This window comes from Citricoccus sp. NR2, from assembly GCF_027594385.1.
Lineage (GTDB): Bacteria > Actinomycetota > Actinomycetes > Actinomycetales > Micrococcaceae > CmP2.
The window spans coordinates 113,368-171,038 of the sequence record NZ_CP115154.1 but is presented as its reverse complement, the minus strand read 5'-3'; the positions used below and the strand labels follow the sequence as shown (position 1 = coordinate 171,038).

The following is a 57,671-nucleotide window of genomic DNA, read 5'->3' as shown; positions in this document are numbered from 1 at the left end:
GACCGTAGCGCTCGTCGAGCACGAAGAACGGCACCCCGGTGACCCCATACGCGCGCGCCTGAGCGAGGTCCGCCCGAATGGCGTCCTCCCACTGAGCGTCGTTGAGGGCTTCCTGAACCTGTTCCTCGGTGAGCCCCGACTCCATCCCGATGCGGGTCAGTACCGCGACGTCCGCAATGCTTTCTCCGCGCTCGAAATGCGCGTTGAACAGGCGCTCCTCCACCTGGATGGCTGCGTCTGCAGAGACCGCCTTCGCACGCTGAATCAGGCGGTGGGCGGTCCAGGAATTGGCCACCACCAGGGAATCGAAGTCGTAGTCCAGACCCTCTTCCTTGGCCTGCGCGGTGACGTGGGCGAGCATCTGCGCGACTTGCTCGGCGGGAATGCCCTTCACCTGTGAGAGGTACTCAGACTCGGAGCGGTGATCGTGCTCGGGCAGGCTCGGATCCAGCTGGAACGAGCCGAACTGGATGTCGAGTTGGTCGCGATGTGGAAACTGCTCGAGGGCGGCGGTGAAACGGCGCCAGCCGATATAGCACCAGGGGCAGCCGACGTCGGAGAAAATCTGAACCTTCATAGTTGAACTAACCCGACGTTGTCCGCTGCTATTCCCTCAGGCGCGCAGCCCGCCCTGCCACAGCACATCGAAGGGGGTCTGGCCGGCGACGCGCTGGCGGATGCCAGCCGTGACGAACTCCTTGGCCCGGTGTGCGGCGTCCAGTTCCGTGGCGCCCTTGGCCAGCTCGGCGGTCACCGCGGCGGCCAGGGAGCAGCCGGCGCCGGAGACGGCGTGCTCGCCCACCTTCGGCGAGGAGAGCACCTCGAGGGTGGTGCCATCGTAGAAGACGTCGACGGCGTCGGGACCCTCCAGGCGGATGCCGCCCTTGGCGAGCACCGTGACCCCGGAGGCGTCGTGGATGCGCCGAGCCGCTTCCTTCAGGTCCTCGAGCGAGGAGATGCTGATCCCGGAGAGCTGTTCGGCTTCGAAGTGGTTCGGGGTGGTGAAGGTCGCCAGCGGTAGCAGCTGCGCTTTGAGCGCCTCATCGGTGTCGAGGGCGTGGCCGGGCTCCTGGCCCTTGCAGATCAGCACCGGGTCCAGCACCACGTTCTCCCATTCTTGGGTCTTCAGTGCGGTGGCCACGGTCTCGATGGTGGCGGGCGAGCCCATCATGCCCAGCTTGGTGGTTTTCAGCGCGCCGGCGTAGTCGGTCAGGATGGCTTCCAACTGGTCAGCGATCACCGAAGCCTCCACCGGAACGAAGCGGTGGTTCCAGTTGTTCTTCGGGTCGAAGGAGACGATGCAGGTCAGGGCGATCATGCCGAATGCGCCCAGTTCCTGGAAGGTGCGCAGATCGGCCTGAGCGCCGGCGCCTCCGGTGGCTTCCGAGCCGGCGATGGTCAGCGCCAGGGCCGGGGTGGTGAGATCAGAGGCGGATGCGGGTGCGGCGGTGGTATCGGTCATGGAACCTATCGTAGAACCTCGGTGCCGCTGAGCTCACATCGAGGGGCGTTGCGTGTCCTTGTCGCGCGTGTCTGCGACCGGCTCTGTCTCGGCCTCGACGTCGATCTCAGGCTCGATGACGCGGGTCAGCGGGATCGCCGCGAGGCGCCCTAGGGCCAGGAGGATCGCGGCCGGGAACCCGACCAAGGGGATCAGCAGCGGGACCAGGCCGCCGGTTTCGGCCAACAGCACGGCCAGGCCATAGAGCAAGCCGATGAGGGCGTACCCCAGTACGTGCACAGAGTGGTTGAGCTGGTGGCGGAACACCCGGTTGATGAGCAGCGCCAGCGGCAGCCCGATGATGAGCCCGGCCAGCCCCACGATGGTCAGCAGCGGAGTGAGGTCCCCGACTTGCTCGCGCACCGGCAGCATGTTCAGTACCAGCACCACCACGGCCATCACCATGTTGGGCACCAGCCAGGCGACGATGAGCCCGAACACCGACATGGAGAGTCGGGGCAGTGCGGATTTCTCCCGTTGACGTGAGGGGCGGGAATGCTTGTATTTCTGAGGGACCGGAGTTGTCATCGCGACGATTCTATCCTCTGTACGCCCCGGCTATCCTTCTGTCTCGGCGAAGGCCATGCCGTCTATGAGCTTGCGCGCGGTGGAGACCGAGGCGGTACGGGTGACCTGATCGCCGTTCGTCTCGACGACGATCGTGGTCTGGCCGGTGGGATGCTCGACGACGAGGGCGGCCGCGTCGTCATTCGGGTCGCCGGGCCGTGATGACTGGGCCAGCCGAGCGAGCACGGTGCCCGGGATCCTCCACGCCGCCCCGACGGACGCCGCCGCGAAAACACCGATCGCCTCGTGCACGCGGTGCGGGATGAAGCACCGGGTGGAGAAGTCACCGCCGGACTGGGCGGGGGAGACCAGGCAGATTTTTGGCACGGTGGCTTCGGTGACATCACCCAGACCCATGGAGCGCCCGGCCTTCAGGCGCAGTTCCTCGATGGAGCCGCGCAGATCAGTGTCTGCCTCGAGCTCCTCCACGGTCTCATCGCCGTTGAGTCCGAACGCGGAGGCATCGAGCACCACCACCGGCATGCCGTTGTCGATGCAGGTGGCCTCCACCCGGGTGGGCATCGGGCCGTGCTCGGCCAGTCGGAAGGTGTCAAGGGTCGTGCCCGTGGGGAACAGCGCGCCGGTGGTGCCGCCGGCGACGTCGCGGTACTCCAGGGTGATGCCGGCCGCGGTGCCGGGCACCCCCACGATGGCAGTGTCGCCGGTGTAGCGCACCGTCCCGTTCGGGGTCTCCACGGTGGCGAGCGCGGTGGAGTGCGAATTCAGCAGATTGATGCGCACCGTCGTGGTGTCACCGGTGATGGGCACCAGCCCGCGCTCCAGCGCGAACGGGGCCACCCCGGCGAGGATGTTGCCGCAGTTCTGCCGGTCGCTGACGATGGCCTGATCAACGCTCACCTGCAGGAACAGATAATCCACCGAGCCATCGGAATCACCATTCTCGTCGCGACCTGCAGAGACGACGGCGACCTTGGAGGTCAGTGGGTGTGCCCCGCCCAGCCCGTCGATCTGGCGCCGATCGGGGGAGCCCATCAGCCGCAGCAGCAGCCGGTCCCGCTGGGCCGGGTCGTCGGGGAGATCGTCTGCGAGAAAATACAGTCCCTTGGACGTACCGCCGCGCATCTGCATGCACGGCACCTCGGTCCAGGAAGCGGAGTCTGAAGCTGACGGCACGGCAACCCTTTCGCTCGAGCTGATTGTCTACAATATTGTGTAACAATCTTGACCCACTGTGCCATACCTGGAGGAGACCTCCGTGAAAACCTCGCGCCCCGTCACGGCGGCTGACGTTGCCCAGTACATCCGCACCTCGATCACCAGTGGCGAGATGGTCCCGGGGCAGCGGCTGGTCGAAGCTGATCTCGCTGAGGCGGTGGGTGCCTCTCGAGGGCACGTGCGCTCCGCGCTTGCCGATCTGGCCGTGGAGGGTCTGATCGAGCGGATCCAGAACCGCGGGGCTCGGGTGCGCCAGGTGACGCTCGAGGAAGCGCTGGAAATCATCGAAGTGCGCGCTGCGGTGGAAGCGCTGTGCGCGGCGAAGGCGGCCGAAAAAGTTTCGGAAGACGAGATCGCCGAGCTGCGAGACATCGGCACCAACATGACCGATGCCGTGGAGACCGGCAACCAGGCTGCTTATGCGCGAGGCAATGAACTGCTGCACGCCGCCATCATCCGGATTGCTGATCAGAAGACGGCTGCTGAGACCATTCGTCGTCTTCAGGCGCAGGCGGTGCGCTACCAGTACCGACTCTCCGCTCAACCCGGACGCTCGCAGGTGTCCCTGCCGGAGCACTTGGCGATCATCGAGGCGGTCTGCACTCGTGACGCCGACGCCGCGCGCGACGCCATGCACGCCCACTTGAGCTCGGTGGCCGGGGCTATTCAGAACACAGCAGACCCGCGCTAACCCGCAATCGGAATTGTCAACAATTTTGGTGGCAATTTGCTGTCCGTCGTTCTAAGCTGGTGAACGACCAGTGATGTCGAGGCTGCGGAGGCAGAGCAATGACGGAGAATTCTCGTACAGGACAGCGGCTGTTGGTGGTGGGTGCGCACTCGGCAGATTTCGTGTGGCGCTCCGCTGGCGCGATCGCCAAATTCGTCGACGCCGGCGGTGAGGCTACCGTCGTCGCCCTGACTTATGGCGAACGCGGCGAATCCGGCGAACTGTGGAAGCAGGAAGGCCAGACCGAGGAAAACGTGAAGAAGATCCGCCACGGCGAGGCCGAGCGGGCGGCTGGACATCTGGGTGCCAGCTTTGTGGCCTTCGACCTGGGTGACTACCCGCTGGTGAACGACCACTCCGACATCGAGCGGTTGGCTGAGCTGATGCGTGACTACGCTCCCACCGTGGTGATGACCCACCCAGATCAGGATCCGTTCAACCCGGATCACCCCGTGGCCTATGAGATGGTGCAGAAGGCCCGGCTGATGACCTCCGGCGCCGGCGTCGAGTCGGGCTTCAAGACGGCTCCGCCCTCGGAGTTCCTGATCTTCGAGCCGCACCAGCCCGAGCTGTGCGGCTTCACCCCGACGGTGTTCGTCGACATTACCTCGGCGTTCGAGCGCAAGAAATTGGCCATGGCTGAGATGAAAGCCCAGCAGTACCTGCAGTCCTACTACGCAGAGCGCGCCGAGCACCGAGGCAACCATGCCCGCAAGGTCACCGGCAACAAGGACATCCGTCAGGCCGAGGCGTTCATGCGCGTGGTTCCGAACGTGATCGACACAGTGTGACCCAGCACACTGGTATCGTCGAGACTCGCACACGACCCAGGGGGAATGAATGACTGAGAATACTGCAGCGTCCACGATGACCGAGGCCGAGCTGCTCGAGAAGTTTGCCGAGATTCCGTCGGCGCCGATCAGCGACGGCCAGGACCGCCTGAACGTGCTGGATGCCGGGATCAGCTCCGTGTGGCCGAGCCCGGGTGCGCGCTTGGTGGGCCGCGCGGTGACGCTCACCGTGGGCGGCGGCGACAACGCTGGCGTGCACGCAGTCGTCGACTCGCTGACCGAGGGGGACGTACTCGTGATCAACGGTCAGGGGCTCACGCACCGCGCCCTCATCGGCGAGCTGATCGCCTCGCGCGCCAAGAAGCGCGGCTGCCGCGGATTCGTGATTGACGGTTGCGTGCGCGATGCCGTGGACCTGCAGGAGATTAACTTCCCGGTCTTCGCCCGCGGCGTCACTCCGGCCGGCCCGTACCGCAATGGTCCCTACCGCATCGGCGGCCCGGTCGCCGTGGGCAATGTCGCTGTTAGCCCCGGTGACCTGGTCATCGGCGACGACGACGGTGTCGTCGTGGTGGCCCGCGACGAAGCGGAGCAGGTGCTGGCCGCGGCCCAGGCCAAGCTGGTGGCCGAGGAGAAGCAACGCGCCGAAATCGGACTGTAAGTCAGTCGATGGTCGCGTAGTGATCTCGCACGAAGCGGGCCCGGATCGCCAGATGGCGGTCCGGGCCCGCTGTCGTTGCGGAGCCCCCGGTGAGGGTGCTCAGGCGTGCGGGTTCTCCGTGGCGTCCGCGTTCTCGACTACCGGGGTGCCGTGGGTGTGGAAGGTGGAGATGGTCTTCATGCCCCAGGCCTGGCCCTTGGCGCGCTCGCCCTGGGTCCACGGGATCGGCTTCCAGTCCGGGGCCAGGATCAGGCGCGAGCCCTGGTTGGCCAGCTCGATGCGGTTGCCGCCGGGCTCCCACACGTACAGGAAGAAGCCCTGCTGAATGGCGTGCTTGTAGGGGCCGTACTCGATGAAGATCCCGTTCTCCAGGAAGATGTCCGCGGCCTTGAGGATGTCCTCACGGGTGTCGGAGGCGAAGGCGATGTGGTGCAACCGACCCGGGGTGCCCGTCCAGTCATCGGAGTAGACGACGTCATAGGACTTGTTGCCGTAGGTGAACCAGTGCCCGCCTACATCGCCGTCGTCGAGCTGAATGAACTCGGTGGTGTACCCGCCCAGCACCTGCTCGGTGAAGTCGCAGACCCCGGCCATATCTGCGGTGAGGTAGTTGATGTGGTCGAGGCGGCGGGCGTTGGCGCCGAATCCGGGGAACTTCGCGGCCTGGTTCTTCAGGGCCGGCCGGTCGGTGTCATCGGCTTGGTACCACTCGGTGTCGAAGTAGACCTCCATGAGGTGCTGGTCCGGGTCAGTGAACCGGTACGTGCGGCCGCGCCCCATCTCGCCGTCGACCCAGCCCTCGCCCTGACCGGAGGCCTCGATGCGCGCCACCAGTCGCTCCAGTGCTTCGGGGCTGTTCGCGCGCCAGCCCACACGGCCGACACCGGCGTGCTCGCGCTGGGTGAGCTTGATTGAATACGGCTCGTAATCGTCCCAGCAGTGCAGGTAAGCCGACTCGTAGCCGTTCTCGGTGGTGTGCCCGACGTCGCGCATGGCGAGCAGGTCACGGAAGAACCACAGGGATTCCTCAAATTTCGGCGTGTACAGCTCCACGGTGGAGAGATGGGCGATGTCGCGGATGCGCTCGGTCATAGGGCCCTCCCGGCAGGACTCATTTTCGGAACAATATTGTCAACAATATGATAGGTCGCGTGTCCTGCCCTGGCTAGGGGCTGGCAGAGTCTCGTTTCAGTCCAGCCGCTCCTCGGCGCCCATGGTCTCGAAGTGAGTCGGCAACCCGATGGTGGCCCGCAGCACCATCCGGTAGAGCCAGTCCAGCCCCGATCCCTCGTGGGTGCCGGGGCGCCGGTACACGGCCAGCCGGATCGGATCCATCTCGAAGGGCAGCGGCTTGACGACGATCGGCCAGGAGCGCGCCCATCCCTCGGCCAGGGAGCGCGGGGTGACGGCGAGCAGGTCCGGGGACTGCAGGATCAGCGAGAGCGTGCTGGCATAGTGCTGCGCGACCACCGCGGGCTCCGTGTAGGCCGCCGCGCGCCGCTCCACCGCTTCCAGATGCACGGCGCTGGAGTCGCTGGCGACGACGACCCGGGGTGTGGTCAGGTACGTCTCCAGAGTCATCTCCTCGCCGGCGACGACGTGGTCGGCCGACATCACCACGCAGTAGGTCTGCGTCTTGATCGGAGTGCGCTCCAGATCGCCGGGGATCTCCGCCGGGGCGATCGCCACATCGGCCAGTCCGCGGTGGAGCCACTCGTCGATGTCGTGCTGCTGCAGCAGGAAGCTGCGCACCCGCACCTGCGGTGCCTCGCGCCGGATATCGGCGACGATATTGGCCAGCCAGCCCACCTCGCCGAGCTCGGACAGGGCGATGCGGAACTGACGGGTCGAATGCTGCGGATCGAACGCAGTGAGCTTGTCCATGGCGCCGTCGATGCCGAGCAGTGCGTCGCGGAACGCCGGGTAGATCTCCTTCGCCAGCGCGGTGGGCTCCATGAAGCGGCCCCGGCGCTGGAACAGCGGGTTGTCGAGGGAGGAGCGCAGCCGTCCCAGGGACTGGCTGACGGCCGACTGGGTCACGTACAGCCGGTCGGCGGCGGCGGTCAGGCTCCGGGACTCGTAGATCGCGGCGAAGACGCGGACGAGATTCAGGTCCATGGGCGCCCCTCCCGATGTAGTGTGACGCGGATAACTATTAGTGATTCTAATGCGGTGCTCCGTGTGCGGTCCCTAGGGTCGAGGTAATCCACTGCCAGCGCACCGTTGGCAGGCCGATCCTGACGAAGGAGCATCATGACCCTCACCGCCACAGCGACGACCACCGCCGCCGAAGCGATCGCCACCGCGGGAAGCGCCGTCGACGCGCTGCGCAACGCGCAAGCCAAGCCCACAGTGTTCCCGGTGCAAGCAGAATTCACCAACTGGCGCTCGGAGCAGCGGGCCTGGCGCGAGGGGGTGGCCCTGCTGGATCAGTCGCACCACATGACCGACCTGTTCATCTCCGGACCCGACGCCCTGCGGCTGCTCTCGGATACCGGCGTCAACAATTTCAGTCGGTTCCGCCCGCAGATGGCCAAACAGTTCATCGCTGTCAACCACGAGGGCTACCTGATCGGCGACGCCATCCTGGTGTACCTGGAAGAGGAGTCTTTCGACCTGGTGGGCTGGCACATGGTGCTGGACTGGGTGCAGTTCATCGGAGAGACCGGAGACTACGATGTCACCTTCGAACGTGACGCCTCCTCGGCGGTGCGCCAGGGCGATCCGACACTGTACCGGTACGAGGTGCAAGGACCGGACGCCGAGAAGCTCATGCAGAAAGTCAGCACCATCGAGGTGGCCCAGACCAGGTTCTTCGGCATGCTCGAATTCGAGATCGCCGGTCGGCGGATTCCTGCGATCCGGCACGGCATGGCCGGTCAGCCGGGGTTCGAGATGTGGGGACCGTGGGAAGACCGCGAGGTGATCCTCCAGGCGCTGGTCGAGGCCGGAGCGGAGTTCGACCTGACTCGGGTGGGGTCGCTGGCCTACTCCACCGCCAATCTCGAATCGGCGTGGGTGCCCTCTCCGCCGGCCGCGATCTTCACCGGAGAGCGCATGGAGGAATACCTGGACTGGCTGCCCGCCGCGCGGATGGGATCGATCGCCGGCAGCCTGGACTCCGAGGACATCGAGGACTATTACCTCACCCCCTTCGACCTCGGCTACGGATTCGTCATCGACTGGGACCACGACTTCATCGGCAGAGAGGCGCTGCGCAGCCACGCGAAGGCTGCATCGCGGAAGAAGGTCACCCTGGTGTGGGACCCGGAGGAACTGGCCTCAGCCCAGCGCACCCTCTACGAGGAAGGCGTGCCCGCCAAGTTCATCAACCTCCCGAAGGCGCGCTACGGGCAGTTCCAGACCGACCGCGTGCTCCATGACGGCAGGGACGTCGGGATCTCGCTGGACGCCGGCTACCTGGCCAACGAGCAGGCTTTCGTCTCCCTCGCCACCATCGAGGAGGAGTTCTCGGCTCCGGGGACCGAGGTGACCCTGGTGTGGGGCGAGGACCCTGCCTCCACCAAACCCGCCGTCGAGGCGCACCGACAGATCCAGATCCGCGCGACCGTGCAGCCCGCACCGTACTCGCGCTTTACCCGCGAGAATTACCGACGCAACAGCTGAGCCGTTGCCGTCACCGGCGCGGAGAGGAGACAGACATGCATCAGCGAACCATGACACGGCGCGCCGTGCTTCTGGGCGGATTGGGACTCGGCGCCGCCGGGGTTCTGCTCGGATGCGGGGATGGATCGCCCTCGGCGGGGACCAGTACCGACGGCGCCACCGGTGCTGCCGACGCTACATCGGGTGGAGTGGAGGAAGTCGGGGTGTTGCCCATCGTCGACGTCGCCACCATCTTCATCGCCAAGACGCAGGGGATCTTCTCCGACCACGGACTCGAGATCGAGACGACGCTCGCCCAGGGAGGCTCTGCGATCGTGCCCGCTGTGGTTTCTGGGGCGAACCTCTTCGGATTCTCCAACCTCACCTCGCTGCTCATCGGACGATCGCGCGGGCTGGACCTGGTCACGGTGGCGCCCGGGTCCGGGTCCAACGGGAGGGACGGCCAGGATTACTTCGCGGTGTTGGTCCGAGACGATAGTGAGATCCAGAACGGGGCTGACCTGGCGGGGGCGTCCATTGCCGTCAACACCGTCCAGAACATCAACGACACCACGCTGAATGCTGCTGTGCGGGATGCGGGTGGCGACCCCGAGGGTATCGACTACGTGGAGGTCGCGTTCCCGGATATGCCGGCGGCCCTGGAGAACGGCCAGGTCGACGCAATCGCGGTGGGGGAGCCCTTCCTGACGATCGCAAAAGACCAGGGTGCCCGGGTGGTGCTCTCCAGTTATGCGAAGCCCATCGACCGGTTGACGGTCTCGGCGTACTTCACCACACAGGAGATCTGGGATGCGCAGCCGGAGCGGGTCACTGCGTTCCAAAGCGCGATGGCGGAGGCACAGTCCATTGCCCGGAGCGACCCGGATGCTGTGCGCGCGGTGCTGCCCAAATACACCAGCCTGGACGCGGATCTGGCGGAGCGGATCATCCTTCCCGACTTCCCGGAACGCATCAACCAGGACTCGACCCAGCAGCTTGCCGACTTGGCGGAGGCCGATGGGCTGCTGCAGAACTCGCTGTCGGTGACCGATCTGCTCGGGGAGGGGTCGTACTAAACCAGCACCGTCACCGTGCCTTGGTCTCCATCGACGATGACGGTGTCGCCCGTGCGGATGATGTGCACCGGGTCGACGGAGAATTCGCTGACCGTCGGAACTCGCGTCACGACTGCGCCCAGGACTGCTTTGGAAGTGACATGGGTGAACACCATGGCTAAGGGGGCCGTGCCCAACAAACGTGTGCTTTGGAAGAAGCCAGACCACCCAGACGATCCCTTGGCCCCGGGAAAAACCAAAACCTTGTCGGTGAAGCAGACACCGCGCAGGGGATGGCGTCGTTCGACGATGACTCCGGTGGAGGGGTCGATGCCGCCCCATCCGGAGATCTGCTCGGTCGAGACCAACGCCTCACCTCGTACGAGCCCGGGCACGATGCCTCGCCCCTGAAGAATTCTGTTGGACTCGACTTGTGGTACAGAATCCGCGGTCAGTGGTTCGTGATGACGGAGTGATGTCATGCCAATTCTCCTCTCCATGTACCGGTGAGTGCGGCCTCGACGCATTCTCTGGTGGTCCCGAACCACGCTTCGATTCCTAGAATCGCCGGCAAATAGTGGGCTTGTTTTGCACTGTCGGTAGCGAAGACCTGACATCCTTTCGGTGCGGTCCTCGACATGGCCGGGCAGGAGTCCGTCAGGACCTTGCCTCCAGCGGCTTGAATAGTGGCAATATCGCCGTTCCGCTGTGCGACCGACCGTAGCGCCCGAGGCGTCATGACCCACAACTCAGTACCTTCGTGCAGAGTTTTTCCGTCGAGCAGAGACGCGATCTCTCGGATCTGCTCCAGTGACGCATGGGGACATCCCAACAAGACGAAATCGACGTCGTCGGAGGATCCCTGGTCGTTGAGGGTCTCGTAGGCACGACGACGATCTTCCGAGGTGTAAGCGATCTCCGTCGGCACCGGTTGGTCCCCGAATGCCGCCTCGAGTGTGGGCGCTTCCGGTGTGAAACCAGGCATACGAAAAATCTCAACACCGCCACTGGTCGCCAGGGCAGCACCGAGATGCTTCAAATCGGTCGCGGTGGGAAGACCGAGTTCTCCGGTGAGGACTGGCCGCTCTTCCTGGACGATTCCACCGACGTGGTATCCGAAGAGTCCCCAATCGAGAAAAGAATCGATCCGGACTTCAGACGAGAAAAGATGGGTGCCGTAGCGGTTTTCATCGAGGTGATTTCCCCAATAGGGGACCCGTCCCGTCAATGAGGCTGCGCCGGTCGACGCCGTGCCTTCGCAGTTAGATTTCGCGCCGATCACCGAATTGGCATAGATCACGGCTGAGGATTCCATCCACGCGATGTGTTCGCCCCGGACGGGCAGGTTCCCGACCTGATAGGGAGTGCAGGTGGCGAGGATGTTGATACCGCGATCGCTGGCGAACGCTTCGGCGTCTTCCTGCTGCTGTACGAGCTCTTGGCGGTAGGGAATGGTGCCGATCGCATCTGCGCCGAAGCCGTGTTGCAGCTGACAGGTGGGGACCTTCATGGAAGGGATGGAGAGGTCTTGGTCCGAATCAAGGTTGATGACCGCGAAGGCTTTATCCCAACCATGTTCGGCGACGATTTTCTGTTTCGCCGGTGTGGGCTGTGTCGAGGTTCCGGCGACGTTGCGGACCTCGCAGAGTCGCTCTGCATCCAGCCCCTCGCCGTAGCGGATGAGCAGGTCCATGGCAGCGGCAACGGCTTCACCCTCGACGCCGTCTCGCATCATCTTTTCCTCAGTGGTGAGCTGCATCTGAAACCCTCCCGTCCGATCCCGCACCTACTGGTGCGGGTCCATCGATGTTCTTACTGACCCGCTGACGCAGATCGTTGAGATTCAGGTCGCTGAGTGCACCGCCATGTGTCAGGTCGAGCGCATGCGCGGCAGCCTCGCCCATGGCGGCGCACGGTCCCATCACTCGAATGCTGGACAGTGCTGCCGCGTCACCATCGACGCAGCGCCCGGCGGCCAGGAGATTGACGGCTCCCCGGGGCGTGATGCTGCGCAAGGGGATGTGATGGACGTGGTCGGAATCGAACTGCTCCCACACATAGCCACGAGGCTGGTCGTGGAGCTCGATGGGCCACGACGTCCGAGCAATGGAATCGTCGAAACGGGTTCCGGCGCGCACCTCGTGTTCGGTGAGTTGATGCTCGCTCAGAATCCATCGAGTCTGGCGGCGTCCCGGGAGTCCGTAGAGCCGGACTTTTGCGTCACCGAAGGCCTCGGGAAAATCTTCACGCAGGAAGTCCAAGACGCGGTCGGCTTGATCTTTGCCGCGGATTTGCGCCTCGGCGGCTGCCACCGCCGACAAGGGAGATTCGATGTGGGTCATATTGAGCACGGCTGTGTCTCGACCCGGGAAGAAGAAGGCGAGTCCGTCCTTGCGGATCAGACCGAAATCTTCGGCTCGATCCTGGAGCCGTGCCGTCAGATCCGCCGCGTCCGGGGCCTGATCTGGGCGAAGGTTCTCGATGCGCACCTGCTGAGAGCCCCAAATGGTTCGCTCGGGGACCTGGCATGGCAAGCCAGCCTCCCAGGTCAATGCCGCGTCGCCGCTGGCATCAATAAACGATGCTGCCTGGATGCGGGCAAATCCGTAGCGGGTGGCAAAAGTGACCGAATCAAGGTGCCCACCGTCGTTCTCCACCGAGAGGATGGATGCCCCCGTCAGTGGAATGACTCCTGCCTCGACAACCTGCTGTTCCATCCACCGGCCGACCGCGTGCTCGTCGTAGTTGACGGTGATGGTGTGACGGTAGTTGTGCGAAATGTCGCCCGCCGGCTCGAGGTCTCGGAACATGGGGTCGAAAATTCCGTGTGTCAGTTGCTCATAGGCCGGACCATTTCCGTAGATTCCACAGAACAAGCCGATCAACGAGTTGGCACATTGGCCACCTAAAACAGGGAGGGCGTCGACGAGTGCCACGCGGCGGCCGAGCTGTGCTGCCGTCAGCGCGGCCGAGATGCCGGCAATGCCGGCTCCCACGACACAGATGTCAACGGATAGTTCCTCGACAGAATCGGGTTGTGGTTTGGTGACTTCGTGTACTTTGACCTCGGTCAGTGCGTGAGGCATGGTCCATCCTTCGGTTGTGCAGGTTAGTGCGAAGCGCCTTTGAGGGTCGCTCCGTGCTCAAGGTCGGTGGCGGTCGTGTCATAGACACTGAGCCAGCTGTTGGGTGGATGAGTGGTCTTCGATGCGGTGGAAAATGAACGCGCGTCGAGCTCGTCCGGGGTGAGTTTGAGGTCGACGGTTCCTTCGCGGAGATCGATGGCGACGAGGTCCCCGTCTCGAACGAGGTTGAGTGCCCCGGGACGGGCCCCCTCAGGCTTGACCTCGCCGACGACGATGCCCTTGTTGACGAGACCGGAAAGCTGTCCGTCAGTCACCACGGAAACCGTATTGGTCAGCCCGGCGCCGTCCAGTGCGAAGACGACGTTGGATGCCATGCCCATTCCGGGTGTCCCGTGTGGTCCTAGCCCGCGCAACACGAGAACGGAACCGGAGGGGATACTGCCAACATGGATCGCATCGATTGCTGAAGCGGCGTCCTCGAAGACGACTGCAGAACCCACGAAGGTTGACGGTCTCGTCTCGGTGGCCGATAGCTTCACAATCGCCCCCTGCGGTGCGAGCGAGCCGCGGAGGATCTGAATCGTCGCATGCTCAGCAAAAGGTGCGTTCAACGGTCTGATGACGTGGTCATCAATGACGCACGGTTCAGTAAGGATTTCGCCGAGAGAAACTCCAGTGACGGTGGTTGCTCCTCGATCGATGACGTCGCCGAGCTGATGCAATACTCCGAGTGCGCCGCCGGCAGCGTCGAATTCCTCGATCGATGTCGGCCCAGCGGGGCGTACCGCGCTCAGCGGCCGGACCGTCTGTGCCAGACGAGCAAACTCGGCGTTCACGTCAAGGTCCAGCCCTGATTCAACCGCGATGGCTTGCAGATGTTTGACCGCATTGATCGATCCAGACACCGCCAAAACACTAGCGATCGCATTGCGAAAGGCCCCAGGGGTGAGAACGTCGCGAGGCCGAATATCTTGTTCAACGGCGGCCACAATCGCGCGCGCCGAATCGTCGACGTAGTGCCACATTTTGGCGCTATTGGCTGCAACCGGGGCGCTGCCTGGAAGGCTCATCCCCAGAGCTTCGGAGACAATATGCATGGTGTTCGCGGTACCCATTCCTGAACACACGCCAGGTCCCTGGATGGCCCGATCGCTCATTCCACACAGATCTGCAAGGCTGCAACGTCCCGAGGCGACGTGGCCAGCACGGATGAACACTTCTTCGATGTCGACGATCTCTCCGGCGTCGCTGAGCCCGCTCTGTTGGTAGCCGCAGGGCACGATGACGGTCGGTACGTTGAGTCGCCCGGCGGCCATTAATTGCCCCGGAGTCGTCTTGTCACAGGAGGCTAAACAGATCATTCCGTCTAACTGTGCGCCCTCGACGACTGCTTCGACGTCGTTCGTCAGCAGATCCCGACTGGAGAGCACGTAGCCGCCGCCACGGCCAGCAGCCATCATGAAGTCGGTCGGTGCCACGGTGCGTACCTCGAAGGCCACGGCACCCTGATCTCGAATGACCTCACACACTCGGTCAGCGATATCGTCGAGATGACTGAAACAGGGGGCGAGTTTCGACGAGGAATTCACGACCGCGATCTTGGGCTTCTGGATGTCCTCATCATTCAGCCCGAGAGCGCGCCACTGGGTTCGGCGGGTCGCCCAGCGGGGCGAGCCAACCGGGAAGTTGCTGCGCAGATTGTCGGTCATGCTGACTCCCTCCTGCCATACACCGACTCGTGCCACGGGATCACGAATCGCTTGAGCGAGTTGACCGTGAAATACATGATCAGACCGATGGTGGCCAGGATCAGGATGACGGCGAACAGTGCCGGCGCATTGAGCTCGTTGAGTGTTCTGACCACGAGGTACCCGAGCCCTTCATTGCCACCGAGATACTCGCCAACGATGGTGCCGATGACGGCGAGGACAATGGCTGTCTCCATGCCGGCGAAGACGTGCGGCATCATGCTCTTCACCTCCAGGTGCTTGAACGTCTGCCACCGGGACGCATTGATGCTCTGCATCACGTCACGATGTCCTCGGTCGACTGAGCGCACTCCCAGCAATACATTGAGCATCACCGGGAAGAACGCCAGCAGTCCCGCGATGATGATCTTTGTGGTCATGCCGAACCCAAACCAGATCACGAACAGTGGGATCAGGGCGACCTTCGGGATGACTTCGAGGGCGATGATCAACGGGCGCACGCTTGCTTCGAGCAGAGGGAGTTTGCCTAAGCCTCGATCCACCGACGCGGGTTCAGGCCGGAGTGTGATTCCGGAAGCACCGGGTGAATCGATTTTGGGCGTGAGGAAGTAACCGGCCTCGCTGCCGGTGGTGTTCCACTGTTGGTCCTTCGGTCGTGCCGGGGCGCAGCGTTCGGTCGGTTGGCTATGCCGATTGTGGTGGCGGGTGGATGGCGGTGAAGAGCCGTTCGAGTCCCTGTTGCCAGGGCCAGGCCTCGGGCAGTCTGATTCGAATTTTGCGGGCGCTGGAGGCGATTCGGGCCGGGATGTTCACGAGTCTGGCCCGGATGGTGCCGGTGCGGGCTTTGGTGAAGGTGCCGGCGGCGAGGATCCCGGCGGTGCGGGTGAGGTTGTAGGCCATCACCGCGCAGACCAGCCAGGCGCTGTTGGCCCCGAAGTGGCCGGAGGGCAGGTGGGCCAGGGCGCTGTCTTTCAGGTCGGCGTTGACTTGCTCGATGATCGCGTGTTGCCGGTGGGTCCGGTCCGCGGCCACCGTGTCCAACACTTCCGGATCCACGGTGGTGAAGAAGGCGTGGAACCGGTGCGTGTCGAACAACGTCGGCTGCCCGTCGTCCTGCCTGAGGTTCAGTTCTGGGATGCGGCGCACCACCAGCCGTCCGGGGATCCGTTCGGCTTTCTTTCTCGAGGTGAACGCGGTGAAGGACACCTCGGCGACCTCGGCTTTGGAGGCCCAGGTGCCGGTGGTCTCGTCGTAGATCGCCTCGGGGTATTCGATGCCGGTCCAGGCATCGTCGGCGATGGTGGCGATGGCGGCCTTGACCGCCAGATTCATCCGCACGGTGACCGAGACGTCGGCACCGGCTTTCAACGCGGTGGCCACGGTGGCGTGCCCGTAGAAAGCCGAGTCGGCACGGACCAACATCCGGGCGCCAGAGTCCGGAGGCAGTCGCTTGAGCGTGGCCAGCGCGTCGGCGATCAACCGGCAGGCCCCGCGTGGGGAGCCCACCGCTCCGCGACGCAGACGCTGACCCAAGATCACCGGGGCCGCAGTCTCGGTGCTCGCCGTGGCCAGCAAGGCGTTGAGTCCACGCACGCCCGAGTATCCGTACCCGGAGCCCTGCTTCTGATAGCCGTGGACCTCGATGATCGTGTCGTCCACATCCACATAGACGAACTGTCCGGCGCCGGGGCTTCCCAGCACCGATGCCCTGACGGAGAGGTTGGCCAACAGTCCGGAGGCGACCGCGTCGAGCTGGCGGACGTGCCCGAAGGTGAACGCACGCAGGAACGAACCCAGGGTCGAGGGCGCGTAGCAGGCGTTGAAGATTCGTTTCATCGCCCCGTGGCGCAGGATGGCCATGTCGTCGATCGAGTCGGCTCCGGCGCACATGCCGGCCACCAGGGCCGCGATCTTGGCCCCGGCGTTGGCGCCCTTGTCGGTCGGCACCGTCAATCGCCCCTTGGCCAGCTGGTGCAGGCCGGCCTCGGCGGCCAGCTCCATCATCGGGACCAGTCCGGCGGAGCCGATGAGGTTCGGCTCGTCGAAGGAAGCTGACAGTGCGGAACGGGTGTGGGAAACTTGCATCTGCGAGATGCCCTCTCATCGCGGTGGAACGGAACCCTGAACAAGTGCCATTCTTCCCGGTCAGACGGGCATTTCGTTCTTAATTACGTACCAGTACCAAGCATGCTCATCGGTGGATCAAGGCTAAGAGAACCCCGACGACGACTCCCGCGAAGGTCCCCACGCTGAAGCCAATCAGGATCTGAATGACGGTTACCCTGATATGCGACCAGGTGCTGGCTTCACCTAGCACGGTTCCCAAGCTCTCGAAGATCAGCGAGGGCGGCGGCAGAATCAGCGGTGAGACCTCTAAGGCTTTGACCGTGATCTCCCAAATGATGAATAGCAAGATGAGCAGTCCTGGAGTCGTGATCCAGGGCAGAACCCGCAGCAGCTTTTTACGATTCATGGTCAAGCTCCTCGTTCAATGACGTCCGCAGGTGAGAAACGCGGTTCTGATAGATGTCGTCTTGGTTCACCAGTGGTGTTCGAGGGCGGCTCAAGGGAACGTCGATGATCTCCTTGATGCGGCCAGGTCGCGGCGTGAGATGAACGACGCGGTCGCCCAAGGAAACTGCTTCGTCGATGTCGTGGGTGACAAAGACGACGGTGGCCCCGGTAGCGAGGGCGATGCGCTGCAACTCTGCGTTCATCTTTTCCCTCGTGAGCGCATCGAGCGCACCGAAGGGCTCATCCATCAATAACAATTGCGGGTCGTCACTCAATGCGCGCGCGATAGCCGCACGTTGGCGCATTCCACCGGAGAGTTCACGGGGATAGTTCGGAAGGAATCCGCCGAGGCCGACCAGGTCTGCCAATTCGCGGACCCGGGCCCGGCGTGCGGATTTCGGTGTGCCTCGTAGTTTCAGTGGGAGGGCGATATTCTCCTCGATGCTGTACCAGGGGAAGAGATTCGCCTCCTGAAACACCACTCCCAGGTTGCGTATCAGCTTGGAGTTGACGCGCTCACCGGTCCAGAGTGACTGTCCCTCGATGAGAACTTGGCCTGAGGTGGGCGGAATCAGGCCCGCCATGATGCGCAATAGCGTGGTCTTGCCGCACCCGGAGCGCCCGACCAAGGAGACGAACTCTCCTTGGCGCACTTCGAGATTGATGTTGCTCAGGGCCTGTACATGACCGCGGTCAGTTTTGTAGGTCTTCCCCAGGTCGGAGATGCGAATATCCACGGTCGTGTCGTTGATATTCGGTGCGTATGCGGTGTCGGTGTTGATCTGTAATGACATTTCTTTCCTCACAGTCTGGACATGATGAGAGATCAGGCGGAGACGAAACTGTTGTCAACCCACTCGGTCACGTCGTGACCCGACTCGACGAGGCCAGCGTCGACTAGTTCCTGATATCCGTCTTCCCAATAGCTTTCGTCGGTGACGAGCAATTCGGCTGTTCCATCAGCGGTCCAGAGGGCACGTGCCTGTTTGAGTGCTTCCCGCGCGATATCGTCATCGTCGAGCGAGGCAAACGAATATTCACCGCGCAGCGTCTCGAGCACGTGGTCGAGATTCTCGTCGTCGACCATGGCCTGGGTTGCCTGTTTGATGGCCGTGAGGTAGCTGCGAATCGCATCACCATGCTGTTCCAGTGAGTCACGGCTGGCCGTGTAGATCTGCGAGTCGGCACGCACTTGGTACCCACTGTCGAAGGCATCTGCTTCACCTGGGTACTGGTTCATGGTGGTGATGGCTTGGTCGATGCTGACCATGTAGCCGGCGATGTCGCCTCGTTTTACGAGCTCGAATGTTCCCGGGCCAAGCCCCACGACCTGTCGCTGCACTTCCGAGGGATCGATTCCTGCCTTGTGCAGCATGAGTGACAGCGACTTGTCACTGGTGCCACCCTCGGAAGGGACACCGACGGTCTTGCCTACGAAATCTTCGGGGGAGGCCAATGGCACATCGGTGCTGTACAGCGTTCTGATGGAGGAGCCGCGGACGATACTGCCGACGTTCACCAGCGGCTGACCGTCTGCGGCTGCCGTCATCAGGTCGATCAATCCGACGCGGGTGAGCGGACCTGCCCCGGACACCAAAGTTTGGATGGCTTGGGGCGATCCCTTGGTCGTTTGGAACGTCACGTCCAGACCCTGATCTGCGAAGTATCCGCCCGCGGCGGCCATAAGTTCTGGCGCAACCGAGAGCGTTTCCATGGGCAGATAGCTCAGATAGGTAAAGGCGGATTGAGTGCCATCGCCCGCAGCGCCACCGGACGCGCCGCCAGCACTACCGCAGGCGGTCAGCGCGCCAAGCGCGGCCAAGCCGAGGGATCCTCCGAGGAAACCTCGGCGTGAAATGGAGTGGAATGGTGCTGTGGACTGCTGTGACATGGGTGCTCCTCGAGATGAAAGGGTGATGCCTGCTGTAGACACCCTTTCAATCGAGTTAGTGTGAGGCTAGTCACATCCCACGACGTGGGATTTGAGCTGGTCCGCACCTTGATTTTGGAGCTCAGGCGATCGCTCGAGAAATGCCTAGTGCCGTTGTTTGAACCCCATGAGCCATTGATCTCTCACGAAGCACGCCGTGCGGAGTATTGACGGAGAGCGCTGCAATAACTCTCCCGTCGGAGCCCTTGATGGGAGCGGCTGCTGAGGTCGACGTCGCATTGACCTGGCGGTCACTAATCGCGAACCCTCGGGCTCGGATTTCGGCCAGCGTTCGCCTGATCTGTTGCGGGTCAGTCACCGTGAGATCGGTGCGGCGCTCGAGTGTTGAACTGAGATATTCCTCCTGGACCGCCGTTGGTGCATGGGCTAGTAAAGCGAGGCCAACTGACGTGAGGTGCAAAGGGTAATGACTGCCCACGTATGGCCGCTCGGGGGCCTTGCCGGAGGGGTACATCTTCTCGATAAAAACAGCATGCAGGCCGTCACGGACGGCAAGGTGCACAGGAAATCCCGAGACGTGCATGAGGTCGCGCATGAAGGGCAATGCGACTTGCTGGATCTGCCCGGATCTCGGTGACGTGGTGCCTAGCTCCCAGAGAGATAAGCCGGGGTGGTATCGGTAGGAGGCGTCAATTTCTAGCAGGTTTTCCTTGGCCAGCGCCCGGAGAATTCGATGGCATGTCGATACCGGTATCGTCGTGGATCGAGACATTTCGGTGGCAGTCAGACCGGCACTACTTTGCGTCAGTGTCCTCAGGATCTGCGCCACGCGTGCGAGTATGCCCCCGCTGGAATCCATTGCACCCCTCTTTGACCGTTATGTGTGCCCTCTCACATTCTATCGGTTTAGGTAGTGTGCCCTGGCGGCCTTGCATCGCGTCGTTCCCTTGTGGCGGTACGAAAGCAATATCTTGAGACGCTCTACTTTTGCGTAAACGTTCGACCTAGCATGGAGATGTTCGTCACGCACAAAGGAGCATTGTGAATTTCTCGGAACGTTTGTACTCGCTTGCAGTCAAAATGCGCCAGCAGAAGGACCTCATCGCTACTGAAGAGGCGACGAAGAATGCGCTGGTTATGCCCTTCATCTCGTCGATTCTTGGATATGACGTATTCAACCCACTTGAAGTTGTCCCGGAGTTCACGGCGGACCTGGGAATCAAGAAGGGAGAGAAGATCGACTACGCCATCGTTCGAGATGGCGAAATCCAGATGTTGGTGGAGTGCAAGAGTCTGACTGGCACTTTGAAGTTGGAGCACGCATCACAGCTCTTCCGATACTTTGCGGTGACAAAGGCTCGGATCGCAATTTTGACGAACGGTGAGCAGTATCAGTTCTATACAGACCTGGACGCGCCGAACAAGATGGATTCGAAGCCATTCTTGGTCCTTGATCTCAATGACATTGACGATGCTTTGCTGCCTGAACTCAAGAAGCTCTCCAAAGAGGACTTTGACCTTGAATCGGTGGTTAATGCAGCTGAAGAGCTCAAATACATCAGCGCAATCAAGCGACGCATCGGTGATTTTTTCCACCAGGCAGACGACGATTGGATCAAATTCATTGCATCGAAGGTCTATGAAGGACCGGTCACTCAGCGCGTCCGGGAACAGTTCTCCAGTCTCATCTCCAAAGCGACACGGCAGTTCTTGCGCGACCAAGTCAACGATCGGTTGAAAACTGCTCTTGGAGAATCTGCCTCGACTGCAGACAAGGGGGCAGAAATGGCAGAGAGCCTTTCCAGCGATGAAGTCGTCGAGCAAGACCTTCGGGAAGCTGCGGTCGAGGACGATGGTATTGAAACCACAATCGAAGAGCTCGAAGGTTTTCACATCATCCGAGCAATCGTGTGCAGTGAAGTTGCGCCGGATCGTGTCTTCTACCGGGACTCCAAGTCCTATTTCGCTGTCATGCTCGATGACAACAACCGCCGATCGATTGCGCGTCTCCACTTCAACCGGTCGCAAAAGTACATTGGTACGTTCGATGAGGAGCGGCGCGAAACCCGTCACCCTATCGACGGGTTGGTTGACATCTACCAGTTCGCTGATTCGCTGCGGACGACGACCCGACGAATTCTCGAGAACCTTTGATGTCCTTCTAGATCGGGCCACTTACTTCTCGATGACCATGGTCGCGTCTGCCAGTCGGTGAACGCGGCCATGGTTTCGTTGAGGGGTTCTTCGAAGTAAAAGTCATCCTGCCAGAAATAGGCGGCACGCCGCGTGCTCATGCTTCTACGCTCGGTGGTGCCACACTACTTCGTGCAACGGCTGGGGCGTGATCTGGCCTAGCTCGAGTTGATTGCACGCCAGCCGGGTCTGTCGCCGAAGACGGTCGACCGCATGGTTGTCCACTTGAGCCGGAGGGGATTCGTCGAGAGGTCAGGACACCGGGGTGGGGGACTCGATCATCAGGGTGATCTCGCTCGGCGCGGGCCACTCGTTCAGGCTGGAGAACGCGACCTCGGCGTCGTCTTCGGCGTAGATGACGAGTTCGCCCAGCAGTCCGTCGTTGATCATCAACCGGATCTCATGCTCCACCCCATTGCGCTGGAACACCCCGGCCACGCACCAAGTCTGCTGGAACGGGACGAGCCGGGTCGATTCCTCCGGCACGTGGAACACCACGCTGTCATAGGTGGGCTCGAAAGCGAGCTGCGTGGCTGACTTGATTTGTTCCTGGACGTCTTCGGACTGGATCAGTTCCTCGGGGGCCAGCAGTTCCAGGACCTCGCGGACGCGCGGATGCAGCGGTTCGAAAAGGTCTTCTTCCTTGGTCTCCTCGAGCTCGCGTTCCCAAGCCGCGCGGGATTCCCAGCGGCTGAGCGCGCGGTCCAGGGCGAAGGTGCCGACCATGGTGGCGGCGGCCCCGGCGGCGATCCACCAACGTGGGTGCGCCGAGCCCTTGGACTCGATCCATTCGTGCACGGCGGTGTCCCAGTGATCGAAGCGGCCATCGGCGGCCCACCAGCCGACGGCGCCGGCTCCGGCCTTGATGCCCCAACGTAGCAGGGCTGGCGTGGAGCGCAGGGTGGGGTTGCTGGTGCTGAGTGCGAGCACCGAGGTGAGGGCCGATCCGGCCTGGTAGTAGCGGCGGGTTTCGTCGTCGAGATCTCGAGGGTCAACGAGGCTGAAAGCGGACACGGCGGCGGTGGTGGCGATCTCCGAGAAAGTCATGGTCTCAGCTTAGGGTGTGTGCCGCGACGCCGGGAACAGCTGAAGCCGCGAGGGTGACGGAATGTGTCCCAGCGTGCACGATCTGGGCCGAAAAGGTTGTCGACGTCGCGCGGGCCTGGCTAGGTTCGGGACCAGAGAATCACGAGATCCGGTGCGAAGCCCTGGCTGACCGGACGGCAACCCTCTCGCCGTAGTGGGGTGCTCCAGGTGAGGATTCGGCCCGCGGTACGACCGTCCCGGGCAAGTACGTAGGAAAGGACCCTCCCCATGTCGACGTCGACGTTTGCCCAGTTGAAAGAAGCCACCGCCGAGCACGGGCCCACCAGCGAGCAGCTGGCCCAGCACTTCAATCCGGTATTCGCCCTGATCCGGGCCGGGGCGCAGCAACGGGAACTGGACCATGAGCTGGCTTTCGACGCCATCGAGCTGCTGCGCGATTCCGGGTTCACCCGGGTGCGGCTGGGTCGGGAGTACGGCGGAATCGGGGCGAGCCTGCAGCAGCTGGCGGAGCTGTTGATCGAGCTGGCGGCAGCGGACTCCAACCTGCCGCAGGCGCTGCACGGGCACTTCATGTTCACCGAACAGCACGAGAACGAGTCCCAGGGCTCGGTGTCTCAATGGTGGCTGGCCGAGGTGGCCGCGGGCAAGATCTTCGGCAACGCGCTGGTGGAGTTGCCGCCGACGGCAGGCAAGGCGCCGGTGCTGTTTTCCGACGTCGACGCCGACACCTCGCAGTCAGCGGTGGCCACCGGCACGAGCCAGATCGGGGAGATCTCCGGCGACAAGTTCTACTCCACCGGCGCGCTGTTCGCCGACTACCTGCTGGTGTCGGCCACGCGTCCCGGGCGCGAGGACGAGGGCCCGCTGTTCGTCGTCGTGGATGCGCATGATCGCGGGGTACAACGGGTGGATGACTGGAACGGGTTCGGCCAGCGGCTCACCGCATCCGGCACCACCACGTTCCGCGGGGTTCCGGTGCAGGCCGACCGGTTGCAGGAATTCAACGTGCCCACCGGGGTGCTGGCCTACACGGTGCTGTGGATCGTACTGACCGCCACTCAAGCCGGGATTGGTGCGGCAGCACTGCGCGAGATCACCCGGTTCGTGCAGAAGCGGCGTCGGACCTACGATCACGCGACGGCGGAGACGCCCGCCCAGGATCCGCTGGTGCACCAGGTGATCGGGGCGGTGTCGGCGAAAGTGGCATCGGCGCGGCAGATCGTGCGCGGGGCGGCCGAGGTGGTGGAGGAATCGTACCGGGCCACTCGCGGGCACACCGACCTGGAGGATCCGGTGTTCCTGGAGGCGCACGCCCGGGCGAACATTGCACTCTCGGAGGCGTCGCTGGTGGTGTCGGAGTTGATTCTGGATGCCACCGGGCAGATCTTTGAGGCCGGCGGCGCCTCCGCCACGGATGCGGCCAAGCAGCTGCACCTGCACTGGCTCAACGCGCGCGCCATCGCCAGCCACACCCCGCTGATCTACCGCACCCAGGCGGTGGGGAACTACCGGATTAACGGGGTGCTGCCGCCGCACCACTCGACAGCACGGAACTCCGATCCGGCTGCGGCGGGTGCCGGTGAAGCGGGTGAAGCGGGCGTTGAGGCTGGTGCTGTTGCGACGCCGGTACAGTTCGCAGAGGGCATCTGATGACAACGACGCGTGAGCTGGGAACACAGCCCGACCGAGTCCGGGCCGCGCATCAGAAGCTGGCACCGGTGTTCGACCAGATCGCGGCCACCGCCGTGAGCAGGGAAGCCGCCGGGGAGCTGGACCGCGACGCGGTGCACGCCCTGCGCGACGCCGGCTACACCACCCTGCGCGTGCCGGAAGAGTACGGCGGGGCCGGGCTGAGCTTCGAGGAGGCCTCCTGGTTTCTGGTGGCCCTGGGCCGGGCCGATTCCAACCTGGCACAGGCACTGCGGGCACACTGGCTGCACGTGGAAGACGTGTTGTCCCGTCCTGCAGATGACCCGGCCACGCCGGAATTTCGGGACCGGTGGCTGCGCCGGATCGGCGAGGGCGCCATCGTGGGCAACGCCCTCACCGAGCGCGGCAACGTGCGTGGGCAGACCGTCACGCGGCTGCACACCACCGAACGGCGCGACGCCGAGGGCCACCCCGTACGAGTGCTCACCGGAGAGAAGTTCTACTCCACCGGGGCTGCGTATGCTGACTGGATCCTCGTCTCTGCCACCGACGACGACGGACAGCCCGTGAGCGCGGCCGTGCCGAGTACCGCGCCGGGCATCACAATCGTCGACGACTGGGACGGCTTCGGCCAGCAACTCACCGCCTCCGGGACCACCCGTTTCGCCTCCACCCCGGTGCCGCACGCCGATATCGCCCCGCCCGGGGACGGCCCCGATTCCGGCGGCCGCGTGGCGTTCGGACAGGCGCTCGCCCAGTACGTGCACCTGGCTGTGCTGACCGGCATCGGCCAGGCGGTGGTGGAGGAGGGCGCCGGCTACGTGCGCTCGCGGACCCGCGGGTTCTCCCATGGTGCCGCCGAGCTGCCCGGGCAGGACCCGCAGGTGCTGCACGTGGTGGGCCAAGCGTCGTCGCAGATCTTCGGCGCCCGCGCTGCGTTTGCGGCGATTCTGCCGGAGCTGGCCCGCCAGCTGCAGGCCGAGTCGGACGGGCGGATCCTCCCGGAAATCGACGTCGACCGGCTCTACCTCTCCGTCTACCAAGCGCAGCAGGTGATCGCCCCGGCGGTACTTGCCACGGCGACCGCGATCTTCGAGGTGGGCGGGGCTTCGGCAGCGTCGGCCTCGCGCGGGCTGGACCGGCACTGGCGCAACGCCCGGGTGCTGGCCAGCCACAACCCGCTGATCTACCGCGCCCGGATCATCGGTGACTGGGAGGTTAACGCCACCCCGGTCGAGCGCAGCTACACGGTGGGGACGCCCGGCCAGCAGCAGTGACGGCAGGTGTGACCACGGGGTGACGGCAGGTGTGACACAATATCGGTGATTCGACGCCGCCTGGGGCAGCAGGCGCGCACGGGCCGGAGAGGCAGTGACACCGTCGTCGTCGAGACCCATCACGTTGCTCATCAGCGATTTTCGTCGCGTTCACAAGGAATGACTGTGCCCGAAACTGCCGCACCCGCACATTACGCACCCACCGGACGAGGCCTCTACGCCATCTTCATGTCACTGATGGCCGTGGTGCTCATCCTCTCCAACATCGGAGCGGCCAAGGGGGTGGAGTTCGGGCCCATCATCACCGACGGCGGCTTCTTCCTCTTCCCGCTGGCCTACATCATCGGCGACGTCGTCTCCGAGGTCTACGGTTTCCGCGCCTCGCGCAGGGCCATCATCACCACCTTCGCCCTCTCCGCGTTCGCGGCCCTGTGCTACTGGATCATCATCGTGCTCCCTGGCGCCTCCTGGTACGACGGACAGGAAGCCCTCGAGCGCACCCTGGGTCCAGTGTGGATGATTGTGGGCGCCTCGCTGCTCGGGTTCCTCGTGGGCCAGCTTTCGAATGCCTGGGTGATGACCCGGATGAAGCGCCGCAACGGTGAGCGGCTGTTGTTTGGGCGCATCGCTGCCTCCACGCTGGTGGGCGAATTCCTGGACACCCTGGTGTTCTGCGCCATCGCCGCCCAGGTGATCGGCATCGAAACCATGGGGCAGTTCGTGAACTACGTGGTGGTCGGATTCGTCTTCAAATCTGTGGTGGAGATCGTGTTCTCCCCGGTCACCATGTGGGTGATGGCCCTGGTCAAGCGCCACGAACCGGCCTACGGAGCGCGCTAACCCTCCCGACTTGCAAAACTTTGCACCAGTGCATAAACTGCACTGGTGCAAAAAAGTGACGTCTCTATTCCTGACACTGGCCCTGAGCTCGCTGCCGAATCCACTGTGGGTAGGCGCGAACAACAGCGCCAGGCGACCCTGCTGGCCCTCCATGAGGCCGCCGTCGCCCAGGTGACGGAGCAGGGGTACGAAGCTGCCACGATTACCTCCATTTCGGACGCGGCCGGGGTGTCGCGCCGGACCTTCTTCAACTACTACGCCACCAAGGACGAGGCGATCCTCGGCGTGCTCGAGCCCTCGGTGCCGCCGCAGGTACTGGAGAAGTTCCTGGAAGAAATCGCCGTCGAGCGCGCCCTCGGGCCGGTGGTGCGGCTGCTGATGTCGGTGATGTCGTCGTCCCGGGTGGGCGGTGAGACCCGCCAGGACCTGATGAGCCTCGCCGGGCTGGCGCCGTCGCTCTCGCACACCCTGAAGCGTTACGCGGTGCGCGCCGAAGACGTCATCTCCGAGGTGCTCGTAGAGCATCTAGCCCACCAGGACGGCGAACCGCGCACCACCCCCGACGTCGCGCACGCGATGGTGATGATCGCCGGAACCGCACTGCGTTTCGCCTACGCCAAGAATCCCGACTCGATGATCGATCCGGACTCTCCGGCCCTCGTAGACGCCGTCGAGCTCTTTTCGACCACGCTCAAGGAAGTACTGTGACCGTGACACCTGTCGACGCCGCTGCGACGTCACCGAAGAAACCGCAGCAGAATCCGCAGCGGAAATCGCAGCAATCCCTGGTCCTGCTCTTCGTGGGGCTACTGCTCACCATGCTGATGGCCTCGCTCAATCAAACCGTGCTGGCCACCGCCCTGCCCACCATCGTGGGTGACCTGAACGGGGTGAACCACATGTCGTGGGTGATCACCTCGTTCATTCTCGCCTCCACCATCACCATGCCGGTGTATGGGCGCATTTCCGATGTGTTCGGTCGCCGCCCGGTGATTTTGGTCGCCATCGGGCTGTTCATGATCGGATCGATCACCGGGGCGCTGGCCTCCAGCATTGAGGTGCTGATCGTTTCGCGCGTCATCCAGGGACTGGGTGGCGGCGGCCTGATGATCCTCTCGCAGGCTGCTATTGCCGACGTCGTGCCGGCGCGGCAGCGCGGTAAATACATGGGGATCATGGGTGCGGCGTTTGCCGTGTCCTCGGTGGCCGGACCCCTGCTCGGCGGCTGGCTGACCGAGGGTCCGGGCTGGCGCTGGGCGTTCTGGATTAACCTGCCCTTCGGTGTGCTGGCCATGCTCGCCGTCGCGCTGTTCTTGCCCGCCCCGAAGAAGCTGGGCGCCGACCGCCCGCGCCTGGACTACCTGGGCATGGCCCTGATCGCCGCGGCCACCACCGCGCTGGTGCTGGCCAGCACTTGGGGTGGCAGCGAATACGAGTGGGGTTCCCCGTTGATCATCGGGTTGTTCGTGGCGGCCGCCGTGCTGGCGGTGCTGTTCGTCGTCGTCGAGGCGAAGGCAGTCGAGCCCGTGATCCCGTTGAGCTTCTTTGCCGACCGTAACTTCACCCTGACCACCGTGGCCGGGCTGATTACCGGTGTGGCGATGTTTGGCGCGTTGGGCTACATGCCCACCTACATTCAGATGGTGACGGGTGTGGGTGCGGCGCAGGCCGGGCTGCTGATGGTGCCGATGATGGGCACCATGTTGCTGACGTCGGTGATCACCGGCATGGTGGTTTCGCGCACCGGGCACTACAAGACGTATCCGGTGGTGGGCACCGTCGTGGTGGCAGGGTCGCTGGTGTTGCTCTCACAGTTGCAGGCCGACTCCGCGATCTGGATGCTCTGTGGCGCGCTCGGCGTGATGGGTCTGGGGCTGGGTATGTCCATGCAGATCATGGTGCTGATCGTGCAGAACTCGTTCCCGGTGTCCGTGGTGGGTACGGCGACCGCGGCGAACAACTACTTCCGCCAGGTCGGGGCCACGCTCGGTTCCGCGGTGGTGGGCTCGCTGTTCATTACGCGCCTGCAGGACATCCTGGCGGAGCGGATGGCGTCGACGGGTGCTACCGCCGGCGAGTCCTCCGTGAATAACCTGACGCCGGAGATGGTGCAGCAGCTGCCGGACGCGATGCAAGATGTCATTGTCGGGAGCTACAACGAGGCGCTGATGCCGATCTTCCTCTACATCCTGCCGCTGATGATTGCCGCCGCGGTGCTGTTGCTGTTTGTGCAGCAGAAGCCGCTGGCCACCACGGTGGAGGACGGAGTGCGCGCGACCTCGGCCGGCTCTCCCGAAACCGGCACCCTGCCGCTATTGCGCCGTGATGGGGCCGACTCTGACGAGATCGCGGCTGACGACGCCGAGGCGCGTTCCGGACCCTCACTCGAGTCCGCCCGCCTGATAAGCCCCTCGACATCTCGATGACCACCTGACCCTGCAAGAGTCGCTGAGCGGCGCTGGATCTCTTCTGAGGTCCGGCGCCGTTGCTATCTACGTGTGTCGCACCCCTGTGGAGGGGCCAGCTCCCGCACCAGTCCGCGCACTCCCACACGCCCATTTTTCGCTCACCCGACTTATCCACATTTTAGATCAGCCATTCCCTTAATCGGATCCGTGTACTAGACTTAATTATAGAACAAACGTACCCGAACTTGATCCGACGTCGGAGGGAGCCAGGTCATGACCAGTGTGGTCTCATCCCCCTTGCTACCCCTGCTCGACGCCCTGGATGACCTCTCCACCGCCGACCTGACCATCCTGCTCACCCAGGGGCTCACCACCCTCAGCCGCCGCCTCTCCAGTGCTCACGCCCACGATGAGTTCAGCCCGTTCCACCGCGAAGGTGCGGACACCCGCCAGGACTGGGGCACCTCATTCCTGCCCAACGAACACGGCCACTACACCACCCAGGGAAACAACGACGCCGACGCCATCATTTGCGAGGACCCTGCCGCGTCCCTGCCCAGCATGATCGAGCAGGCCGCCGTCCTGGGGCGGCTCTGCGAGAACGTCGAGACCGCCCTGGCCGGGATCGTCGGTCGGATCTTCCCGCTGCACGAACAGCGCCTGGAACTGCTCGGCTTGCCCACCGGCCGGGTAACGCACAAAAACGCCGCCGACTACCTCCGCTTCCAGACCCAGGTTGGGTTCGGGGTGGCCCGGCGCCGGATTCAGACCGCCACCGCGATCCACCCCGACACCACGCTCACCAGCCTCACCGACGCCGCAGGCACCACCACCGAACCCCCGCGACCCGACGTTCACGACGCCGCCGTGGATGGCGAAATCACCCCACGCGCCGTCCAGGCCATCATCGATGCCCTCGGTGCGGTGGAAGAAGAAGCCCGCAGTGTCAGCACCGACCCGGACGAGGTCAAAAAACTCATCAACGACGGGGAGAAAACCTTCGTCACACAGGCTCGGGAGTTCGACGACAACGCCTTCGCCGCGTACGCCGCAGGATGGAAGGAACGCACCAGCAACCAGGTGAATCCCGATGGCGAAGCCCCCGACGACACGATCGCTGAGAAAAAACGGGGACTACGCCGCATCGGCACCCGGGGCAAGCTCAACATCTGGCAATGCGCCACCGATCAGGCCGGTGATGAACTCTTCCGCACCCTGGTCCACGCGATGAACAACCCCAGGGCGACTCCTGGCTCCCACAGCGGCGACACCACCACATCAGACGCGGGTACTCGCACCCAGGCAGGCGCCGATCCCAGCGTTGCAGAGGGTGCTGAAACCACCCACGCGGTGGATGCCACAGGCACCCCAGTCGACAACCTGGACGAGCGCACCCGGGACCAGAAAGCCCACGACGCCCTCATCGGCGTCCTCACCGCCGGATTGAAAGTCCCGCACAACACGCTCCCGGATCAGGGCGGGACCCGGCCCCAGATGCTGGTCACCCTCGACCTGCCGCTACTGCTGCGGATGATGCACCAGGCCGACATCGCCCCGAAGAACCTTGACCCGGCCTGGCTCACCGATGGGACCCTGCCCCGTTTCGAGCTCTGCCAGGGCTCCTACACCGGACCCATCAGCCCCACCGCGATCCGGCACCTACTCTGCGAAGCCGAGATCCTGCCCGTCGTCCTCGGTGGGGCAGGGCAGATCCTGGATGTGGGCACCAGTGAGCGATTCTTCGACAAACACCTGCGCAAAGCCCTCGTCGCCCGCGACGGCGGCTGTGCCGCCCCCGGATGCATGGCTCCGGCGCCGTGGTGCGAAAGCCACCACATCGACCCAGCCCGGAATCAAGGACCGACCTCGACGGCCAACGGGGTGCTGCTATGCCACCACGACCACCGGTTAGCCGACCGAGGAGACTGGCAGATCCGGATCGTCGACGACGTGCCCTGGTTCACCGCGCCACCGTATATCGACCCCGACCAGGTCCCGAGACGCAACACCTACTGGCGGCCAGAGCGACAATAGACTGGCGCCATGGGGCGTGCCTATCTGGCGTCGGATTACTTCGTGGAACCGACGGCCCAGATGCGAGACGGCACCGTGCTGTTGGTCGCGAAATCGCCGATCTGCTTCGCCTTGAACACCCACGGGTTGTGTGAGCCGGCGGTGCGGGCATTACGCCAGTGCCGGTCCAAGTTCTTCGACGTCGAAGAACTCGAGGCCGCTAGCGCATCGAAAGCATGGCTGATCGCGTTCGTCACGTAGCCGGTCAGCGCCACCTGTCCCTGAGCCGACGCCAGTTCGGTGTGGTCATTGACCCGCTCTTCCTCCTCCAGAGTGAGGGTTCCCTCCCGCAGCGCGAAGGCCGCGTCGTACGCATCCTGTAGAGCCTGAGCCGTGCGGTAGACCGTGGCGCGTGCGGCAAACGCCGCCGAGGACACCTCGCCGATCACCTGCAGCAGCTGCGGATCCTGCGGAGCGGGACCATTGCCGTGGCTGAACGTACGATGACGTGCAGCCAGGGTGGCACCGAAATCCTTCTCCGCCGCCGCCGCGGTGCCAGCGAGCACCGACAGCAGCACCACCTGATAGAAAGCAGTCTGGTACTTGAACCGGGTGGAGAACAGGATGACGTTCTCGGCGGAGACTTCGGCGTCGGTGAAGATGGTGGTGCCGGTGCCGGTGGTGCGCTGGCCGAAGCCGTCCCAGTCATCGAAGCGAGCCACCGCATCCTGGTGGGTGCTCACGACGGCGATCACCTGGTCGCCGGTGTCGGTGCGCTGGGCGGTGGTGTCGGTCCAGTCGGCGAAAATCGACCCGGTGGAGTAATATTTCTGGCCGTTGACGCGGAACACGTCCGGGTCATCGGTGGGGGAGACCTTCGTGGCCGTTTCACCCAGGGCGACGTCGCCGATCTCGGTCCAGGCGTTGCCCACCAGATCGCCGTCGACAAAGCGGCGCAGCCAGGCGTCCCGCGCCGGACCGGGTTCCGCCACGAGGCGGTCTTCCACGAACGCGAAGTGCGCCCGCAGAGCCTGGGTGATGTTGGAATCCGCCGTCGCCAGGTCGGTCAGCAGCTCGAACAGCTCGGGCAGGGTCGCACCGGCACCGCCGTACTCCACCGGAACGCGCACCGCGCCGAAACCATCGGCGATGAGCTGCTTGATCAGCTCGTAGGGCAGCTCGCGCGTGGCGTCACGTTCGGAGGCGCCGTCCGCGATCTTCTCGAAATGCGGGCGGTACTTTTCCTGTAGTTGGCGCAGACGATCTGACACGGCTGGCTCCTTTCGGTCAGGGTCATGTAGGGGGCGATGAACGCTACGGTAATTGGGGCGGCCCGGCCAAAGCATGCTCTCGGCCGGCGGAGGTCATGCGCGGTAATACCAGAGGGTTCGTGACGAAGACATCGGTTCCATTGACCCGGTGGACCCACGGTGCCACGCTGGACGCATGACTGACCCCGCGGAGAGCATCAGCACCCACATCGACGTTGACGACGAACACTGCTTCATGGAGGTCAGCGTGGATCTTCCGGCCACCCCCGAAGCGGTCTGGGAATCGGTGGCCACCGGTCCCGGTTACCGGCGCTGGTTCGTCGAGGCGGAGATCGACGGGCGCGTGGGCGGAGCGCTCATCACCCATCACGGGGACTTCGGCGCATCGCACGGCACCATCGTCGAGTGGGAGCCGCACCGCCGCTATCGGTACCTCGAGGCCGACTGGATGGGCGAGGAGCAGCCGGTGCCGCCGTGGGAGACCGAGATCGTGCTGACTCCGGTGGGTGAGGACGGCACCGTCACCCGAGCCACACTGCGCAGCGGTATCAGCGCCGAGGGGGCGACCTGGAAGGACGCCATCCTGGGCACCCAGGAGGGATGGGAAGGCGCCTGGCTGAACCTGCTGCAGTTCCACGCTCACTTCGGCGACCGCCACGCGGCTCAGGCCCTGGTGATGCGCGCCGGAGGTCCCGACGACGACATCGTGACGACGCTCGGGTTGGTCGGAGCCGTCGTCGGAGAAGAACGCGGTGTGAGCAACCCAGCACCGTCCGGGGCAGGCGGCACGGAACAGCCAGGCGGCGAGCTGCTGCGTGGCACGGTCATCGCCACCACCGACTCGCTGTCCGATCAGGACGCCACCTCGCGGTCGGTGATGCTGCGCACGACAGACGCCGTCTATGAGTTCGGCACCCTGCTCATGGGTGGGGAGCGCACCCTCGTGGTGCGCGGCTACCTCTACCCGGAGGCCAGCCGGGGCCTCAGTGCCGCCGTCTGGGAGTCCCAGGTTGCCGAGGTCGGCTCCGCCGCACGGCGTCGCTGGGAGACGGTGGTCGACGACGTCGTCGCACCCTCGCCCGGCATTGAGTGACGTGCGTCACGGACCTGGCTAGAGTGGTTTGAACAGCACCCGCGGAGGGGGCCCTGACGGGTGCTGCGGAGACATGCTGGAGGAGCAATGGCGCAGATGAGTGGACTGCTGTGGCGCACCCGCAGCGAAAACGACGATTCGCCCGAGGACCGGCGCATGATCCGGCGCGTGTTGGAAGCCGCGTTTCACACCACCGCGGAAGCCGACCTGATTGACGCGCTGCGTGAGGATCCGGAGCACTGGATTTCCCGGTATTCCATCATCGGGATGACGACGGCGATCCCCGATTCTGAACTCGAGACGACAGCGGCCGCCCACGCCGTGCTGCACCGTTGCACGATCAGCGGTGCGGATGCCGGCGCGGAAGCTGGAGCGGTTACTGCGACCGAAGCGCTGATGCTGGCGCCGTCGGGCGTGCTACCTCAGCATCACGGAGAAGGCGGCGGCACCGCGGTGATCGAGGCGGCTCTGGCCGCGGCTCAGGCTGACGGTGCCGCGCTGGTCATCGTCTACGGGTTCCCCGACTACTACCCGCGCTTCGGATTTGTGCCGGCCGCGGATCACGGGATCACCGCTGAGTTCGCTGATCAGCCGGAGGCGCTGCAGGTGAGGATTCTCGCCGCCGATGTTCCGGTGCCATCCGGTCAAGTGCGGTTGCCCGCGGCGTACGGGGTGTGAGTGGCGTCACCCAGCCTCACCGGTAGTACTGGCCCAGCACCTCGTCCTTGAGTTCGTAGAAGGTGCCGTCGGCAATCGACGCCCGCACCCGGTCGACCAGGCGCACCGTGAACCGCTCGTTGTGGATGGAGATCAGGGTGTGCGCCACCATCTCCTTCGCCTTGATGAGATGCCGAAGGTACGCGCGCGTGTAGTGGGCGCAGGTGTAGCAGTCGCAACCCTCCTGCAGGGGTGAGAAATCCCGGGTGTACTTGGATCCGGGGAGGTTGAACCGCCCGTCGTTGGTATAGAACGCCCCGGTGCGGGCCACCCGGGTGGGGGAGACGCAGTCGAAGGTGTCGGCGCCGGCCTCCACGGCGGCGAAGATGTCATCGGGTTCGGAGATGCCGAGCAGGTGACGCGGCTTGTTTTCTGGCAGCACGTCGGCGCACCAGTTCACGATGGTGCCCAGGTTCTTCTTTTCCAGCGCCCCGCCGATCCCGTAGCCGTCGAATCCCGAGCTGATGCTGGTCTCGGCAGTGGTGCTCGTGGCGCCGTCGGAATGTGCATTGAATTCGGTGGTCATGGCGGCCAGGTCAGCACAGGCCTTGCGGCGCAGGTCTTCGTATTGGGCGCCCTGGATGACGCCGAACAGCGCTTGGTACGGCCGGTCGTTGCGCTCACGGGTGAGCCGGGCGTGCTCGTCGAGGCAGCGCTGCGCCCAGAGCCGGGTGCGCTCCAGCGCCTCCTCCTGGTAACCGCGGGAGTTGTAGAGGGTGGTCAGCTCGTCGAAGGCGAACATGATGTCGGCGCCGAGCTGGTGCTGGATGCCGATCGAGATCTCCGGGGTGAACCGGTGGCGGTCGCCGTTCAGGTGCGACTTGAACCAGACGCCGTCGTCGTCGACGTGGGCCAGCCGTTCCTTACCCGGCGCCACGGCGTCATCGGAGCCCACCGTTTCGACCTTCTTCGGGCCGGACATGTCGATGACCTTCTTGAACCCGGAGCCGAGGCTCATCACCTGGAAGCCGCCGGAATCGGTGAAGGTGGGCCCCGGCCAGTTCATGAACCGGCCCAGCCCGCCGGCCTCATCGAGCAGGTCCGGCCCGGGCTGCAGGTACAGGTGGTAGGCGTTGGCCAGCAGGGCCTGCGCGCCGAGCTCGGCCATGGCTTCCGGGAGCACGGCTTTCACGGTGGCCTGGGTGGCGACCGGAATGAAGGCGGGAGTCTGGATGATGCCGTGCGGGGTGACGATGGTGCCCGTGCGGCCGTGGCGCGGGGCGCCGTCGTCACCGGTGAGTCGGTGCTCCACCCTGAACGAGAAATCACGCGGGGAGGGCTGGGCTGGTGGTTCAACAACAGGGGGTATCGGGTTGGTCACGTTCTGAGCGGCATCAGCGTCGGTAGGCACAAGATCCATGGTAATGATCATGGAGGGACTTCGTTGACAGCCGGCTAGACGAGATGAAGGGGGTGCGCTGCGCGATCACGGTGCTGGTGCCGCTGCTGCCCCAGTCGGCGTGGTGGGAGGCGATGACGACGGCGGGCGCCACCGCCGAACCCGAACGCTCGGTGGGGCCCTCCGTGCGCGGGTGAGAGATCACCGGGCCAGCTGCTTCACCGGGCCATCGCCTTGTAACTCACCTCGGGGTCGGCCAGCTGATCGGGATCGACGACGAGGCCGCGCTGGATGATGCGGCGGGCCGCGCGCACGGCCAGCGGGTCGTTGATGCTGGCGGCCCCGATCATCAGCCCGGCGTCGTCGAGCACGAAGGTGGCGAGCTTCTCCGGGTGAGCCGGGTCCTCACGGTGCACCACGGTGTATCCGGTGGCTGGTGGGTCGCTGGCAGGGTGGTCGGCCGCGGCGGGCCGCAGGGTGCCGATGGCTTCCACATGCACCCCGTAGCGGTCCGACCAGAACCACTCCGGTCCGGGGGATGGTGGGGTGGCCTCGGCGATCACTGCGGCGGCGGTGGTGGCGGTGTCGATGGCGTGCTGCCAGTGCTCGGTGCGCCGGGGCGCCTGCTCATGGCGGGCCACATCGCCGACGGCGAAAACATCCGGGTGGCTGGCGCGCTGGTCGGCGTCGACGATGATACCGTCGGCCAACTCGAGTCCGCACTCCTCGGCGAGCCAGGTGTTCGGGGAGATGCCGATGGCCGAGATCACCGCGTCGGCGGGCACGGCAGCGCCGGAGAGGGTCAGGATCTCGACGCCGGTGCTGGTCGGGTCGGAGCTGGCTTTGGTGTTACTGGAACTGTGCAGGCGCACCGAACCCGCGTACTCGGGGATGACGTGTACGCCGTGCTCTGTGTGCTGGGCGTGCAACCGTGCAGCAATGCGGCGGCCGAAGAGCGCGGAAGCCGGGATGCCGGGACCGGCGAAGAGCACCACCTCGGCGCCGAGCTCGGTGAGTGAGGAGGCCAGTTCCGCGCCCAGCACCCCGGCGCCGACGACGGCGATCCGCGCCGGTCGCCCGGTGTGGTGTGCGGCGTCGAGAATCTGTCGCAGTGCGGTGACGTCGTCCCGGTGGCGTAGGGTGAGCACTCGCGGATCCGCTGACGGATCGTTGGCGCTGGGTGCGTCGTCGTCGACCTCAACACCGAGGCTGATGGGTGTGGCCCCGGTGGCCAGCACCACGGTGGCGGCGGTGAGCTCCGCGCCGTCGTCGAGGGTGAGTGTGTGCTCCGCCCCGGCCGGGCCTAGCCGCAACGACTCCACGCGCGCGTGGACGAGCTCGACCTCGTGCTCGGTGAACCAGGAGGTGTCGGCCAGCGCGAGGTCCTCGGGGCCCGTTTCCCCCAGCAGCAGCTGCTTGCTCAGCGGCGGGCGCTCGTAGGGGAGCCCTTCGGGGTCGATCAGGGTGATCGGGGCGGTGAACCCGTGCTGGCGCAGCCGGGAGGCCACCGTATAGCCGGCCACGGATCCACCCACGATCATGACCGGGCCGGTGACAGACTCGGCGTCTGGCTGGGCGACCGGGCCAGCAGAACTCATGACGACGCCGGGGTGCCCGGGTAGAGCAGCAGGTCCTCGCCGTCCACCTCGACCCGGTGGGTGCGGGTGTCCACGGTGGCGGGCAGTGTCAGTGCGGCCCCGGTGCGCAGGCAGAATGCCGCGCCGTGCAGGGGGCACTCGATCTGGTCGTCTTCAATCCAGCCCTCGGCCAGCGACGCCGCCCCGTGGGTGCACCGGTCGTCGAGCGCGTAAAATTCACCGTCTTCGGCGTGGAACACCGTGATCGGCACGGTGCCGGTGGTGGCCGCCGGCACGAGCAGTGCCTCGCCTTCGGGAACCTCACTGACGGAACCGACGCGGATCGGGTCAACGCTACTCATCGGCCCCGTCACCGCCCCCAACCCACATGGGCCAGCGCCTGCCGGACGAGCAGCTCGCGTCCGCCCACGAACTCGTTCTGGATCTCGGGCGACAGCGCCTCGTCCGGGGTGAACCAGGTGAGCTCGAGTGCGTCCTGGCGCGGCTGGCACTCCCCGGTGACCGGCACCAGGTAGCACAGCGAGACGGCGTGCTGGCGGTCATCGGTGAGCCCGGTCTCCGAGGGGGAGGGGAAGTACTCGGCCACCGTGAACGGGGAGATGGCCGGGGGCAGCTGCGGCAGCGCCAGCGGGCCGAGGTCCTTCTCCAGATGGCGCATCAGGGCGGCCCGGATGGTCTCGCGGTACAGCACCCGCCCCGAGACGAAGGTGCGGTAGAACCGGCCGTCGTCGTCGGCCACGTACAGGGAGCCGATCTCGGAGACGTAGCCCAGCGAATCCACGCGGACCGGGATCGCCTCCACGTACACCATCGGCAGTCGCCGCCGTGCCTCGTATAGATCGTCCTCGTTGAGCCATCCCGGGTGCGGGTCAGGGGTGCGAACACTCATGATTCTGTTCTACCAGGTTCTCAGAGCGCGCGCTGGGCCCGGTGGTACTGCGGCGGAAACGGAATCTCGCTGTTCGGGCGTAACTCGACGGAGGCGCGGGCCGGCCAGTTCGGATCGGCCAGGGCCGCACGACCAATCGAGACCGCATCCGCCTGACCGGACAGCACGATCTGCTGGGCCTGGCCGGGCTCGGTGATGATGCCGACGGCGGACACCGTGAGCGGACGCTCGCTGTCGCGCGTCGCCTCCGCCACCCGGTGGATCCGCTCGGCCAGGTGCAGCTGGTAGCCGGGGCCGGAGGGGCCCTGATAGGTGTCGCCGATCCCGCCGGAGGAGACGTCCACCCAGTCGAGCCCGTACTGCGCGCGGGCCTGATGGGTGTCCACGAGCCCGGCGATCAGCTCGGCCGAATCGTCCAGCGACCAGGAGCCCTCCACATAGTCGGAGCCGGAGATGCGCAGCCCCAGGATCTTCTCGGCGGGCCAGACGGCGCGCACCTCCGCGAGGATCTCGCGCAGCAACCGGGTGCGGTTCTCCACGCTGCCGCCGTACTCATCGGTGCGCTGGTTGGTCACCGGGGAGAGGAACTGGTGGATCAGGTAACCGTGGGCGGCGTGGATCATCACCGCTTCAAACCCCGCTTCATCGGCGCGGCGGGCGGCGTCCACGAAATCGGCGACCACTTGGCGCACCTGCTCCGTGCTCAGTTCGCGGGTCTCGGCCAGCCCGGAGACGGGGTTGATGCCCGAGGGGCTCACAGTCTGCCAGCCGTCGTGCTCGACGTCGACGGAGGCCCCGGTGTATCCGGGCAGACCCGGCTCGGTGGAGGCTTTGGCTCCCGCGTGGGCCAGCTGCACGGCGGGCAACGCACCGTAGGAGCGGATGGTCTCGACGATCGGGGCCCAAGCGTCGCGCTGGGTGTCGTTCCAGAGCCCGACGTCGGCCGGGGAGATGCGTGCCTCGGGTGAGACGGCGGTGGCTTCGGCGACGACCATGCCGAATCCTCCAGCCGCACGGGCGCCGAGATGCACCTGGTGCCAGGAGCCCGGCACGCCGTCGTGCGCGGTGATCGAGTACATGCACATCGGGGCCAGGATGGTGCGGTTGCGCAGGCTCAGCGGCCCGATAGTCAGGGAATCAAACAGATGGGGGAACGCGGTCGAAGTGGTCATACTCGTGGCCAACAGCCGATGTCGCTCCACTATTCCGAGAGCGACCGGGGCCAGTGTGTCGGCCGGTGTTCTGCGCGTAGCGACGCACGAAGTTTGCCAGGATCCGCTGCGGCTGGGTGACCTCCGCCGCCTCGATCGCGGTGAAGAGCGCCTGCTGTTCGGTGAGATCGTAGTAGCCGTGGTGGGCGTAGAGCCGCAGTCGAAACAGCAATCCCTCCTGGTCCAGTTCGGGGTGGAACTGGGTGGCGTACACGTGTGCACCCACCCGGAACATCTGCACCGGGCACGCCTCGCCGCCCACCAGCAGGGTAGCGGTCTCCGGCAGGCGGCTGACCGCCTCCTTGTGGCCGACGAACGCATCAAACTCCGCATCCACCCCGGCCAGCAGGGGATCCCCGGCCCCGGATTCGGTGACGCGCACCCGCACCACGCCCGCCGGCTCTCCGTACTGGGTGTCTACCACCGCACCCTGGTGCACCCCCAGCGCGCCCACTCCGTAGCAGGCGCCGAGGAACGGGTAATCCTGGGCGACGACGAGATCCAAGAGGAACCGGAGTTCGGATTCCACCCGGCGCTGCACCGGGGTTTTGGATTCCGCCGGATCGGAGGAGTTGAACGGGCTGCCACCGAGAATAATCGCGGCGTGGGCATTCATGATCTGTTGCCAGTCCAGGCAGGGTGCCCCGGCGTGGCCCGGACGCTCCGCCACTTCGCGGTCCAGACGCAGGCTGCGCAGCTGGCCGGGCGCGAACTCGCCCAGGGCGGCGGTGGAGCGCAGCTCATCGGCCACGGCGACGTCGTCGGCGCGGGTCTGGATCAGCAGCACGGGCTGCGCGGCGGTGTTTGGCATTCCCCCAGAATAGACTGGTTTGATGCCCTCCTACCGCACCGTTTTGCAGATCGGGGACCTGCGCCCCGGCCACACCCCGCCGCAGGTGATGACCACCGCGCGCGCCTCCCTGGCCGCCCTGTTTACGGTGGAGTCCACCGACATCGAGGTGGTGGCCCGGGTGCCGCAGATCGTGTTGCGCTTCACGGTGGAGGCCACCAGCGACGCCGAAGAGCAGCAGCTGGCGGTGCTGGCGGTCCGGAGGATGCGGGCCGCCGTGTCTGAAGTGGCCGCGACCGGGACGGCCGAGCTGTTCCTGCGCCGGGGCGGTCGTTGGGTGCGCACGCTCTCGGAATGAGCCCGGGTGGCAGGGGAGCGGCGTCCGGTCAGCGGGTGAGGTTCAGCTCGTCGGTGCCGAAACCGTCGTGGGCGTCGTCGTCGGTCTCGTCGTCTGCGTCGTGATCAAAGGGGACCTGGTGCCGCTCGGCCCGGGCAATGCGGTACCGGCGGTTTTCGGTGGTGAGAATGACGACGAACGCGCAGATGCCAGCCACGATGATCACCCAGGTGGAGAACAGCTGGCCGAACAGGCGCGCCCCGATGATGGCCACCAACCCCCAGCTGTAGCCCAGGGCGATGGCCATGCGCCCGCGCTCGGTCATGGTCAGCAGCGAGGTGGCCCAGGTGGTGAGCAGCAGTCCGAGCACCGCCCAGATCTCGCCGGGGATCCACAGCAGATTCGCACCCCAGCGGGTCAGCACCACCGAGACGGAGAACAGGCAGAACACGATCGACCAACCGGTGAACACTCCGATGACGACGTCGGTGAGGGTGCGCTCGGTGCGATGGCGGGCGGTGTGCAGGTTCAACACCTGGATAGCCCGCACCGACAGGACGGTGGTGGCGCCGGCGGCCAGGATCTCCAGACCCCAGGGCTGGGCATGCACCAGCAAGAACCACGCCGCCCAGGTGATCATCGCGTTGGCCACATACCAGCCGACGGCGCGCTGACGCACGGCGGAGCGTTGCGACGGCGCCCACTGATACAGCACATAGGCGCCGAGCAATCCCCAGAGTACCGGCAGGATGGCCATCCACCAGCCCGCCATCGACAGCAGGGAGGAGCCGCCCCGGTAGGCGCCGTCGTGAATTTCGCGCAACGAGGTGGCATCCCCGAGCCAACCGGTACTGACCAGCCCGGCTGCGACGGCGAGTACCCAGGTGATGGTGACGGTGACCTGGCGGAAGGTATCGGAGAGCTCCGGCTCCGGGTCGCGCTGTCGGGAGGGCAACACATAGGGCGGAACGTAGGGGGCGTCGTGCAGGTAATCGTGGTCGTGACGGTCGTCGACGTCGGAACCGTCGCCCTCGGCTGCCGCGGAGGCGGCGGTCTCGATGGCGCGGGCCTTCTCCACAATCCGGTCGCGGCGCCGCCACTCGGGGAGCAGGGCGCGGGCGCGGTCCAGCAGTTGGGCGTCGCTCAGCTCCTCACCGGGCTGCTGCAGCGGCGGGCGCCGGTCGGGGGCGGGCACATGATCGGTGCCGTCCAGTTCCCGGGCCGCGATGTGCAGGGCCTCGGTCTCGCGCTCTTCCTGGGCCGCACGGCGTTCAGCCTCGGCCAGCCGTTGTGCTTCGGCACGCTCAGCGGCGGCCCGACGTTCGGTCTCGGCACGCTCGGCCTCTTCGGCGGCGCGACGCTCAGCGAGCAACCGGTTGGTCTCCTCGATCGCGGCGGCCAGTTCCGCGCGACGCTTGGCTTTGGCCTGTTCCTCGGCTTGACGTTCTTGTTCGCGGCGGTCCCGCAGCTGTTTTTCGGCACGACGGCGCAACTGGTGACGCCGTATCCGCCCCGGGGTATCGGCGATCCGCTTCTCGATCTGTTCGGCGTCGGGGGACCCCAGTGAGTCCAGCCAGCCATTGAGCCGATCCGCCATCGTCACCCGTGCCGGCTTCTCAGGCGCCGCGGGCTTCTCGGCGGGTTTTTCGGTGGGCGCTGATTTCTCTGCTGATTCTGCCGGCTTCTCAGGCGCCGCAGGCTTCTCGGTCTGCGCTTTCAGGCGCGCGAGGGCATCGGACGAATCGGACGACGTCGGATGTGTCACGGTGTGCCTTTCTCGCCGGTGTGAGCGCGGGGTTTCCGGGGCTGGCGTCGGCCCCTGCGGGACTACTGTAATCGGCCAGGCTGAGACGATGCTCAACGCCGCACGCGTCTTTACCGTTCTGTGTCCGTGAAAGGTGCTTCCGAATCGTCTGTGGAGGAATCGGACGTGATCTCGCCCCGGGCGCTGCCGCGACGTCGTCGCCACCACAGCAGGGCCCCGGCGAGGGATCCCACGCCCAGGCCCACTGCGATGCCTACCAGCACCGAGATCCACAGGGGCAGCCGCTGCGCCGACCCGGTGAGTAGCCCCAGCCCCACCATGTACACCGTCCAGACCGCCGAGCCGGTGGTGGACAGCAGCAGCCAGGTGCGCCACGGCATCCGCACCATTCCGGCCGCCGCCATGGCCGCCGTGCGCCCGCCCGAGACGAACCGCAGCGCGAGCAGCAAGGCGAACCCCGGGGCCGGCCCGGCTTTGTCCAAGGTGCGCTGCACGCCGCGTTGCACCCGGGCACCCCAGCGTCGTCCCAACAGCAGCTGTGGCCCGAGAGACCGGAACAGCGCGTACACCACCAGGTCCCCGAGCATGATCCCCACCCAGGCGGTCAGCAGACTCACCCACAGCGAGAGCTCCTCCTGCCGGGCCAGTACCCCGGAGGTCAGCACCAGCACCTCGCCGGGCACCATCGGCACCAGACCGTCGACGACGACGAACACCAGCGTGATCAGATGGAACCAGCCGCCGAGCTCACCCAATTGCTCCGCCATCAGCGCGGCACCTCCGCCAACTCCAGCTCGGAACGGAAGAGCCGCGGCTGCCCGGTGAGCGGATCGGTGAAGCCGAGGGTGCGGGCCAGCAGCTGCAATGGGGCGTCGACGTCGTCGTCGGCATGGTCCAGCAGCTCCGGGTAGAACCGGTCGTGCAGAATCGGGGTGCCCAGGGCGGCCAGGTGCACGCGCAGCTGATGGGTGCGCCCGGTGTGCGGGGTCAGTTTCAGATGCGCCCGCCCGCCCCCGGTACCGAGCAGCTCGATTCGGGACTCGGCGTTCGGGCCCACTGTGGGCGCATGGCTGCGCCGTTGTTTACCCGTGCGCGGGGCCGACAGCCGTCCGGAGTCTGCCACCGGGTAGTCCACCATCTGCGCGGTGATGACGCCCTTGGTCTTCTCCATCCGGTTCCGGTAGATCACCGGTAGTCGGTTCACCCACCCTGAATGCGTATCGGGCAGGCGCACCACCGCCTCGTAGGTTTTCGCCACCACCCGGTTCTCGAACAGCGCCTGGTAGGCCCCGCGGGTGTAGGGACAGGCCGAGAACGCCAGCACGCCAGCGGTGGCGCGGTCCAGGCGGTGCAACGGCACCAGATCGGGATGATCCAGCGCGCGCCGCAGCCGCACCAATGCGGAATTCTGCAGGAACCGCCCGCCCGGGGTGGTGGGCAGGAAGTGCGGCTTGTCCACTACCACCAGGTGCTCGTCGCGGTGCAGCACCCGTACCTCGAACGGCAGGTGCGGCTCGTCCGCCACATCGCGGTAGTACCAGATGAACTCGTGGGCGCCCAGAGTAGTGTTCAGATCAACGACGGCGCCGCCCGGGGCGCGCACCTCCCCGGTGCGGAACCGACGGCGGATGCCCTCGGGGTCCACATGGCCGAACCGTTCGAGCACGTAGTCGGCGATCGTTGGCCACGCTCCCTGCCGCGGCACCCGCAGCCGGGTGGGATTCACGCCGTCGCGCACGGGCAGCGGCGGAACACGGGGGGAGGACGACGACGAAGTCACGCCCACCATTGTGACATCACCGCAGGACTTCACCGGTTCTGGCATCACCGGCTCTGGCACCGCGGGCACCAGTACAGCACCCGCTCCTCGGCACCGGGGTCGCCCCAGTCCTCGCGGCGCACCGGTCCACCGCAACGCAGGCACCCCTCGCGCTCGCGGCCGTACACCCAATACGGTGCGGTGCCGCGCAGCAGCAGCCGGCGGGCGGCGGGACCCTGAGGGTCGAGCACCCGCACCCCGAACGGGGCGTGCGGATCCGGGGTTACCCCGGTGGTGGTGCGTCGCGAGCTGGCGCTCCGGGGAGTACCGGCGGCGCCGGGTGAGCTGGGCGGGTCGGGGTCGATGTTCGCCAGCATCAGCGCCCGGGCCAGCTCCAGCACTCCAGCCAGACCAGACACGGCGTCGTCGTCGAGGGCTCCCACCGGGGTGCGGGGATCGATCCGGGTCAGCAACAATGTTTCGCAGCGGTAGATGTTGCCGATGCCGGCGATATTGCGCTGATCCAACAGGGCGGTGCCGATGGGTCGTTGCGGCTGGGCCCGCATCCGGGTCAGCGCCGTCTGGAGGTGTTCAGCCCCCCAGTCCGGGTCCAGCAGGTCGGGGCCGAGGAACGCCAACCGCCGTTCGGTGTGTGCGGGCGTCAGCAGGTGGACCTCTTTCAGGGAAACACTTACCAATCGGAAGGTCGGTGAGGTCAGCACCACCCGGGTGGTTCCGGCGGGGTCGTTGAAGCGGCGCGGACGGTTTCGATGCTGCTGGCGTTGCGAGTGCGTCGGTCCGTCAGCGTCGTCGAGATACTGGAGCTGCCAGGAGCCGTCCATGCCCAGATGAGAGAGCAGCACTGCTGTTGATGATGGCAGGTCCAGATGCAGCAGCAGATATTTCCCGCGGGTGGTGACGGCGGACATCTGTGCACCCGCCAGATCCGTTGTAGCCAGGGCGGGCACGCGAAAATCGCTGGAACTCAGCAGGGTGCCGACGACGACGGGGCGCAGGCGCTGAGCCAGCCGGACCAGGGAATCTCCTTCAGGCACGGTCGGCTCAGCTCCGGAACCGCACGCCCGACGGCGAGGAATAGAACCCTGCCTCGATGAGTGCGGCGGCCAGTGGGGTGCCCAGCACGGGCTCGCCGTTGACCCGCTCGGTGGACAGCCTCGGAACGCGTGCTGCGGTCAGGGCGGCGTGCAGGGCCCGCGCCGCCGCACGCAGGGTGTCGGCGGCGTCATCATCGGGAGCACTGGCGTCGTGGGGAGCACAGGCGTCGTCGATGAAGTTCAGCACACTGCGCCCTCCGCGCTCCAGATAGAGCACCAGCTCGCCGTCGACGAGCACCACCATCGCACCCGCCTTGCGACCGGGGCGGTGCCGGCCTGACGTTCCAGATATTCCTGTTGTTCCAGAGGTTCCAGAGTTTCCTGCCGCGCTCGCAGCGGTGTCTGGCCAGGGCAGTGCGGCACCGTACGGGTTCGCCGGGTCGGTGGCGGCCAGGGCCACCGCCACGGGGGCGCTGCGGCGGGTGCTGGACTGTTCGGAAGCGGTGAAGCCGCGCAACCGGTCTACGGTGGCGGCGGTGGAGAACTGGGCCGCGCCCAGCCGGTCGATGAAGTAGCCGCGGCGCACCTGCCCGGCTTCCTCCATGCGGGTGAGCAGCCGGTACTGGGTAGCGAAACCGCCGGGCAGCTGCTCGGCCTGCACGGAGCCGCGGGTGATCACTCCGTAACGGTCCAGCAGCGCCTCCGCCTGGGTGTGGGCGCGCAGGGTGGTGGCGCCGGCGCCGTCGGCCGGGGCGGGCGCCAACGACCAGCGCCCGGCGGTGCGTGCCTGATCGCGGGCCGAGAGTGGCGAGAGCGCGCCGAGCTCAGTGGCTCCTGCGGGTCCTAAAGTTCCCGTCGGTTCCGGAGGCCCTGATAAAGATGCTGATGAACCGTCCAGGCGCTGCAACCGAGCCAGGCGCTGGCCGCGCGAGGGGCGCCCGGCCCGGGCGCGATTCCGCGGCGTCGGGGTGCGGTGCGCCGTCGTGCCCTGCCCTAACAGCCCGCGCAGCGGGGCGAACGTGTCGTTGGTGAGGTGCCCGGCCCACACCAGGTCCCACAGCGCGTCGGCCAGCTGAGTCTGGGTGGTCTCCGCCTCGGGATGTTGCAGCCGCACCTGCTCTGCCAGCGCCGGGAAGAACCAGGCGCCGGTGCCGCGCAGCACGCTCAGCAGCGCCCGATGCGCCGAGGTCCAGGTAAACGCGGAGGCGTCGTCGTCGGCGGGCTCCGCCACAGTGAGGTCCGCAGCATCAGCCGGGTGGAACGCCAGCCAGCCGTCCTGGCCGGGGGCGTCGGCGGTGCCGGTCCAGAGGAACTCCCCGGTGGAGAGCAGCTGATCCAGCAGGGCGGGGGTGTAACCGGGCACCCGGGCCGGCAACAGTGAGGACTCCCACGCCGAGGCCGGAGCCGGATAGCCTGCCAGCTGATCCAAGGCCGAAGCCAGCTGATCTAGCGCCTCCGGCCCGGCGGTGGTCGGCGCTGCACCGGTGGAGCGCCGCGGCTGGATGCCCTGCCAATCAAGCAGGAACCGGGTATACGTCGCTTGCTCCACGGGTTCGACCTCGGCCCGCAGCGCGGCCAGGGAGCGACGACGAATGCGGCGCAGCACCTCGGTGTCGCACCATTCTTGCTGCCAGGGTCCGGCGTCGTGCCTCGCTGGATCGTTCTCGACCACCGGGCGGGGACGGAACGCCCCGGAACTGACCCGCTGATCCGCGGCGAGACGCTGCAGGGTCTGGAACACCACGGCCGGAGCCAGCCCCACCGCCGCCCCCGCCTCGGCCGCGGTGAACGGCCCGTGTGTGCGGGCGTACCGGGCCACCACATCTGCCAGCGGATCCGCCACCGGTTCGATGAACACCGTCGGTATCCCCACCGGCAACGGCACCCCGAGGGCATCGCGCAGCCGGGCGGCATCCTCCACCGCAGCAAACACCGTCTCGCCCCCGATCCGCATCGAGAATGCCCGGTTGCTATGCACCAGGGACTCGGCATGCGCCCGCGCCGTGGCCACGGATGCTGTGGATTCTGTGGGTTCTGCGGATTCCTCGGTGGCGCCGGCGCTGCTCTCATCGTCACCCGTCAGCCGCTCCGCCAGCCCCTCGGCACTGAGCGGACCGAGCAGTCGCAACAGGTCAGCCGCGCCCTCCATCCCGTGGGCGCGGTGGGCCGGCGAGCGACGCTGGAGCTGGGCCTCGACGTCGGCGATCACCTGCGGATCCAGCAGGTCCCGCAGCTCGGCGGTGCCCAGCAGGTCTGCCAGCAGTCCCGGATCTAGCGAGAGTGCAGCAGCTCGGCGCTCCGCTAGGGGAGAGTCCCCCTCGTACATGAACTGCGCGGTGTAACCGAACAACAACGACTGCGCGAACGGTGACGGCGTGGGCGTGGTGGTTTCCACCAGCCGCACCGACTTCGCGCTCAATTGCTGCATCACCTCGGTGAGTCCGGGCAGGTTGTAGACATCTTGCAGACACTCGCGCACCGTCTCCAGAATGATCGGGAACCGCGGGTGTTTCCGCGCTACCTCCAATAGCTGGGCGGAACGCTGGCGCTGCTGCCACAAGGGGGTGCGCTTGCCCGGATCGCGGCGCGGTAACAACAGGGCCCGAGCGGCGTTCTCCCGGAATCGGGCGGCGAACAGCGCGGAGGAACCGACTTCGGTGCGCACCAGCTCGTCCAGCTCGTCGGTCTCGAAGGTGAACAGTTCGGCCCCGGGTGGCTCGTCGTCCATCAGCGGAACCCGCAGCACGATCCCATCATCCGCTGCCATCGCCTGGCCGTCCATGCCGTAGCGGGCGCGCAACCGAGCCCCCACCGCCAGCGCCCAGGGGGCGTGCACCGACATGCCGAAGGGGGAGTGCAGCACCACCCTCCAGTCGCCGAGTTCGTCCTGGAATCGCTCCACCACCAGGGTGCGCTCGGTGGGCAGTTGCCCGGTGGCCTCTGCCTGGGCGCGTAGATAATTCAGCAAGTTGTCTGAAGCCCAGGCGTCCAGCCCGGCCGCGCTGAGCCGCGCGCGGGGCTCTGCGCGGCCTTCTGAGTCAACGGAGCCAGCGTCGGCCGTACCGTGCACCTCGCGACGGAACGCCCCGAGCGCCCGACCCAGTTCCAGCGGCCGGCCCTCGGCGTCGCCGCGCCAAAACGGCAAGCGTCCAGGCTGGCCAAACGCGGGCACCACCAGCACCCGGTCGTGGGTGATGTCCTGGATCTGCCAGCTGGTAGCCCCCAGAATGATCACGTCCCCGACCCGGGACTCGTATACCATCTCCTCGTCGAGTTCGCCCACCCGACGTCCGCCCGTGCGCGCGGTGCCCGCAGACCCAGACCCCGATCCTTCGTTCTCCGACCCGGCCAGGAACACCCCGAACAGTCCGCGGTCGGGAATCGTGCCCCCGGACGTCACCGCTAGTCGCTGAGCCCCGGGGCGCCCGGTCAAGGTGCCGGCCTCTCGATCCCACACCACCCTCGGCTTCAACTCCGCGAACTCATCCGAGGGGTAGCGCCCGGCCAGTAAATCCAGCACCGACTCGAACACCGAATGCGGCAGCGTCGTAAAGGGCGCGGCACGGCGGACCAGGTCAAACCAGGATTCGGCGTCCACCTCGTCCAGCGCCACCGCGGCCACGGTCTGCTGGGCCAGCACATCCAACGGATTCGTAGGCACCCGCAGCGTCTCGATCTGTCCGGCGCGCATCCGCTCGGTCACCACCGCCGTCGTCACCAGATCCCCGCGCTGCTTCGGGAAAAACCAGCCCACCGAGGTCTCGCCCACCTGGTGTCCGGCGCGGCCCACGCGTTGCAGTCCCGAGGCTACCGAGGGTGGAGCCTCCACCTGCACCACCACGTCCACGGCACCCATATCGATGCCCAGTTCCAGCGACGACGTCGCCACCACACAGCGCAATCGGCCGGATTTCAGCGCGTCCTCCACCAGGGCCCGCTGTTCCTTCGACACCGAACCGTGGTGGGCGCGGGCGAACTCGATCTCCGCGGTATCTGTCCCGGTCTCAGCACCTGAGTCCGCTGCTCCCAGCTGTCGTTCCGACCAGATCTCATTGAGCCGGCCGGTCAGCCGCTCGGCCAGCCGGCGCGAATTCGCGAACACAATGGTGGAGCGGTTCTCGGCGACGACGTCGACAATCCGCTCCTCCACATGCGGCCACAGTGAGGCATGCGGCTGCAGCCCTGGACCAGAGCCCGACTCGCCGAACCCCGGACCGACTGCTGCACCAGATCCAGCCCCCGCCGCGCCAGGAAGATCCGTCATATCTTCCACCGGCACCGACACCGTGAGGTCCCAAGATTTCGCCGATCCCGGATCCACCACCGTCACCGGTTGGACTCCGCCCACAAACCGGGCCACCTCCTCCGTTGGGCTCACCGTGGCAGAGAGTCCAATCCGCTGCACCCGACGACCCGTTTCCGCTAACAGCGCATCCAGACGTTCCAGACTCAGGGCCAGGTGCGCACCGCGCTTATCTCCGGCCACCGCGTGCACCTCGTCGATGATCACCGTCTCTACCCCGGCCAGCGTCGAGCGGGCCTGGGAGGTGAGCATCAGGTACAAGGATTCCGGGGTGGTGATCAGAATGTCCGGGGGAGTGCTCACCAGTCGACGCCGGTCCCGGGCGGAGGTGTCGCCGGAGCGCACTCCCACACTCACCTCGGGCACGGTGACTCCCGCGCGCAGCGCGGTCTGCGAGATCCCGATCAGCGGAGCGCGCAAATTTCGCTCGACGTCGACGCCGAGCGCCTTCAGAGGGGAGATATACAGCACCCGGGTGCCGCGCCTCGGTTGTTCTCCGGCGGCGGGCTGATCGGCGTCGCGCAAAAAACCGTCCAGCGCCCACAGAAAAGCAGCCAGGGTCTTACCGGAGCCGGTCGGCGCCACCACCAGGGCGTGCTGGCCGGTGGAGATCGCATCCCAGGCGCCTACCTGGGCCGCTGTCGGCGCGTCGAAGGCGCCCTCGAACCAAGCACGGGTACTCGGGCTGAACCGCGCAAGCACCGCATCGGTCTGCACCGAGGACACGGGAGAATCTGCCATGGTCTCTAGGGTAATGGCCCCGCGCAGGTCAAGCCCCACCCGACTTATGAGACATATCACTAGAAGCTTTGATTAAGTACACACTTTACGGTTAGACTCGTCGAACGACATCACTCCGAGTCAGAGGCCCAAAATGACAACTTTGAGACGGTGCTAGACCGTGAGCGTTATCAGAATTCACTCACGCCGTGAGGTGACGGCAACGGATCGCTCACGCGAACGTCGGTGGCGGTCTTCCGCCCAGTTTTTCCTGGATGCAGCGTGCTGGTGTGCAGCGCTGTTGTGTGCGGGACTCATGAAAGATTCCTTCACCCTGGGGGCGCAGTCTCTGCTCGCACTCGGCGGTGTCATGCTGTGGGCCATGCTGTTCCAGCTCTTCTTCGGCTGGCGCTGGTACCTGTATCGCAGCCGATACATTTACGGAAGCTTCGAGGAAGTCCGATCGCTGGCGGCCTCGGTCCTGTGCACGGGCCTGATCATGGTGTTCTCCCTGGTCATCGTCGGCACAGCGCTGGGCATCGAGTGGGGTCTCGGCGCCATCGCCGTGTCCATCGCCCTGGTCTTCATGTTCAGTGTGCGCTACCTCAAGCGGCTCGCCGTCGAGCTGCGCTCCGGTCCCGGGGTACGCTCGGTGCCGACCATCGTGCTCGGGACTGGATATTTGGGCGCGAACATCACACGGCAGCTCGCCACCGACCCGGCGTCGTCGTACTGGCCCGTCGCTGTCATTGATGACGACCCGGAACAGTGCAACGCACAGGTACACCGTCTGCGCGTGCGCGGCAGGGTGGCCGATCTGCCCGACATCATTGCCGAGACGCGTGCCCGGGCGCTCATTGTGGCCGTGCCGGACCCGGCGCCTGAACTGCTCAGCCGCGTGCACGACCTGGTGCAGGATCAGGACGTGCAGATCAAAGTGCTGCCCTCGGTCAATGAGCTCTTCCAGGGCGACGTTCGCAAGGTGGACTTGCGCGATCTGAAGATCGAGGACCTGCTCGGCCGGGTTCCGGTCGACACCGAGGTCGAGAAGATCGCCGGATACCTCACCGGTCGACGCGTGCTGGTCACCGGTGCCGGCGGATCCATCGGCTCCGAGCTGTGCACACAGATCCAGCGGTTCTCCCCCTCCGAGCTGTATATTCTCGATCGCGACGAGACCGCCCTGCAACAGGTGCAGCTCAATCTCACCGGCAACGGACTGCTGACCGATAGCAATGTGGTGCTGGCCGATATCCGTGACGCCGATGCCATGAAGCGGATTTTCGGTGAGCTCCGCCCCGAAGTGGTGTTCCACGCGGCCGCGCTGAAACACCTGCCGCTGTTGGAGCAATACCCGGCCGAAGGCTGGAAAACCAATGTGCTCGGCACCTTCAACGTGCTGGAGGCCTCACGGCTGGCCGACGTCGAGACGTTCATCAACATCTCCACGGACAAAGCGGCGAACCCCACCAGCGTGCTCGGCCACTCCAAACGGGTGGCGGAAAAGCTCACCGCGTGGACCGGGGAACAAACCGGGGTCCGGTACCTCTCCGTCCGGTTCGGCAATGTGATCGGCAGCCGTGGCTCCATGCTGCCCACCTTCACCTGGCTCATTCAGCAGGACAAGCCCGTCACCGTCACCCACCCGGACGTCACCCGATACTTCATGACGATTCCGGAAGCCTGCCAGCTGGTGCTGCAGGCCGGGCAGATCGGCCGCACGGGAGAAGTGCTCATCCTCGATATGGGTGAGCCGGTGCGCATTCTCGATATCGCTCAGCGGATGATCGACATTTCCGGTAAAGACATCGACATCGTCTACACCGGGCTGCGCGAGGGCGAGAAGCTGCACGAGGAACTGGTCGGCTACGACGAACTGTTGGAGAGGCCTTTCCACCCCAGGATCTCCCACGCCCGCGTGGAGCCGATGCCGGTCTCCATGCTCGATTTTGCAGATTGGTCCGAGAGATTGAAGCACCGAGCATGACGACGCGCGAACATCATCACACCGAGCTGCTGGCTACGGCGCCAGCCCAGGTCCACGAACCAATCCACCTCTCGCCGCCGGATGTGGGGGAGACCGAGGAAGCCGCCGTGCTCGCAGCATTGCGTTCCGGCTGGGTGGCCCCGGTGGGTCCCGATCTGACCGCGTTCGAGACCGAACTGGCTCAGCGCGTCGGAGTCGCCCACGGGGTGGCCCTGTCCTCCGGCACGGCGGGGCTACACCTGGGCCTGCTCGGGCTCGGCGTCGGCCCCGGTGACGTGGTGCTGACCTCCACGTTGACCTTCGCCGCCACCGCCAACGCCATCGCCTACACCGGCGCCGAACCCTATTTCATCGACGCCGAACCGACCACCGGTAACCTCGACCCGACCCTGCTGGAGCGGGCCCTGGCCAGACTGATCGAAGCCGGGGAACGCATCGGCGCCATCGTGCCGGTGGACCTGCTGGGCAAGAGTGCTGACTATCTCGCCATCGAAGCGATCGCCGCCCAGTACGGGGTGCCCGTGCTTGCCGACGCCGCCGAATCCCTGGGGGCCAGCTATCGTGGCCGGCCCGCGGGCAGCTACGGGCGCGCCGCCATCGTGTCCTTCAACGGCAACAAGATCATGACCACCTCCGGCGGCGGCATGTTCCTCACCGACGACGCCTCCCTGGCCGAACGGGTCCGCTATCTCTCCACCCAGGCACGCCAGCCCGTGGTGCATTATGAGCACACCGAGATCGGTTTCAACTACCGGATGAGCAACGTGTTGGCCGCCCTCGGCCGCGCCCAGCTCTCTCGGCTCGACGAGATGATCGCCCGCCGACACCGGCTGCGCTGCCACTACCGCACGCTGTTTTCCGGGGTCGCCGGAGTGGAAATTTTCGGCGGTGAGAGCGATACCGACGATAACGCCTGGCTGACCTCCATTTTGGTAGACCCCCAACGTACCGGGTGGAGCGCGGACGAGCTGCGCGCTGTCCTCTCGGCGAGCAGCATCGAGAGCCGCCCCCTGTGGAAGCCGATGCACCTGCAACCGGTGTTCCACGGCGCCCGCGGTGAGATCAACGGGGTGGCCGAGCGGCTCTTCGCCCAGGCGCTGACCCTGCCCAGCGGCTCAGGCATGACGGCCGCCCAGCGCGACAGGGTGACCGCCGTCGTGCGCGCATTCCTGGAGGAGCGGCCATGACACGGTCTCGCCTGCGGTACTCCCAGGTGAAACGCGGACTTGATCTGGTGGGCTCCTCGCTCGCCCTCGTGGCCCTGTCCCCGGTGATCGGGGCGGTTGCCGTGGTCGTGCGGATCAAGCTCGGGTCCCCGGTGCTGTTCGTGCAGGCCCGGCCCGGCCTGCAGGGGCGCCCCTTCAACCTGCTGAAATTCCGCAGCATGCTCCCAGTGGATCCCGAGCGTGGCTGGGTCACCGATGCAGAACGCCTCACCCGCTTTGGCCGGGTCTTGCGCGCCACCAGCCTCGACGAGCTGCCCTCTCTGCTGAACGTGGTCAAGGGCGACATGAGCCTGATCGGGCCGCGACCACTGATGATGAAATACCTCCCGCGCTACACCGCCCACCAGGCCCGCCGACACGAGGTGCGGCCCGGTGTCACCGGCCTGGCCCAGGTCAGTGGCCGAAACAGCCTTGACTGGGACGCCCGTCTCGACCTCGACGTCGACTATGTAGACCGGCACAACGCCCGGCTCGACGCCGAAATTCTGCTCAAAACCGTGCTCGTGGTGTTCGGCCGCTCCGGGATCTCCTCGGACGACAGCGTCACCGTTGACGATTTCCTCGGACCCGAACCCGAGGACGGCCTGGTCGAGGCGGTGCTGGACGGCGCCGACTACGGCGGGATGTGCCCGGAAGACTGGGGAACCGACATCGACGCGCGCCGGGAACGCCGCTGGGTGTACTTCCAGCGCGATGCCCTGAGTGAGCAGCCCATCGGCTTCGGCCAACTCACCGGGGTGGGAACGGGCACCGTGACCGCCTCCCTGCGCCTGGTATCCCAAGAAGTGGGGGAGACACCGGTGCCGGAGTGGAAAGAAGCGGTGCTGCTCCGGCTCCTGCAACGGGCCGCCTCCTATGGCGCCGACCGCGTGGAAATTCCGGATGAGGGCCGCACCGTGGACCACCTCACCCGGACCATGGCAACCGAGGGGGCCGAGGCATGAGAATCGTGATTGGTTCCGCCGGGCGCCGGGTCTACCTCGTGCACTGGTTTCAGCAGGCACTACGCAATCTGGGCATCCCCGGCGAGGTCATCGTCTTCGACCACGACCCACACGCCGCTGCTGTTGCTGCTGCGGACGGGCACCGGGCGATGCCGGCCTACATCAGTCCCGAGTACCCGCAGGCGATGATCGACGCCGTCGAGGAGTTGCGCCCCGACCTCTTCATCACCCTCAACGATCAGGAACTCACCCTGCTGTCCCGCGGATTGGCGGATCAGTTGCGCGATCGCGGTGTCACGGTGCCGGTGCTGGGGCCTCTCCAGCACCAGATTGCCGCCGACAAGTTCCAGACCTCGGCGGCCCTGGAACACGCTGGCATCCCGGTGCCGCACTGCGCGCTACTCTCCGATGCCGCCGGTGTGCGGGCCCTGCTCGAACGCGGGGAGCACTTCATCATCAAGGACCGCTACGGCAGCGCCTCCTCCGGGCTGCAACGCCTCGGTCACGCCGAGCTATCCAGCCTGCTGGCAGGATCACCAGACGGGATCGTGTTCGAGGGCGCCGAGCGCGTCATCCAGGTCGCGATCTTCGGAGACGAATACGGTGTTGACATCATCGCGCCCTTGACCGGTGGGGCCGTCCAAGGGCTCTTGGCTCGCCGGATCGTCACCATGCGCAACGGTGAGTCGGCCACCGCCGTCTCCGTCGATAACGCACCGTTCCTGGAACTCGGGCAGCGGCTGAACACCCGACTCGGGGTCCGCGGCATCTGCAGCCTGGATGTGCTCGTCGATCACCACGGCATCGCCCACGTCATCGACATCAACCCACGTTTCAGTGGGGGATACCCCTTCAACCACCTCGCCGGCGCCGACGTTCCGCAGTTCATGGTCGCGTCGCTGGCCGGACGCCCCGCCGCCTCGGAATGGGCGGCATATCAACTGGACATCGTTTCCGCCAAACATGAGGGAATGATCCGATTCAACGCTCCAGACCGTCACACCCACTCACTCCAACACTCGCACCTCTAGGAGACGTTGTTATGGAAGCCTTAGAACCCACCTCGGGTCCAGCACCGCCCACCCCCTTCTTCGTGATCGATGTGGACATCCTCGATCGATTCGTCGATCGGTTCCAACGGGCCCTAAGAGCTCACTGGCCCAATTCCATCCTGTCGTATTCGATGAAAACGAACTCCCTGCCCTGGCTGATCACCCGCATGCGCCAGCACGGTGTTTGGGCCGAAGTCGTCTCCGACACCGAATACGAGTTGGCCCAGAAACTGGGATACGCCGAAGACGAGATCGTGTACAACGGTCCACTCAAGAGCCGCGAGCTGTTGCGGCAAGCCCTCCGTGACGGCTCGATCGTGAACCTCGATGCCCAGCGGGAAGTCGACTGGACCGTGGAACTGGCCCAGGACCAGCCCGAGCTGGAGATCCGCGTGGGCCTGCGGGTCAATTGGGATTTGGCTGCGCGCTGCCAGGACGAAAATGGTGACGGAGACGACGGCAGCCGATTCGGTTTCAACACGGCCAACGGTGACCTTGATGACGTGATCAGCCGGCTTCGCGAGGTCGGGGTCGTCATCGCCGGGCTGCACCTGCACCGCACCTCCCGCACCCAGAGCCTCGACGTCTACCGGGCCGCCGCCACCGTGGCCGCGGAATTGGTGGAAGAACACGAGCTGAGCCTCGACTGGATCGACATCGGCGGCGGCTTCTTCGGCGGCGACGACGCCTCCCCGTCCTTCGACGACTACATCGCCGCCATCCGGGCAACCCTCGACGACGTCGTCGACACCGAGGCCACCCAGCTCATCGTCGAGCCGGGAGGATCCCTCATTGCGGTGCCGGTCGAATTTCACGCCAGCGTGGTCGACGTCAAAGAGATCGATGGTCGCACCATCGTGGTCACCGATGCCAGCCGCACCAACATTGACCCGCTTTTCCGACGCCAGCGGGTGCTCGATGTGCGCCTGGAATCCGCCTCCAACCAGACGCACCCGGAACAGATCATCAGCGGCTTCACCTGTATGGAAGATGACCGCATCACCAAGCTGCACAACCGGGCCGAGCTGGAACCGGAAGACCGGCTGGTGTTCGGCAAAGTCGGCGCCTACACCATGTGTTTCCAACCGCTCTTCATCGAGTACCTGCCGGCTGTCTATGCGCGGCAGGGAGATTCGCTGAGCCTGGTGCGGCGGAAATGGGGGATCGACGACTTCCTCCAGGGTAACTACTGGAACGAAGACGACGTGCACGCGCGTATCGTCGGCCCCGCCGAGTCGACATCCCAGGCCACCCATCACTCGTCTGCGGCCTTGACCGGGCGCAGATGAAACAGACACAGTCCGCGGGCAGACCCGCGCCAGAGGAGCGGTCATGCACGTTTTGATTGTCACGCAATACTTCGCCCCGGAAGACGCCGGCATCCCCCTGGGACTGGCCCACGGGCTGATCGAGGCCGGGCACGAGGTGCGGGTCCTCACCGGGTTCCCGAACTACCCGCACGGCCGGCTCTTCGATGAGTACCGGCTGTCGTGGCGTCAGCGCGAGAACGTGCAGGGCATCGACGTGCTGCGCGTACCGCTCTACCCGGATCACTCGCAGAATCCAGCGCGGAGGATCGCCAACTACCTCAGCTTCGGGGCCAGCTCGGCCACCGCCCGAAGGTTCGCCGCCGGCGCCGACGTCGTCTACGTGTATGCCACCCAAATGACCGCCGGGTTCGGGCCCTGGCTCTGGCGGCTGCTGGGAGGAACACCCTACATGCTCCACGTTCAGGACCTCTGGCCGGATTCCATCACCGGCTCCACCATCGGCGAATCCAGTGGCACGGTGCGGAAGCTGACGGCGCTGATGGAGCCCTGGCTGAAAAGCGTGTACCGACATGCTTCCGCCGTCGTGGGCATCGCCCCCAGCATGGTGGATGCGCTCATCGAACGCGGGTCGGCGCCGGAGCGGACTTCTTACGTGTTCAACTGGGGCGACGAAGACATCGCGGCCGCGCGCGAGGAGGCATTGGCCTCGGCCGCGGCCCGGCGTTCGGCGGACCGGGCCGCCACCGAGGTGGTCTACGCCGGAAATATTGGTGACCTGCAGGATCTGCCCACCGCGGTGCTGGCCGCCCAGACGTTACAACACGACGATTTCCGACTGCACCTGGTCGGTGACGGGGTGGCCGTGGAAGCACTGCAACGGTTGGTGCGCGAACGCGGCATCACCAACGTGACCTTCCATCCAGGGGTGCCCCGTGAGCAGATGCCAGAGGTTTACGCCGCGGCAGATTTTTCGCTCGTCACGCTCAAAGACCTCCCGATATTCCACGGGACCATCCCGTCGAAATTCCAGAGTTCCATGGCCAGCGGGGTGCCCGTGATCACCACCGTGCAGGGCGACCTGCGCGGGATCGTCGAAGAATTCGGGGTCGGGTTCACCGCCGACGCTGAAGATGTGGCCGCACTCAGTGCCGCCTTCCGTCGTGCACACGAACTCAACCTCAGCGAGCGGAAATCCATGGCCACACGAGCCCAGACAGCCTACCGGGACCAGTTCTCCCGCGAGGCCGCCGTCTCCACCATCGAAAACATCCTCCTCCAGGTACCGGCGCGAAAGGCCACATCATGAACTACTCCTATGCGGGACGGAAGATCCTCATCACCGGTGGCACCGGCTCCTTTGGTCGCACCGTGACGAAGAAGCTGCTGGAGCGCAACGTGGCCGAAATCCGGGTGTTGAGCCGGGATGAGGCCAAGCAAGACGAGATGCGTCATGCACTCGGTGACGACCGCCTGCGTTTCTACCTGGGCGATGTGCGCGACTACGACAGCGTCGACCGGGCCACCCGCGACATCGACTTCGTGTTCCACGCGGCCGCGCTCAAACAGGTGCCCTCGTGTGAGTTCTTCCCGCTGGAAGCCGTGCGCACCAACGTGTTCGGTAGCGACAAC

General features: G+C 65.6%; 52 protein-coding genes and 1 riboswitch (2 of these 53 only partly in view). Of the genes, 23 read left to right on the top strand and 29 right to left on the bottom strand.

What is annotated here, in order from left to right; all coding sequences use genetic code 11:
- The 4 genes in view from O1A05_RS00805 to O1A05_RS00790 are tightly spaced (at most 36 nt apart) and all read right to left on the bottom strand, a layout consistent with a single transcriptional unit that may run on beyond the window.
- Positions 1–577, bottom strand: the 5' portion of a protein-coding gene (locus O1A05_RS00805) for a DsbA family oxidoreductase (RefSeq protein WP_270106213.1). 161 nt of this gene lie to the left of the window's left edge; 577 of the gene's 738 nt are visible here — the first part of the coding sequence; the start codon lies at positions 575–577; its stop codon lies off the left edge, out of view.
- Positions 578–613: 36 nt separating this feature from the next.
- Entirely contained in the window at positions 614–1,462 is an 849-nt protein-coding gene (gene thiD / locus O1A05_RS00800; RefSeq protein ID WP_270106212.1) for a bifunctional hydroxymethylpyrimidine kinase/phosphomethylpyrimidine kinase, read from the bottom strand.
- Between the two features lie 33 nt (positions 1,463–1,495).
- A complete protein-coding gene (locus O1A05_RS00795; protein WP_270106211.1) occupies positions 1,496–2,029 on the bottom strand; it encodes a hypothetical protein in 534 nt (177 codons plus the stop codon).
- A gap of 30 nt (positions 2,030–2,059) precedes the next feature.
- Positions 2,060–3,157 (bottom strand): 4-oxalomesaconate tautomerase, encoded by a 1,098-nt coding sequence (locus O1A05_RS00790; RefSeq protein WP_270106210.1) that lies wholly within the window; start codon positions 3,155–3,157, stop codon positions 2,060–2,062.
- A 127-nt stretch (positions 3,158–3,284) separates the two neighbouring features.
- On the opposite strand from O1A05_RS00790, the gene O1A05_RS00785 reads away from it, so the two are divergent.
- From O1A05_RS00785 to O1A05_RS00775, 3 genes are all read left to right on the top strand, one after another.
- Positions 3,285–3,935, top strand: coding sequence for a GntR family transcriptional regulator (locus O1A05_RS00785; protein ID WP_270106209.1), 651 nt, complete (start codon positions 3,285–3,287; stop codon positions 3,933–3,935).
- A 98-nt stretch (positions 3,936–4,033) separates the two neighbouring features.
- Positions 4,034–4,765 carry a PIG-L deacetylase family protein gene (locus O1A05_RS00780; protein WP_270106208.1) on the top strand — a complete coding sequence of 244 codons (732 nt, stop codon included), beginning with the start codon at positions 4,034–4,036 and terminating at the stop codon, positions 4,763–4,765.
- 49 nt (positions 4,766–4,814) lie between these two features.
- Positions 4,815–5,426 carry an RraA family protein gene (locus O1A05_RS00775; protein ID WP_270106207.1) on the top strand — a complete coding sequence of 204 codons (612 nt, stop codon included), beginning with the start codon at positions 4,815–4,817 and terminating at the stop codon, positions 5,424–5,426.
- A gap of 99 nt (positions 5,427–5,525) precedes the next feature.
- Here the strand turns inward: O1A05_RS00775 and O1A05_RS00770 are convergent, their stop codons facing one another.
- Together O1A05_RS00770 and O1A05_RS00765 are read right to left on the bottom strand one after the other, a co-directional pair.
- The gene (locus O1A05_RS00770; RefSeq protein ID WP_270106206.1) at positions 5,526–6,518 is read right to left on the bottom strand and encodes a VOC family protein; all 993 of its coding nucleotides are present in this window, start codon (positions 6,516–6,518) and stop codon (positions 5,526–5,528) included.
- Between the two features lie 96 nt (positions 6,519–6,614).
- Positions 6,615–7,544, bottom strand: coding sequence for a LysR family transcriptional regulator (locus O1A05_RS00765; RefSeq protein ID WP_270106205.1), 930 nt, complete (start codon positions 7,542–7,544; stop codon positions 6,615–6,617).
- Between the two features lie 135 nt (positions 7,545–7,679).
- Between O1A05_RS00765 and O1A05_RS00760 the strand changes: the two genes are divergently transcribed.
- Together O1A05_RS00760 and O1A05_RS00755 are read left to right on the top strand one after the other, a co-directional pair.
- On the top strand, positions 7,680–9,053 hold the full coding sequence (locus tag O1A05_RS00760; protein WP_270106204.1) for an aminomethyl transferase family protein: 1,374 nt from the start codon (positions 7,680–7,682) through the stop codon (positions 9,051–9,053).
- A 35-nt stretch (positions 9,054–9,088) separates the two neighbouring features.
- Entirely contained in the window at positions 9,089–10,108 is a 1,020-nt protein-coding gene (locus O1A05_RS00755; RefSeq protein ID WP_270106203.1) for an ABC transporter substrate-binding protein, read from the top strand.
- Here the strand turns inward: O1A05_RS00755 and O1A05_RS00750 are convergent.
- The 10 genes from O1A05_RS00750 to O1A05_RS00705 form a co-directional block, all read right to left on the bottom strand.
- Positions 10,105–10,569, bottom strand: a complete 465-nt coding sequence (locus O1A05_RS00750) for an aconitase X swivel domain-containing protein (RefSeq protein ID WP_270106202.1) — start codon at positions 10,567–10,569, stop codon at positions 10,105–10,107. The genes O1A05_RS00755 and O1A05_RS00750 overlap by 4 nt on opposite strands.
- Positions 10,566–11,819: an aconitase X catalytic domain-containing protein gene (locus O1A05_RS00745; RefSeq protein ID WP_270107466.1), complete on the bottom strand. Its 1,254-nt coding sequence runs from the start codon at positions 11,817–11,819 to the stop codon at positions 10,566–10,568. The genes O1A05_RS00750 and O1A05_RS00745 overlap by 4 nt, the downstream gene beginning before the upstream one ends.
- Positions 11,820–11,829: 10 nt before the next feature.
- Positions 11,830–13,173 carry an FAD-dependent oxidoreductase gene (locus O1A05_RS00740; protein ID WP_270106201.1) on the bottom strand — a complete coding sequence of 448 codons (1,344 nt, stop codon included), beginning with the start codon at positions 13,171–13,173 and terminating at the stop codon, positions 11,830–11,832.
- Positions 13,174–13,196: 23 nt separating this feature from the next.
- Positions 13,197–14,882, bottom strand: a complete 1,686-nt coding sequence (locus O1A05_RS00735) for a dihydroxy-acid dehydratase domain-containing protein (RefSeq protein WP_270106200.1) — start codon at positions 14,880–14,882, stop codon at positions 13,197–13,199.
- Positions 14,879–15,382 (bottom strand): ABC transporter permease, encoded by a 504-nt coding sequence (locus O1A05_RS00730; protein ID WP_270106199.1) that lies wholly within the window; start codon positions 15,380–15,382, stop codon positions 14,879–14,881. The genes O1A05_RS00735 and O1A05_RS00730 overlap by 4 nt, the downstream gene beginning before the upstream one ends.
- Before the next feature lie 184 nt (positions 15,383–15,566).
- Complete coding sequence (locus O1A05_RS00725) at positions 15,567–16,967, bottom strand: IS1380 family transposase (protein ID WP_270105289.1); 1,401 nt, start codon at positions 16,965–16,967, stop codon at positions 15,567–15,569.
- A 106-nt stretch (positions 16,968–17,073) separates the two neighbouring features.
- Positions 17,074–17,355, bottom strand: coding sequence for a hypothetical protein (locus tag O1A05_RS00720; protein WP_270106198.1), 282 nt, complete (start codon positions 17,353–17,355; stop codon positions 17,074–17,076).
- Positions 17,345–18,190, bottom strand: a complete 846-nt coding sequence (locus O1A05_RS00715; RefSeq protein ID WP_270106197.1) for an ABC transporter ATP-binding protein — start codon at positions 18,188–18,190, stop codon at positions 17,345–17,347. The genes O1A05_RS00720 and O1A05_RS00715 overlap by 11 nt, the downstream gene beginning before the upstream one ends.
- 32 nt (positions 18,191–18,222) lie before the next feature.
- Positions 18,223–19,218 carry an ABC transporter substrate-binding protein gene (locus O1A05_RS00710; protein ID WP_270106196.1) on the bottom strand — a complete coding sequence of 332 codons (996 nt, stop codon included), beginning with the start codon at positions 19,216–19,218 and terminating at the stop codon, positions 18,223–18,225.
- 190 nt (positions 19,219–19,408) lie between these two features.
- Positions 19,409–20,116, bottom strand: a complete 708-nt coding sequence (locus tag O1A05_RS00705; RefSeq protein WP_270106195.1) for an IclR family transcriptional regulator — start codon at positions 20,114–20,116, stop codon at positions 19,409–19,411.
- Between the two features lie 212 nt (positions 20,117–20,328).
- Between O1A05_RS00705 and O1A05_RS00700 the strand changes: the two genes are divergently transcribed.
- Positions 20,329–21,441, top strand: coding sequence for a type I restriction endonuclease (locus O1A05_RS00700; protein WP_270106194.1), 1,113 nt, complete (start codon positions 20,329–20,331; stop codon positions 21,439–21,441).
- Between the two features lie 291 nt (positions 21,442–21,732).
- On the opposite strand, the gene O1A05_RS00695 is transcribed toward O1A05_RS00700, so the two are convergent.
- A complete protein-coding gene (locus O1A05_RS00695) occupies positions 21,733–22,527 on the bottom strand; it encodes a hypothetical protein (protein ID WP_270106193.1) in 795 nt (264 codons plus the stop codon).
- A 137-nt stretch (positions 22,528–22,664) separates the two neighbouring features.
- Positions 22,665–22,780: riboswitch (SAM riboswitch) on the top strand.
- A gap of 14 nt (positions 22,781–22,794) precedes the next feature.
- On the opposite strand from O1A05_RS00695, the gene O1A05_RS00690 reads away from it, so the two are divergent.
- From O1A05_RS00690 to O1A05_RS00665, 6 genes are all read left to right on the top strand, one after another.
- Entirely contained in the window at positions 22,795–24,177 is a 1,383-nt protein-coding gene (locus O1A05_RS00690; protein WP_270106192.1) for a monooxygenase, read from the top strand.
- A complete protein-coding gene (locus O1A05_RS00685) occupies positions 24,177–25,454 on the top strand; it encodes an acyl-CoA dehydrogenase family protein (RefSeq protein WP_270106191.1) in 1,278 nt (425 codons plus the stop codon). The genes O1A05_RS00690 and O1A05_RS00685 overlap by 1 nt, the downstream gene beginning before the upstream one ends.
- A gap of 159 nt (positions 25,455–25,613) precedes the next feature.
- Entirely contained in the window at positions 25,614–26,294 is a 681-nt protein-coding gene (locus O1A05_RS00680) for a queuosine precursor transporter (protein ID WP_270106190.1), read from the top strand.
- Between the two features lie 45 nt (positions 26,295–26,339).
- Complete coding sequence (locus tag O1A05_RS00675) at positions 26,340–27,002, top strand: TetR/AcrR family transcriptional regulator (RefSeq protein WP_270106189.1); 663 nt, start codon at positions 26,340–26,342, stop codon at positions 27,000–27,002.
- Entirely contained in the window at positions 26,999–28,720 is a 1,722-nt protein-coding gene (locus tag O1A05_RS00670; RefSeq protein ID WP_270106188.1) for an MDR family MFS transporter, read from the top strand. Before O1A05_RS00675 ends, O1A05_RS00670 begins: the two co-directional genes overlap by 4 nt.
- A 255-nt stretch (positions 28,721–28,975) precedes the next feature.
- The gene (locus tag O1A05_RS00665) at positions 28,976–30,736 is read left to right on the top strand and encodes an HNH endonuclease signature motif containing protein (protein WP_270106187.1); all 1,761 of its coding nucleotides are present in this window, start codon (positions 28,976–28,978) and stop codon (positions 30,734–30,736) included.
- 35 nt (positions 30,737–30,771) lie between these two features.
- Here O1A05_RS00665 and O1A05_RS00660 read toward each other — a convergent pair whose 3' ends face one another.
- Positions 30,772–31,986 (bottom strand): acyl-CoA dehydrogenase family protein, encoded by a 1,215-nt coding sequence (locus O1A05_RS00660; RefSeq protein WP_270106186.1) that lies wholly within the window; start codon positions 31,984–31,986, stop codon positions 30,772–30,774.
- A 175-nt stretch (positions 31,987–32,161) separates the two neighbouring features.
- Here O1A05_RS00660 and O1A05_RS00655 point away from each other — a divergent pair, with 175 nt between their 5' ends.
- Positions 32,162–33,079, top strand: coding sequence for an SRPBCC family protein (locus O1A05_RS00655; RefSeq protein ID WP_270106185.1), 918 nt, complete (start codon positions 32,162–32,164; stop codon positions 33,077–33,079).
- 96 nt (positions 33,080–33,175) lie between these two features.
- Positions 33,176–33,757, top strand: coding sequence for a GNAT family N-acetyltransferase (locus O1A05_RS00650; protein WP_270106184.1), 582 nt, complete (start codon positions 33,176–33,178; stop codon positions 33,755–33,757).
- A 16-nt stretch (positions 33,758–33,773) separates the two neighbouring features.
- Here the strand turns inward: O1A05_RS00650 and O1A05_RS00645 are convergent, their stop codons facing one another.
- Positions 33,774–35,156: a tRNA guanosine(34) transglycosylase Tgt gene (locus tag O1A05_RS00645; RefSeq protein WP_270106183.1), complete on the bottom strand. Its 1,383-nt coding sequence runs from the start codon at positions 35,154–35,156 to the stop codon at positions 33,774–33,776.
- Positions 35,157–35,200: 44 nt separating this feature from the next.
- On the opposite strand from O1A05_RS00645, the gene O1A05_RS00640 reads away from it, so the two are divergent.
- Complete coding sequence (locus tag O1A05_RS00640) at positions 35,201–35,332, top strand: hypothetical protein (protein ID WP_270106182.1); 132 nt, start codon at positions 35,201–35,203, stop codon at positions 35,330–35,332.
- Between the two features lie 21 nt (positions 35,333–35,353).
- On the opposite strand, the gene O1A05_RS00635 is transcribed toward O1A05_RS00640, so the two are convergent.
- From O1A05_RS00635 to O1A05_RS00615, 5 genes are read right to left on the bottom strand one after another with little or no spacing between them, the layout of a single operon-like run.
- The gene (locus tag O1A05_RS00635) at positions 35,354–36,733 is read right to left on the bottom strand and encodes an NAD(P)/FAD-dependent oxidoreductase (protein ID WP_270106181.1); all 1,380 of its coding nucleotides are present in this window, start codon (positions 36,731–36,733) and stop codon (positions 35,354–35,356) included.
- The gene (locus O1A05_RS00630; RefSeq protein ID WP_270106180.1) at positions 36,730–37,074 is read right to left on the bottom strand and encodes a bifunctional 3-phenylpropionate/cinnamic acid dioxygenase ferredoxin subunit; all 345 of its coding nucleotides are present in this window, start codon (positions 37,072–37,074) and stop codon (positions 36,730–36,732) included. The genes O1A05_RS00635 and O1A05_RS00630 overlap by 4 nt, the downstream gene beginning before the upstream one ends.
- An 8-nt stretch (positions 37,075–37,082) precedes the next feature.
- On the bottom strand, positions 37,083–37,622 hold the full coding sequence (locus O1A05_RS00625) for an NUDIX hydrolase family protein (RefSeq protein WP_270106179.1): 540 nt from the start codon (positions 37,620–37,622) through the stop codon (positions 37,083–37,085).
- A gap of 20 nt (positions 37,623–37,642) precedes the next feature.
- A complete protein-coding gene (locus O1A05_RS00620; protein ID WP_270106178.1) occupies positions 37,643–38,794 on the bottom strand; it encodes an NADH:flavin oxidoreductase/NADH oxidase in 1,152 nt (383 codons plus the stop codon).
- Positions 38,760–39,644, bottom strand: a complete 885-nt coding sequence (locus O1A05_RS00615) for a glutamine amidotransferase (protein WP_270106177.1) — start codon at positions 39,642–39,644, stop codon at positions 38,760–38,762. The genes O1A05_RS00620 and O1A05_RS00615 overlap by 35 nt, the downstream gene beginning before the upstream one ends.
- 22 nt (positions 39,645–39,666) lie before the next feature.
- On the opposite strand from O1A05_RS00615, the gene O1A05_RS00610 reads away from it, so the two are divergent.
- Positions 39,667–39,981 (top strand): hypothetical protein, encoded by a 315-nt coding sequence (locus O1A05_RS00610; RefSeq protein ID WP_270106176.1) that lies wholly within the window; start codon positions 39,667–39,669, stop codon positions 39,979–39,981.
- 28 nt (positions 39,982–40,009) lie between these two features.
- On the opposite strand, the gene O1A05_RS00605 is transcribed toward O1A05_RS00610, so the two are convergent.
- The 5 genes from O1A05_RS00605 to O1A05_RS00585 all read right to left on the bottom strand — a co-directional run bounded on the left by O1A05_RS00605 (position 40,010) and on the right by O1A05_RS00585 (position 49,583).
- On the bottom strand, positions 40,010–41,725 hold the full coding sequence (locus O1A05_RS00605) for a hypothetical protein (RefSeq protein WP_270106175.1): 1,716 nt from the start codon (positions 41,723–41,725) through the stop codon (positions 40,010–40,012).
- A 110-nt stretch (positions 41,726–41,835) separates the two neighbouring features.
- Positions 41,836–42,492 carry a DedA family protein gene (locus O1A05_RS00600; RefSeq protein WP_270106174.1) on the bottom strand — a complete coding sequence of 219 codons (657 nt, stop codon included), beginning with the start codon at positions 42,490–42,492 and terminating at the stop codon, positions 41,836–41,838.
- Positions 42,492–43,505, bottom strand: coding sequence for a pseudouridine synthase (locus O1A05_RS00595; protein WP_270106173.1), 1,014 nt, complete (start codon positions 43,503–43,505; stop codon positions 42,492–42,494). Before O1A05_RS00595 ends, O1A05_RS00600 begins: the two co-directional genes overlap by 1 nt.
- A gap of 44 nt (positions 43,506–43,549) precedes the next feature.
- The gene (locus tag O1A05_RS00590; RefSeq protein WP_270106172.1) at positions 43,550–44,539 is read right to left on the bottom strand and encodes a DNA-formamidopyrimidine glycosylase family protein; all 990 of its coding nucleotides are present in this window, start codon (positions 44,537–44,539) and stop codon (positions 43,550–43,552) included.
- Positions 44,540–44,546: 7 nt separating this feature from the next.
- Entirely contained in the window at positions 44,547–49,583 is a 5,037-nt protein-coding gene (locus tag O1A05_RS00585) for an ATP-dependent helicase (RefSeq protein WP_270106171.1), read from the bottom strand.
- Between the two features lie 295 nt (positions 49,584–49,878).
- Here O1A05_RS00585 and O1A05_RS00580 point away from each other — a divergent pair, with 295 nt between their 5' ends.
- The 7 genes in view from O1A05_RS00580 to O1A05_RS00550 are tightly spaced (at most 43 nt apart) and all read left to right on the top strand, a layout consistent with a single transcriptional unit that may run on beyond the window.
- Positions 49,879–51,549 carry a polysaccharide biosynthesis protein gene (locus O1A05_RS00580; RefSeq protein WP_270106170.1) on the top strand — a complete coding sequence of 557 codons (1,671 nt, stop codon included), beginning with the start codon at positions 49,879–49,881 and terminating at the stop codon, positions 51,547–51,549.
- Entirely contained in the window at positions 51,546–52,736 is a 1,191-nt protein-coding gene (locus tag O1A05_RS00575) for a DegT/DnrJ/EryC1/StrS family aminotransferase (RefSeq protein WP_270106169.1), read from the top strand. Before O1A05_RS00580 ends, O1A05_RS00575 begins: the two co-directional genes overlap by 4 nt.
- Positions 52,733–53,719: a sugar transferase gene (locus O1A05_RS00570; protein ID WP_270106168.1), complete on the top strand. Its 987-nt coding sequence runs from the start codon at positions 52,733–52,735 to the stop codon at positions 53,717–53,719. The genes O1A05_RS00575 and O1A05_RS00570 overlap by 4 nt, the downstream gene beginning before the upstream one ends.
- Entirely contained in the window at positions 53,716–54,750 is a 1,035-nt protein-coding gene (locus O1A05_RS00565) for an ATP-grasp domain-containing protein (protein ID WP_270106167.1), read from the top strand. The genes O1A05_RS00570 and O1A05_RS00565 overlap by 4 nt, the downstream gene beginning before the upstream one ends.
- An 11-nt stretch (positions 54,751–54,761) precedes the next feature.
- Positions 54,762–56,060 (top strand): hypothetical protein, encoded by a 1,299-nt coding sequence (locus tag O1A05_RS00560; protein ID WP_270106166.1) that lies wholly within the window; start codon positions 54,762–54,764, stop codon positions 56,058–56,060.
- Between the two features lie 43 nt (positions 56,061–56,103).
- Positions 56,104–57,348: a glycosyltransferase family 4 protein gene (locus O1A05_RS00555; protein ID WP_270106165.1), complete on the top strand. Its 1,245-nt coding sequence runs from the start codon at positions 56,104–56,106 to the stop codon at positions 57,346–57,348.
- Positions 57,345–57,671, top strand: the start of a protein-coding gene (locus O1A05_RS00550; RefSeq protein ID WP_270106164.1) for a polysaccharide biosynthesis protein. Its footprint extends 729 nt past the window's final position; only the first 327 of its 1,056 coding nucleotides appear in the window; it begins with the start codon at positions 57,345–57,347; the stop codon falls past the right edge of the window. The genes O1A05_RS00555 and O1A05_RS00550 overlap by 4 nt, the downstream gene beginning before the upstream one ends.

Coding starts and splice junctions, on each gene's coding strand:
- thiD (WP_270106212.1), bottom strand. CDS start 1,462: ATGACCGATACCACCGCCGCACCCGCATCCGCCTCTGATCTCACCACC.
- O1A05_RS00795 (WP_270106211.1), bottom strand. CDS start 2,029: ATGACAACTCCGGTCCCTCAGAAATACAAGCATTCCCGCCCCTCACGT.
- O1A05_RS00790 (WP_270106210.1), bottom strand. CDS start 3,157: ATGCAGATGCGCGGCGGTACGTCCAAGGGACTGTATTTTCTCGCAGAC.
- O1A05_RS00780 (WP_270106208.1), top strand. CDS start 4,034: ATGACGGAGAATTCTCGTACAGGACAGCGGCTGTTGGTGGTGGGTGCG.
- O1A05_RS00775 (WP_270106207.1), top strand. CDS start 4,815: ATGACTGAGAATACTGCAGCGTCCACGATGACCGAGGCCGAGCTGCTC.
- O1A05_RS00770 (WP_270106206.1), bottom strand. CDS start 6,518: ATGACCGAGCGCATCCGCGACATCGCCCATCTCTCCACCGTGGAGCTG.
- O1A05_RS00765 (WP_270106205.1), bottom strand. CDS start 7,544: ATGGACCTGAATCTCGTCCGCGTCTTCGCCGCGATCTACGAGTCCCGG.
- O1A05_RS00760 (WP_270106204.1), top strand. CDS start 7,680: ATGACCCTCACCGCCACAGCGACGACCACCGCCGCCGAAGCGATCGCC.
- O1A05_RS00755 (WP_270106203.1), top strand. CDS start 9,089: ATGCATCAGCGAACCATGACACGGCGCGCCGTGCTTCTGGGCGGATTG.
- O1A05_RS00750 (WP_270106202.1), bottom strand. CDS start 10,569: ATGACATCACTCCGTCATCACGAACCACTGACCGCGGATTCTGTACCA.
- O1A05_RS00745 (WP_270107466.1), bottom strand. CDS start 11,819: ATGCGAGACGGCGTCGAGGGTGAAGCCGTTGCCGCTGCCATGGACCTG.
- O1A05_RS00740 (WP_270106201.1), bottom strand. CDS start 13,173: ATGCCTCACGCACTGACCGAGGTCAAAGTACACGAAGTCACCAAACCA.
- O1A05_RS00735 (WP_270106200.1), bottom strand. CDS start 14,882: ATGACCGACAATCTGCGCAGCAACTTCCCGGTTGGCTCGCCCCGCTGG.
- O1A05_RS00725 (WP_270105289.1), bottom strand. CDS start 16,967: ATGCAAGTTTCCCACACCCGTTCCGCACTGTCAGCTTCCTTCGACGAG.
- O1A05_RS00720 (WP_270106198.1), bottom strand. CDS start 17,355: ATGAATCGTAAAAAGCTGCTGCGGGTTCTGCCCTGGATCACGACTCCA.
- O1A05_RS00715 (WP_270106197.1), bottom strand. CDS start 18,190: ATGTCATTACAGATCAACACCGACACCGCATACGCACCGAATATCAAC.
- O1A05_RS00695 (WP_270106193.1), bottom strand. CDS start 22,527: ATGACTTTCTCGGAGATCGCCACCACCGCCGCCGTGTCCGCTTTCAGC.
- O1A05_RS00690 (WP_270106192.1), top strand. CDS start 22,795: ATGTCGACGTCGACGTTTGCCCAGTTGAAAGAAGCCACCGCCGAGCAC.
- O1A05_RS00685 (WP_270106191.1), top strand. CDS start 24,177: ATGACAACGACGCGTGAGCTGGGAACACAGCCCGACCGAGTCCGGGCC.
- O1A05_RS00680 (WP_270106190.1), top strand. CDS start 25,614: ATGACTGTGCCCGAAACTGCCGCACCCGCACATTACGCACCCACCGGA.
- O1A05_RS00665 (WP_270106187.1), top strand. CDS start 28,976: ATGACCAGTGTGGTCTCATCCCCCTTGCTACCCCTGCTCGACGCCCTG.
- O1A05_RS00655 (WP_270106185.1), top strand. CDS start 32,162: ATGACTGACCCCGCGGAGAGCATCAGCACCCACATCGACGTTGACGAC.
- O1A05_RS00650 (WP_270106184.1), top strand. CDS start 33,176: ATGAGTGGACTGCTGTGGCGCACCCGCAGCGAAAACGACGATTCGCCC.
- O1A05_RS00645 (WP_270106183.1), bottom strand. CDS start 35,156: ATGGATCTTGTGCCTACCGACGCTGATGCCGCTCAGAACGTGACCAAC.
- O1A05_RS00640 (WP_270106182.1), top strand. CDS start 35,201: ATGAAGGGGGTGCGCTGCGCGATCACGGTGCTGGTGCCGCTGCTGCCC.
- O1A05_RS00635 (WP_270106181.1), bottom strand. CDS start 36,733: ATGAGTTCTGCTGGCCCGGTCGCCCAGCCAGACGCCGAGTCTGTCACC.
- O1A05_RS00630 (WP_270106180.1), bottom strand. CDS start 37,074: ATGAGTAGCGTTGACCCGATCCGCGTCGGTTCCGTCAGTGAGGTTCCC.
- O1A05_RS00625 (WP_270106179.1), bottom strand. CDS start 37,622: ATGAGTGTTCGCACCCCTGACCCGCACCCGGGATGGCTCAACGAGGAC.
- O1A05_RS00620 (WP_270106178.1), bottom strand. CDS start 38,794: ATGACCACTTCGACCGCGTTCCCCCATCTGTTTGATTCCCTGACTATC.
- O1A05_RS00615 (WP_270106177.1), bottom strand. CDS start 39,644: ATGCCAAACACCGCCGCGCAGCCCGTGCTGCTGATCCAGACCCGCGCC.
- O1A05_RS00610 (WP_270106176.1), top strand. CDS start 39,667: ATGCCCTCCTACCGCACCGTTTTGCAGATCGGGGACCTGCGCCCCGGC.
- O1A05_RS00600 (WP_270106174.1), bottom strand. CDS start 42,492: ATGGCGGAGCAATTGGGTGAGCTCGGCGGCTGGTTCCATCTGATCACG.
- O1A05_RS00585 (WP_270106171.1), bottom strand. CDS start 49,583: ATGGCAGATTCTCCCGTGTCCTCGGTGCAGACCGATGCGGTGCTTGCG.
- O1A05_RS00580 (WP_270106170.1), top strand. CDS start 49,879: ATGAAAGATTCCTTCACCCTGGGGGCGCAGTCTCTGCTCGCACTCGGC.
- O1A05_RS00575 (WP_270106169.1), top strand. CDS start 51,546: ATGACGACGCGCGAACATCATCACACCGAGCTGCTGGCTACGGCGCCA.
- O1A05_RS00570 (WP_270106168.1), top strand. CDS start 52,733: ATGACACGGTCTCGCCTGCGGTACTCCCAGGTGAAACGCGGACTTGAT.
- O1A05_RS00565 (WP_270106167.1), top strand. CDS start 53,716: ATGAGAATCGTGATTGGTTCCGCCGGGCGCCGGGTCTACCTCGTGCAC.
- O1A05_RS00560 (WP_270106166.1), top strand. CDS start 54,762: ATGGAAGCCTTAGAACCCACCTCGGGTCCAGCACCGCCCACCCCCTTC.
- O1A05_RS00555 (WP_270106165.1), top strand. CDS start 56,104: ATGCACGTTTTGATTGTCACGCAATACTTCGCCCCGGAAGACGCCGGC.